Below are 57,671 nucleotides of genomic sequence, written 5' to 3'. Positions count from 1 at the left end.
CCCAGATGATGCTGCCATCCAGCATCAGGGCCGCCATACCGATATAGTGCATAGACACCACGCCAGCGCTCAGGAGCGTCGTGGCAAAGATCAGTCGAAAAGGGGAAAGTTTTTTACCAGTGACGGCAATATTAAGCGCCGTTGTCGACGCAACCACCGCGACGCCCAGTGACGCAAGGGTTAACCAGAGGTCGTAGCTCATCATCATGGGCATTTGCATCGACAGCATGCCGATAAAGTGCATCGACCAGATGCCAATACCCAGCGTGACCCCACCGGCAATCCGCCAGAAGAGTGCAGCCTTTCGGCTGGAGAGAGGGATTTTTCCGGCGCTGTCCAGCGCCACAAATGAGGCAATAAACGCCACCAGATAAGAGATAGCGATTAACACAGGGTCCCACGATATATTGAGCATTATGCAATCCCACGCCTGAGAGGGTTACCGATTTCGCCTGCCGGATACATCTTTATCGGGCAACGAACATGCGCATTCAAACCATATTAGTTATTTATCGTGAATAATGACCAGTCATATTAATACTCTAAAACTCATCAAGAATATAAAATATATTCTTTTTGTTAATGTATTAAGCATTGCTAAACAAGAACGAATAACAGTAGCAAAGCTCCTTAAATATGAGTGCGATCGTATCGTCTCACCGCGGGCGATACTATCGCTTAACATGGCTGGAAACCAGTATTGCAGCATGCTGAGTAGAACATTTTTACTAATACGCTCTTTTAATCTGACTTAAGGTAAATCTCAGGATGCTAACGGCGAAACAAAAAACAAGCGTTGTTTGCGATGAAAAACTTCTGGGCCAATGCTATAAGTCTAAGTGCCGACTTAAATATAAAACGTGGGTATTATCATGCTAAAAAATATTAGTGTCAGGACCTTTATTATCGGGTTCCTTTTATCTCTTTTTTTGGTAAGTGCAGGTGTCGTTGTTCTATTTTCCAGCAATCCCTCTCTCTTTATTTTGCTTAATGCCATCAATTTCGTTGCACTATTTTTGCTCTGGGTCTACATGACGAAGTATCTTGTGACGCCGATCAATACGGTGAAGAAAAGTATTGAAGAGGTGACAGCAGGCAACCTTGGTGTATCTATCCCTGAATTTGGCAATAACTGTGCGGGCCGACTCATCCCCGGGATCAATAGTCTTTCCGGTAATATTGCGACGCTTGTACGTGAGATCAGGGCGTCATCGCAAACCGCCATGACCTTATCGGATCAACTCTCGCAACGTAGCGCTCAGCTTTCGGTGAAAACCGAGCAGCAGTCTGCATCATTAGTGCAAACCGCAGCCAGCATGGAGCAAATGGCCGCGAGCACCAAAAACAATGCCGATAACACGCGTCTGGCGAGCGAGCAGGCAAATGTGGCGACGCTGCAGGCGCGCAAAGGCGGTGAGCTGATGGGACAGGTCGCCAGCAATATGCAGTCCATTACCGAATGTGCGCAGCAGATGACGGAGATTATTTCGCTCATTGACGGCATTGCGTTCCAGACGAATATTCTCGCGCTCAACGCGGCCGTTGAGGCGGCAAGGGCGGGCGATCATGGCAAGGGTTTTTCTGTGGTCGCGGAAGAGGTAAGAAACCTGGCACACCGCAGCGCAGAGGCCGCGAAGAATATCAAAACGCTGATTGAAGTCACCAGCAGTAACGTCACGCAGGGAGCCAGCGTTGTGTCACAGGCAGAGAAAAATATGCATGAAATCGTAACGGGTTCGGGGAATGTCAGCCGCTTAATGGACGAAATTTCCGCGTCGACGTCAGAGCAGGAGAAAGGTATTTCTCAGATCACGCTGGCGCTATCTGAGCTGGAGCGGGTCACGCAAAGTAACGTGTCAATGGCAGAGGAACTCAATGGCTCTTCTGATGTACTGCGTAATCAGGTGATTGAGCTGCAGGCCAGAACGCGCAATTTCAGACTTGACCAGAGCACTTCTTCCTCATTACCTGGCGGCTCGCCATCCTTCCTCCACCGGCCAGAACACTCTCTCTGATTAAACCTCAAAGCCTGGCGTGCCAGGCTTTTTTTTGCCTCTTGCCAGCATGTTCATTTCCTGAGCGATTTCAGCGCGATGGAAAACATAGTTGTTGATTAAGCCCTGATGGAGGCTAGACTGACACCGAAAGAGCTAAAAAGGCGGAGGCGCTGTGGAAAGCATTAAAGGATCTGAACTTAACGTTCCTGACGCAGTTTTTGCGTGGGTGCTGGATGGTCGTGGCGGTGCGCGACCGCTGGAAGATAATGATGCGATCGATAGCGCGCATCCCTGCTGGTTACATTTGAACTACACCCACACGGACAGCGCTGACTGGCTGGCCTCGACTCCGCTCTTGCCTAATAACGTGCGCGATGCGCTGGCGGGTGAAAGCCTGCGGCCCCGCGTGAGCCGAATGGGTGACGGGACGCTGATCACCCTACGCTGCATTAACGGCAGCACGGATGAACGCCCGGATCAGCTGGTTGCGATGCGTGTCTACATGGACGATGGGCTCATTGTGTCTACCCGGCAGCGAAAAGTTCTGGCGCTGGATGACATCGTCAACGATCTGAAAGAGGGCACCGGGCCAACCGACTGCGGCAGCTGGCTGGTGGACGTGTGCGACGCGCTTACCGATCACGCGAGTGAGTTCATCGAAGAGCTGCACGACAAAATCATCGACCTGGAAGATAACCTTCTCGATCAGCAGATCCCGCCGCGCGGTTTTCTGGCCTTGCTTCGTAAGCAGCTGATTGTGATGCGCCGCTATATGACGCCGCAGCGCGACGTTTATGCGCGTCTTGCCAGCGAAAGGCTCGCCTGGATGAATGACGATCAGCGACGCAGAATGCAGGATATTGCCGACAGGCTGGGCCGCGGGCTGGATGAAATAGATTCCTGTATTGCCAGAACGGCGGTGATGGCGGACGAAATCGCGCAGGTGATGCAGGAATCGCTGGCGAGAAGAACCTATACGATGTCCCTGATGGCGATGGTGTTTTTACCGAGCACGTTTCTGACCGGGTTGTTTGGCGTCAACCTGGGCGGTATTCCGGGGGGCGCTTATCGCTACGGCTTTACGGCCTTTTGCGTGATGTTAGTTGTTTTGATTGGGGGTGTTGCATGGTGGTTGCATCGTAGTAAATGGCTGTAAATTTACGCTTTTTTCCTCTTTTTCCGGGATTAAAACGCTCTTTTAATTGAGCGAAGTCAATAAACATCTAACCCGTAAGGTGCAATATTACTCCCGCAGGTGAATGCAACGTCAAGCGATGGGCGTTGCGCTCCATATTGTCTTACTTCCTTTTTTGAATTACTGCATAGCACAATTGATTCGTACGACGCCGACTTCATAGTCGGCTTTTTTTTGCCTCCTGATTCTCAGCGTCTACCCTAAAAGGGATGACAGCCAATTCTGGAGGGAATGATGAGCATCCTTTACGCTCTGCTACTGCAACATTCACGTCAATCCGATCCCATCCCCACCGATCCGGTCCCCATGCCCGATCCCATACCGCGTCCGCAGCCAATGCCCGACCCGCCGCCCGATGAAGAACCGATTAAATTGTCGCATCGGACCGCGAGATCTGCGAGGATACGCGCCATCTGACCGCTAAGATCACCACGAGAGACAATTGTGACCGCTTTTTCTACCCTGAATGTTCTGCCCGACGCCCAACTCGCTAACCTCAACGAGTTGGGATACCTCACGATGACGCCTGTTCAGGCGGCCGCGTTGCCCGCCATCCTCGAGGGCCGTGACGTGCGCGTACAGGCGAAAACGGGCAGCGGGAAAACGGCGGCATTTGGCCTTGGCCTGTTGCAGCATTTCGATGCGGCGCTTTTTCAGACCCAGTCTCTGGTGCTGTGCCCGACTCGCGAACTGGCAGACCAGGTCGCGGGTGAACTGCGTCGCCTGGCGCGTTTCCTGCCCAACACCAAGATTTTAACCCTCTGTGGCGGACAGCCGTTCGGCGCCCAGCGTGATTCACTCCAGCATGCGCCGCACATTATTGTCGCCACGCCCGGACGCCTGCTGGATCACCTGCAAAAAGGCACCGTCTCGCTGGATGCGTTACAAACGCTGGTCATGGATGAGGCCGATCGGATGCTGGATATGGGCTTCAGCGATGCGATTGACGAGGTGATCCGTTTCGCACCGTCCGATCGTCAGACGCTGCTGTTCTCTGCGACCTGGCCCGAGGCTATCGCCGCCATCAGTGGTCGCGTGCAGAAAAATCCACTCACCATTGAAATCGACAGCGTCGATGCGCTGCCCGCCATCGAGCAGCAGTTCTTTGAAACCTCTCAGCAGGGTAAAATCCCGCTCCTGCAGAAATTGCTGAGCCAGCATCAGCCTGCATCCTGCGTGGTGTTCTGTAATACCAAAAAAGACTGTCAGTCGGTCTGTGATGCTCTGAATGCCGCCGGTCAGAGCGCATTGTCGCTGCATGGCGATCTGGAACAGCGCGATCGCGATCAGACGCTGGTTCGTTTCGCTAACGGCAGTGCCCGCGTTCTTGTCGCAACCGACGTCGCTGCACGCGGTCTGGATATCAAATCGCTTGAGCTGGTGGTGAACTTTGAGCTGGCATGGGATCCTGAAGTACACGTGCACCGTATTGGCCGTACCGCGCGCGCGGGAAACAGCGGCCTGGCCATCAGCTTCTGCGCACCTGAAGAGGCACAGCGCGCCAATATTCTCTCTGAGATGCTGCAGATTAAGCTGAACTGGATGAATCCCCCAGCCGGCGTCAGCCTGGTGCCGCTCGAAGCCGAAATGGCGACCCTGTGCATTGATGGCGGTAAAAAAGCTAAGATGCGTCCAGGTGACGTATTAGGCGCGCTGACAGGGGATGTGGGGCTGGACGGGGCGGATATCGGTAAGATTGCGGTCCATCCGGCGCATGTCTACGTAGCGGTTCGCCAGAAGGTTGCCCATAAGGCATGGAAGCAGCTGCAAAACGGGAAAATTAAGGGTAAAACCTGTCGCGTACGTCTGCTGAAATAAAGAATGAAGCGTCTCAGACGGTTTTTCTGAGACGCTAATCGTTTACTTCACTTCAAGCACGTTCAGACGCAGCTCTTCAAACTGATTGTCATCTTCTTCCGGCTGCCAGCCCGCTGGCTGCATGGGAATATCTTCCCGATCAAACGCCAGGTCCCCGCCGTTCACAACTTCTGACTCGTGGTTGATGCCTTTAAAGTCGAACAGTTCCACATCAGCGAGATGGGAAGGGACGACGTTCTGCATCGCGCTGAACATGGTTTCGATACGACCCGGATAACGCTTATCCCAGTCGCGCAGCATGTCGCCAATTACCTGACGCTGCAGGTTCGGCTGAGAGCCGCACAGGTTACATGGAATGATCGGGAATCCCTTAGCCTGAGAAAAACGCTCAATGTCTTTTTCGCGGCAGTAGGCGAGAGGGCGGATCACAATGTGCTTGCCGTCATCGCTCATCAGTTTAGGCGGCATGCCTTTCATCTTGCCGCCGTAGAACATATTGAGGAACAGCGTTTGCAGGATATCGTCGCGGTGATGGCCCAGCGCAATTTTGGTCGCGCCCAGCTCCGTCGCGGTACGATACAGAATGCCGCGGCGCAGGCGAGAGCAGAGTGAGCAGGTGGTTTTCCCCTCCGGGATTTTCTCTTTCACAATGCCGTAGGTATTCTCTTCGACGATTTTGTACTCAACGCCCAGCTTTTCGAGGTATTCCGGCAGAATGTGCTCCGGGAAACCCGGCTGTTTCTGGTCAAGGTTGACCGCCACCAGGGAAAAATTCACTGGCGCACTTTGCTGAAGATTACGCAGGATCTCCAGCATGGTATAGCTGTCTTTACCCCCTGACAGGCAAACCATGATGCGGTCGCCTTCTTCAATCATGTTGAAGTCTGCAATGGCTTCGCCCACGTTACGGCGCAGTCGCTTTTGCAGTTTGTTGAGGTTGTATTGCTCTTTTTTGTTAATCTCTTGATTCTCTTGCATTGAGTACTACCTTCGGAGCCAGCAGGGGCAAACATTGTATGCCGCGTATGGTACGGATTCCGGCGACGAATACCAGCACGTTTTACAGCTCATTAAATCCGGAGCCGATACGCGAAAAGCGTAGCAGGCTTTCTGTGTGCCCCTGCGCATTCTGGGCATAAAAACAAATCGCAGATTTTGATGCTCCCATGAGGACCAGCGCTGGGAGAACTTACGTTGTGTTTAACCGGAACGAATTCAGCGAAGGTACCATCCTGGCCACTTAATCTCCGCTTACAGCACCTCAACCAATTCAAATTCTTCTGCGATCAGTTCCATATCTTCAGAAAAATGGCCTTCGCGGACGAAAAATCGCTGATGCTCTTTCTGCCAGTATTCAAGGCTTAAATCACCTTCACCCTCTTTGCGAGCGAATTCTTCAGTAACATCGCAAAAACGCACCAGCCGCAGTGAAACCAGCCTGATCACACAGACCGGGACGTTTTGTCCATCAAGGATTATGTTGTAGCTCCCCACCCGCGGTGCAGACACATCCTGCGAGTACGAGGCAAAAGATCCGCAGGTGGCCGTTTTGATTCCTTTTTTAATCAGGTCCGCAAGCTTGCTTGCCAGTTCCGGGCTGTCACCCAATTGCCAGGCCGCTGCGCCAGGGTACTTCGTTTTTAATTCCTCAACCTTAACCATTCAAATTCCTTCTTAACATTTGACCAAAAGAAACGAAGTAGCGTTTTTAGCATAAACCCCCTCGATATTAGAAGCGTAGTCGGCTTTCCTTCCACCTTTTTGCTCTGGTGGGTACGAAAACAAAGCGTTGCGTGTATTGCCCGAGTAAATATAACCTTATGGGGTTATCTGTGTGGTGAATCTGCTGTCTGCAGCCACCCGCGTGGCTTTGTATATGAGTAACGAGTCACCGGGATGCAACCAGCACCACGCTTTTCTAAAAACTTTATCCCATTGGAAGGGTTTAACGTGTTCAAGCTTAATTCATACCTACTGGCGGTTTTGCTGATGTCAGGCTGTAGCTCCGAACTGGTTCTCAATCCACCTAAGCAACCCGAATACAAGTCAATGCCAGAAATAACGCAGTCTGTGACGCCAACGCAACAGCGTGCAATCATGGCTGGCGAGCGACCTGACTGGTCAGAAAGAACCCCGATCAATACAATAAAGCGGTACTAATAAACACTTATCCACCAGGGCTGCCGTTCGGCGGCCTTTTGTTTCCCCTCCATCTGGCTTGCGAGAAAATTTCTGACGCCTGATATGGTATTTATTTCTTTATCAACCATGCTTAAGACGAAGATAATTCAATCACTCCAGGATCGCTGAAGCGGCAACTTTACTCAAATAGAGAACCCTGAATGCGCCATGCATCTATTCCCTTAGCTGCAGCCACGACAATGTTTTTGCTCGGCGTTTTTATCATCAATTTACAGGTTTGGTATTCTGCACGTGCTGACAGCCTGGCAGAGGCGCGCTACGTCGTACGGAACATGAACGTTATTCTTAAAGAAGCCCGTCATGCGACTCAGATGGCAATGCAACTTGCCGAGAATGAGTGTGATGCAGAAGGGCAATATCGGCTGGGTACCGAGGCAGCATTACAGCCTCACCTGAGAACGATCATTATTCTGAAAAATAACGCGGTCTGGTGCTCCTCATTACCGGGAAACCGCGTATTGTTGGTTAATAGCTCAGTGCTGCCTGAGTCATCATTGCTCCTGGTTCCTTCGGGGAGTACCGTCAACGGTCTTCCGGTTCTCTTATACCAGACAACCCACGCCGGAAGCCGAATCATCGTTAGTATCAGTGATAGCCATATCCGGGATGCGCTGGATATGCCATTAAACGGCGTTGAATATTCTCTAAGAGTAGGCAATACCCTTTTAGGCCTGACAGGCGATGTGACTACGGTAGACCATACGAAGAAAGAGGTATTAACGGTCAAGGCCTCTGCTTTTCCTTTCTCGGTACAATTTAATTCTCCACCTCTTTTTAGTCTTAAGAGATTATTCAATCGAGCCGGAGGCGTGGTGTTATTCCTGCTGATAATATCGTCTCTTTCTGCTTATATTCTTCAGCGCTATATTTCCAAGGATGTCTCACCCGAAGAGTCACTGCGCATCGCCATTTACAGAAATGAAATTATTCCGTATTACCAACCTGTTGTGAGCGGCAAAGAGGGAATCTTGCGGGGCGTCGAAGTGCTGGCCAGATGGAAGCATCCTCAATCAGGGTTTATTTCTCCCGCGTCCTTCATTCCTCTTGCCGAGAAATCTGGTTTAATTATTCCTTTGACTCAGAGCTTAATGAAGCAGGTTGCAATACAAATGAATTCTATTTCGTCATTGTTGCCAGAAGGGTTTCACATAGGGATTAACTTCAGCGCTTCTCATATCGTTGCGCCCACCTTTGTTGGCGAGTGTCTCCACTACAAACGCCGTTTTACTCAACAGGATCTTAACCTTGTCGTTGAGGTGACGGAGCGTGAACCACTCGACATTGATGAGCACCTCGTTAACACACTGAATGAGTTACACAATAACGGATTTGCCATTGCACTGGATGACTTTGGCACGGGATATTCCGGTCTATCCTATCTGCAGGACCTGCATATCGATTACATTAAAATCGATCAAAGCTTTGTTGCCAGGGTTAACGCGAATGAGGACTCAACGCTAATCCTTGATTCGGTACTGGAGTTGGCAAAAAAACTGTCAATAAGTATCGTGGCGGAAGGCGTTGAAACAGAAGAGCAACTTGATTACCTCACAAGCAATCATATCCGTTTTTTACAGGGGTTCTACTTCTACAAACCTCTTCCTTTCAAGGAGCTGATCAAAGTTCTCTTATCGAAGCCCAAAGTTAAAGTAAGAGTTGAATAATCTTTATTCGGTTGTTTCTGAGGGAATTAAAAAAGGGGGGACATCATCCCCCAAAAATGCAGACAATTATTGTTTTAACCGCAGTCGTATTTTGTTGTCTATTGACCTGGGGGTCAAATTAATTGTTTTCAACATTATTTTGAATGTTCTAAAAGGAATGATTGATCAGAAACATTAGTAGCCTAAGCTTTAATATGATTCTAATCAATGTTGTCGTATGCTCGTCAGGTTAATGGATGTGAAAATTATTTTTTTGTTAAAATAATACTCTGGCGCTGTGTTTTCGAAGTAAGGCGTTTCAGGTTAATTTTTTAAGAAAAAAATGCTAGCGTCCAAAGCATAATGAAATAATAGTTACGTATTACCGCAGTATGAATATCAACCAGTAATGGCCAGAGTCTCAGTATGTTTTTAGAATAAACGTCACACTCTGAGATTTCCGTGATTTAGCGTACAATGCTTCATCCAAAACCGCTAAATCCCCAGTGGCTCGTGCTATGTCCTTTAATCGCTTTTGTTACTTACTTCTGATGACCGCTGCGATCGGCAGCCTGCTTACTACCAATCCGCTGGTCACGTGGTTTCTGCTGATCAATCTGCTGACAATAGTCCTGTATGGCGCCGATAAAATGGCGGCGCGGGAGGGGATGCGCAGGGTGCCGGAAGCTACTTTGCTGGTATTTGGCGTAACAGGTGGCTGGCCTGGTGCCATTGTGGGGCAACAGCTCTTTCGCCATAAAACCCAAAAGCAGCCTTTCAAAAAGTACTTTTTCATCAGCGTCGTGGTCAGCATCGCCATGATGGCGGTGGTTTACCATTTATCTTCTTATTCTTCTTTGTATTAATCCCTCCGTTACTGCCAATAGTAGTAGGCCTTTTCTTAAGGGGTTGCTGTTTTTTGCACAATCTGAATAATACGTGCAACAACACGGACGACAACATCCCATGAAAATAGAATCTCTTATACTGGTTGTGCTGGTGGTCTTTTCTACGCCTTCCTGGTCTGCTTTTCAGGAGCGGGAATATAATACCTGGTATATAAAAAATGCCGTCCTTTATGATATGACACAGACATCGGAAGGTTTCCCGGTCATGGTGAGTGTTTCTCAGCCAGGGAAGAAATCCGCTAACTTGCTGGTGTCATTTATTACTGAAGGCCGTTGTGGTGAAAACAACCAGCCGCTAAATGTGAATGGTAAGGAGCTGCCCGCAAAATATTATTGTGTTGAGGTAGGGCAAAATAGAATTGAACATTTTTCTGTGGTTGATGCGGACAGCGTCAATGGTATGGTGACGCATTTAAAATCAGATTTCACTATTCTGTTGCAAAACAATATCAAGGTTTGGGCTGCAAATATCAAAACGCCAAAGTATGGGCTGACGCCGAGATTCTAAATAGAGAATGCCTGTTTTGTTACAGGCTTTTTTTGGGTGTAAGATAATCATTTACAAAGTAATAGTTTCTACGCATTACTAATCAAAATGAAGAGTAAGTGGCCCTGTTTTTTTACGTGTTTAAATGTACTGTATGCAAACCAATACGAAACAGCATAACTAAACCTTGCTGAGATTATGGATAAAGCTCACTGCCAGACTTAGGCTTGTTAGCAACTTTTTAGTTGTTCAACACATCTTTATTGGTAAGGAGCAGAAAATGTCACAACGTAATAGTCTGGATTTACTAAGCCGTAAAGAAGGAATGTGTTTGTTAGAGCAAAGTATGGGTTTTGTCTGGCAGGCAGCACTTCGGGCTGTCGCGGTATTAGGGGTCGCAGATCGTCTGGTTGATGGAAAAAAATCCGTGAATCAACTGGCGAAGGAGTTGAATGTCGACGTTGACTATCTTCATCGAATCATGCGCTTATTGTCCTCTCGTGGGGTTTTCAACGAATTATCTGACGCCGAATACAGCCTTAGCCAATCAGCACAATTCCTCTGTTCTGAGCATGAATTTTCCTTGCGTGCAGCAGTGCTCATGCTGACAGACCAGACATTCTGGCAGCCAGCGGCAAAAATGGATGAGATATTGCAAGGCAAACCTGTCTTTAATGAATTGTTTGGTAAGCCTTTTTACGAGTACTGGCAGCATGACGATAGTGGGGCTGACAGCAACATTTTTCATGCCGGTATGGCCTCTATGTCATCCGTAGAGAATGAAGTCATCGCAGATAGCTATTCATTCCCTCAAAACGCTGTCGTTGCCGATATCGCCGGTGGGCTGGGTAATTTATTGCTGGCCGTTTTACGTCGAAACCCGACTCTGACGGGGATCCTTTTCGATCAAACAGACGTGCTTGAGCGGAATCGACTGTATCTGTTGAATGATCATCGCCGATGGGAGACCGTTGAGGGCAGTTTTTTTGAAGCCTGTCCTGTAGCAGACATTTATCTACTCAAATACATTTTAATGGACTGGCCTGATGAAAAGGCCATTCAGATACTTCAATGCTGCAGAAATGCTATGAAAGAAAACTCCAGGATATTAATTTTTGAACCACTTATTAAAAAAGAAAATAATGAACAGGGACGATTTGAAATTGACCTTCTTTTGTTAACAAGCTTTGATGGAGGACGGGCAAGAACAGAGTCTGAGTATCAGACCTTGTTTGAAAAGACTCGTCTGAAGCTAAACAAAATAATAGACACCCGTTCGTATCTGTCGATTTTAGAAGTCGTACCTGTTTGAACTGTTTAAATATTATTCACGAATCATGTGTCTGGCATTCCGTTTTACCATATTCCTGCTACCCTTGTTTGTTGTACCAGGAGCATGAATATGAAAAACAAAGATGAACAAACCGGATTAGTGGGGCTGGCGATTGGGGCCGCCGTTATTGGGCTGGTTTCAGCGCAAAAACCGATCCATCGCAACAGTATAGTGGATGAACTGGTCAGACTCGGCAGGCAAAAAGGCGATGGTGTAGAAGACGAGGTTTTCGTTAAAGCGGCCGAGCTCGTGAGAAAAGGGGTATAGCCCATGGCTGAAAGACGAAATGCGAAGTGCCACTGCGGTGCGGTGGCATTCACCGTTGAACTTACTGATGGCCTCAACACCGCGCGGCGCTGCAGCTGTTCCTTTTGTCGAATGCGAGGCGCTGTCGTCGTTTCTGCGCCGCTGTCGGGGATTACGGTGACCAAAGGTGAGGATAAGCTCACCGAGTACCGCTTTAACACGGGAACGGCACGGCATTTCTTCTGCTCGGTGTGCGGGATCTACACGTTCGATCAGCGGCGTTCTAACCCAAACGAATATGGCGTGAATGTCGCCTGTTTTGAAAACGTTTCACCATTTGATTTTCCAGAGGTGAAGGTGATGGACGGGGTTAACCATCCCATGGATGGAGAAAGTGGCGTATTTGGCTATCTCACTTTTCGCGAGAAAGGTGAACAGCAGGCATGATTGCCGCCTGGCCACTCTTTAATCAGCCTGGCTATAGTGGAGAATGGTTATCTGATACAGGAGAAACTATGCTTTGTGTTGAAAAAGACGATCCGCGTGAGGCCCCTGAATCAGGCGATAAAAAGCCTCAACCTGTGAAAAAATAACGCGACCTATGCGTATATCCGCCACCGGCACTGCTGGTGGCTTTTTGTTTCCTGGTAAACGGTCAACTGCCATCCAGATGGTTTAACAGCGCGCCGAGATGCCCGACAATATCACCAAAATCAAAAATTAACGCCATCCACACCAATGCTAAAAGGGTAAGGACGGCAAGAGATACACGACCAAACAACGCTGTTATCCTTAATGACAAAAGGGCTATCTCCGTAGTCTAACCAGCTTTCTTTCAACTTTCCCTCAACCAATCCCTTTCTGAAACTATCTTTTGTGACTTACTTCAAAAACAAGCGAGCCCGCACCATGATGCGGGCTCTGACAATCAGAACTGGTAAACCAGACCTAACGCTACGACGTCATCCGTGCCGATGCCGTTGTTTTTGTAGAAGCTGTCATCTTCATCCAGCAGGTTAATTTTGTAATCAACGTAGGTGGACATGTTTTTATTGAAGTAGTAGGTCGCGCCTACGTCAGCGTATTTAACCAGATCCCGATCGCCCTGACCGTTGCCCAGGTCCTTACCTTTCGACTGCAGGTAGGAAAGGGACGGACGCAGGCCAAAGTCGAACTGGTACTGGGCGGTCACTTCAAAGTTCTGGGTTTTATTCGCTACGGAATTGGTTTTATCACCATACGGTGTCATATTACGGGTTTCAGAGTACATTGCCGCCAGATAGATGTTATTGGCGTCATATTTCAGACCCGCAGTCCACGCATCCGCTTTGTCACCGCCCGCAGTGGTATTCATGACCTGCTCGTTGGTGCGATCTGAAGAGGTGTACGCCGCACCTGCAGTAATGCCCATGCCGAAGTCATAGGTGGTAGAAATACCGAAGCCGTCGCCGTTCTCGTGACGCGTGTCGCGGCCGTTGTTGGTGCCTTCCTGGTTGTTGCTGGCATCTTCATTTTTGCCCTGATACTGCAGCGCAAAGTTCAGGCCCTGCACCAGACCGTAGAAGTCGGTGTTACGGTAGGTTGCCACACCGTTGGCGCGGCTGGTCATAAAGTTGTCGGCTTTAGAGTAGGAGTCTCCGCCGAACTCAGGCAGCATATCGGTCCAGCCTTCTACGTCGTACAGCACGCCGTAGTTACGACCATAATCGAAGGAGCCGTAGTCACCCACCTTTACACCAGCGAAGGCCAGACGCGTCCAGGACTGATTATCAGACCCTTCCGTATTATTAGCCTGAATGTTGTATTCCCACTGCGCGTAGCCGGTCATCATGTCGTTGATCTGGGTTTCGCCTTTGAAGCCCAGACGCAGGTAGGTTTGATCGCCGTCAGCACCTTTATCGTCGGAGAAATAGTGCAGACCATCTACTTTTCCATACAGATCTAATTTGTTACCGTCTTTATTATAAATCTCTGCTGCATGAGTTGCGCCAGCCATTAACAGAGCCGGAATCATCAGGGCCAGTACTTTTCTTTGCATTGTGATATTCCTTTGCAGTTGTTTTTATTTAATTACCTGTTGAACTTTCAGAATGAGAAAGTTGTCTCATGCTAAATCACCCCTGTAGGAGAGTAATAAAATATAATTGTTACGAAATAAGTTAAATCTAAACCGAATAAATCAGCGGAAATGATCATTGGTCGGGTGAATGATTTAAAAGTGAGTACATTAAATAGCAATTATTAATTGGTTGTTAATTACTGTTTTCTTGATGGTGTTATATGCATTTATATGCTTTTAAGATGATTGAATCATAATTAACACGAATGCTATTAAGCAAACAAAATAGATATTCATTGATTATCTGGATTCGCCCGGTGTGAATGCGCCGGGCTTTTTTATGGCAAAAATATGCCCGGACAAGCCGGGCAGAGGTACTAGTCGCTGGTCGGTTTTTCGGCTTTACCCGCCATTTGCGCCAGGAAGTCATAACGTTTTTGCAGATCGGCCGCGGCATCTTTCCAGAGCTGTTCGGCCACTTCCGGCTGCTGCGCGTTAAGGCGACGGAAGCGCTGTTCCTGCATTAAGGTCTCGGCCAGGGCATCTGACGGCGGACGCGAATCCAGTGCCAGCGGTAATTTACCCTCATCAGCACGACGCGGGTCGAACCGGTACAGCGGCCAGAAGCCCGTCGCGGTCAGCTGACGCATCTGGTCGTGGCTGAGCGCCAGATCGTAGCCATGCTCTTCGCAAGGGCTGTATGCAACGATCAGCGATGGGCCAGGATACGCTTCCGCTTCCTGAATCGCTTTTACCGTCTGGTTAAGCTGGGCACCCAGCGAAATTTGCGCGACGTAAACGTGACCGTACATCATCATGCTTACACCGAGATCTTTGCGCGCCTTGCGTTTGCCGTGTTCGCCGAATTTCGTCACAGCGCCTAACGGTGTCGCTTTCGACGCCTGACCACCGGTGTTGGAATAACACTGCGTATCCAGAACCAGGATATTGACGTTTTCGGTCAGGCTCAGCACGTGATCCAGCCCGCCAAAGCCGATGTCGTAAGCCCAGCCGTCACCGCCAATCAGCCAGATCGATTTTTCGACCAGCGCGTCCGCGTCGGTCAGCAGCTGCTCAGCTCCCGCCACGCCCTGAAGCGCCTGACGCAGCTCGGCAACTTGCTCACGACGTTCTTCTGGCGTTGCATCCGCATGAAGCGCGTCATTGAGCCCGGCAGGAAGCTGCCCGGCAAACTGCTCCAGCAGGCGCATCACGCGTGCGCGGTGCTGATCAACGGTCAGGCGGAAGCCCAGACCAAATTCGGCGTTGTCCTCGAACAGCGAGTTTGCCCATGCCGGACCGCGACCGTTGGCATCGGTGGTGTAGGGCGTGGAGGGCAGGTTACCGCCATAAATAGACGAACAGCCGGTTGCGTTGGCAATCAGCATCCTGTCACCGTACAGCTGGGTAAGCAGCTTGATATACGGCGTTTCACCGCAGCCTGAACAGGCGCCGGAGTATTCAAACAGCGGCGTGATCAGCTGCGAAGTGCGAATATCAATACGTTCCAGTTTGCTGCGATCGATTTCCGGCAGATTCAGGAAGAAGTCGTAATTAATTTTCTCCTCTTCAACGTGCTCCAGACGCGACATCATATTGATGGCTTTGATCTCCGGGTCCTGCCTGTCTTTCGCCGGACAGACCTCGACGCAAAGGTTACAGCCGGTGCAATCTTCCGGCGCGACCTGCAGAACGTATTTCTGACCGCGCATATCGCGGGATTTCACATCCAGTGAATGCAGGCTGGCTGGGGCGGATTCCATTTCTTCCGGTGAAACCACTTTGGCACGAATGGCCGAGTGCGGGCATGCCGCTACGCAGTGGTTGCACTGGGTACACAGTTCTTCTTTCCAGATAGGGATCGCTTCGGCGATGTTACGTTTTTCCCAGCGCGTGGTGCCCATCGGCCAGGTGCCATCCGGCGGCAGCGCAGAGACGGGCAAGGCATCACCCAGACCGGCCAGCATCGCCGCCGTCACGGTCTTAACGAAATCAGGCGCCGCATCGGACACCACCGGAGGGCGGTTCGGGCTTTCGGCATTGACCGGCTGCAGCGGTACCTCATACAGCGACTCGCGCGCCAGCGCCAGCGCCTGCCAGTTACGCTCGACTAATTCCTGTCCTTTGCTGCTGTAGCTTTTGGCAATCGCGCCCTGCAGTTCCGCCAGCGCGCTGTCGCCCGGCAGAATATTGGTCAGATGGAAGAAGGCCATCTGCATAACGGTATTGATGCGCGCGGCCAGGCCACATTCGCGGGCAATTTTTGCCGCATTCACCACAAATAAACGGGCTTTTTTCTGGTTCAGCACCGCCTGCACTTCCTGCGGCAGGCGAGACCAGACCTCATCCGCGCTGTACGGCGTATTCAGGAGGAAAATACCGCCGGGCTTCAGGCGCTCGGCCATCTGGTATTTATCGATAAACTGCAGCTGGTGACAGCCAACAAAATCAGCCTGAGAAATAAGATACGCGGAGCGAATGGGCTGTTCGCTCACGCGCAGGTGGGAAACGGTCAGGCCGCCTGCTTTTTTGGAGTCGTAGACGAAGTATCCCTGGGCGTAGCATGGCGTTGAGTTGCCGATGATTTTGATGTTGTTTTTTGTCGCGGAGACGCTGCCGTCGCTGCCCAGACCATAGAACAGCGCCTCAAGTTTGGCGGTCGAGGGCAGAGTATTTTCCGGCAACGACAGGGACAGATTCGTCACATCATCATAAATACCGACGGTAAAGCGCGGCTTGGGCTTCGCTTCGCTGAGTTCGTTGAATACCGCCAGCACGCAGTCCGGCCCAAATTCCTTGGACGATAACCCATAGCGACCTCCGATCACGCGCGGCAGCGTTTCACGTTCGCCCTGATTAAAGGCTTCTGCCAGGGCCGTCATCACATCCAGATACAGCGGTTCTGCCTGCGCGCCCGGCTCCTTGGTACGGTCGAGCACCGCCACAGCGCGCGCGCTTTCAGGCAGAGCCGAAAGCAGATGTTTGGCCGAGAACGGGCGATAGAGCCGCACCTTAAGCACGCCAACTTTTTCGCCGCGCGTCAGCAGTTCATCAACAACTTCCTCGCAGGTGCCAATGGCCGACCCCATCAGCACAATGACCCGTTCCGCCTGCGGATGGCCGTAGTACTCAAAAGGTTTATATTCCCGACCGGTCGCGGCGGCAAAGTCATTCATAGCCTGTTCAACATGGTCGTAAACCGCGTTGTACCACGGGTTCGTGGCCTCGCGGGACTGGAAATAGGTATCCGGGTTTGCCGATGTGCCACGAATAACCGGGTGTTCCGGATTAAGGGCCCGGGCACGATGCGCGTCAATGTCCGCCTGCGGGAGCAGATTCAGGATTGTCTCGTCAGCCAGCGGGACGATTTTGTTAATTTCGTGAGAGGTTCGGAAACCATCAAAGAAGTGAATAAACGGCACGCGGCTTTTAAGCGTGGCGATATGTGAAATTAAGGCAAAGTCCTGGGCTTCCTGAACGCTGCTGGCGCACAGCATCGCGCAGCCGGTCTGGCGTACCGCCATCACGTCAGAGTGATCGCCAAAGATAGAGAGCGCGTGAGTGGCAACGGTACGCGCCGCAACGTGAAGAACGAAGGGGGTCAGTTGACCAGCGAGTTTGTACAGAGTAGGGATCATTAACAGCAATCCCTGAGATGAGGTAAACGACGTGGAAAGCGCGCCGGTTTGCAGCGCGCCGTGCACAGTGGCAATCGCACCGGCTTCTGACTGCATTTCAACCACTCTCGGGACATCGCCCCAGACGTTTTTTAACCCGTTACCAGCCCATGCATCCGCCTGCTCGGCCATGGTAGAACTTGGCGTAATCGGGTAGATGGCGATAACTTCACTGGTGCGAAACGCGACTGAGGCAACTGCACCATTACCGTCAATAGTTTGCATAGGACAACACCCTTACATTGCGCAAAAAATAGGGGTCTGTATTACGGCAACAAACCCTGAATATTATCTGTGTATTCTAGCAAACGGGGGATTTTACGATTTTCGCTTTTGTGTCCTTGGTATTCTCGCCATCAATGAGTAGATCAAACTTTTGGCGAAAAAATTGCGAGAAATTGTTTCCGGAGCGCATAAATACGCACTTTCGCTCTCGACGACATGGGCTGTGATGCCTATTATGCATAGGTTTCGCATCATTTATGGGGGAGAAAGCATGCGCTCAGCGTTTTTGGTAGGGTGTGCCGCATTATTGTTGTCGGCATGTAGCAGTGAACCCGTTCAGCAGGCAACGGCAGCCCACGTGGCGCCGGGAATGAAAGCGGCGATGTCCAGCTCTGGTCAGGCTAACTGCGCAATGATTGGCGGTTCGCTGTCTGTCGCTCGCCAGCTTGATGGTTCTGCTATTGGGATGTGCGCCTTGCCAAACGGCAAACGCTGTAGCGAACAGTCGCTTGCCGTTGGAAGCTGCGGTAACTACTGATTATTCTACACGCTTAAACATCAGCGTTTTATCGGCTGTCGCCAGCGTTAACTGGTCTTCAGTCAGGTCGACCTGCGCCCCTTTGCGCAGCATGTCGCCGATGGCCTGATCCAGCTCATTCAGCTGCTGTTCAGTACAGAGCTTGCGCGTCATGGCCAGCGTTTTAACCTTAAGCTCGCCTTCGGACAATTTCCCCTGTCCGTTGAAGCGGTTACACATCTGGCCGGAAACGCTGATGTTATTCACCAGGCTGATGTCTGGCAGCGCGCTAAAACTGAGCTCAGGTTGCGTTGTCGAGGTCTTCACGGCCTTACCGTTCACGTTTTCCAGCACGAAGCGGTGATTCTGAAGTTGCTCCGGCTGAACGGAGGCTTTACCCGGGTTAACGCAGCCGGTAAGAACAAGACTGATAACACTTAACGCGATGAGCTTTTTCATTTTTCTTCTCAAACTATAAACACTGTGAATCTTTTTCCAGTGTAACGATACGCTGTCGCGCGTTAATGGGGTTTATCTGAAAGTGCGGGGGAACAGGGCAACGCAGCGGTTGCCCGGAATGATGTTAATGCGATTTAAACCCGGCAGCCGTCATCAGCATACGGAAGAGCATGCTGACAGCAGCCAACGCCAGTACGCTGCCGCCCCAGATAATGGCCAGCCACAGTAATCTTTTCCAGACCGGTTGTTGCATCAGTGATAACCCTCCCCATGCTGAACTTTGCCGCGAAATACGTAATAACTCCAGAAGGTGTAGACCAGAATAACGGGAATGATCAACAGCGCGCCGACCAGCATAAAGCCCTGGCTTTGCGCCGGTGCGGCGGCCTGCCACAGGGTGATCGACGGTGGAATAATATGCGGCCAGATGCTGATCCCAAGCCCGCTAAAGCCGAGGAATACCAGCCCCAATGTCAGAATAAACGGACGGCTATGGCTGGCGGGATTATTCAGGCAGCGCCACTGGTACAGGCTAAAAATCACCACCAGAGCAGGAACCGGCAGCAGATAAAACAGATTCGGCAGCGTAAACCAGCGCGCGGCGATGGCCGATTGTGCCAGCGGCGTCCAGAGGCTAATGGCGGCAATAAACGCCAGCAGCACGATTAACAGCGTTTTCGATACCTCGCGCATCCGCTGCTGCAGCGCGTTTTCGCTTTTCATCACCAGCCAGGTCGAGCCTAACAGCGCATAGGCCACCACCAGCCCGGCGCCGCAAAACAGGTTAAACGCGGTAAACCAGTCAAAGGGGCCGCCGGTATAGGCCCGGCCGGTGACGGTAAAGCCGTTAATGACGGCGCCCACCGTCACGCCCTGAGTAAACGTCGCCAGAATGGAACCGCCTATAAACGCCTTATCCCAGAAAGGACGGTGCGCCGGGGTGGCCTTAAAACGAAATTCAAATGCCACCCCGCGGAAAATAAGTCCGATCAGCATTAACGTCAGCGGAATGGTGAGGGCATCCACGATCACCGCGTAGGCAAGTGGGAATGCGCCGAACAGCGCAGCGCCGCCAAGCACCAGCCAGGTTTCATTTCCGTCCCAGACCGGCGCGACGCTGTTGACCATTACGTCGCGATCGTCGGCGTTCTACGTTGCCGGGAACAGAATGCCAATCCCCAGATCAAAACCGTCCATGACGATATACATCAGCGTGGCGAAAACGATGATCACAAACCAGATAATGGAAAGATCAATACCCATTATGGCTGCTCCTTATGTTCAGTTGTGACGGCAGAAAGCGGGCGCGCCGGACGTCCGTCGGACTCGGTGGCGAAAGATTCATGCGGCTGCGGGCCTTTTCGGATGAGGCGCACCATATAGCTGTAACCCACGCCGAATACCGAGGTATAGACGACGAAGAAGGCCAGCAGGCTCACGCTCATGTGCAGGTCTCCGTGGGCAGAAACCGCATCCTTCGTTCGCTGGAGCCCATAGACCACCCACGGCTGGCGGCCCACTTCAGTGGTGATCCATCCGGCCAGAATGGCAATCAGCCCCGATGGCCCCATCAACAGCGCAAACCACAGGAAGGGGCGCGACGAATAAACGCGATTTTTATAGCGAAGCCAGAGTGCCGTTACCCCGAGAAGCAGCATCAGCATGCCCAGACCCGCCATAATGCGGAACGACCAGAAGACGATGGTGGAATTCGGGCGTTCTTCCTTTGGAAACTCTTTCAGCGCCGGAACCTGTTTATCCAGACTGTGCGTCAGGATGAGACTCCCCAGCGCCGGGATCTCCAGCCCAAAGCGGGTGCGCTCCTGCTCCATATCCGGCCAGCCAAACAGCAGCAGCGGGGTAGGCTCACCCGGCGGATTTTCCCAGTGTCCTTCAATCGCGGCTATCTTGGCGGGCTGGTGCTTTAAGGTGTTCAACCCGTGCATATCGCCAACCATGGCCTGGATGGGGGCGACGATCAGCGTCATCCACAGCGCCATCGAAAACATCGCCCGGATGGCGGGGGTATTATTCCCGCGCAGCAGATGCCATGCCGCGGAGGCGCCCACAAACAGGGCGCTGCTCAGGAACGCGGCTATCGACATATGCAGCAGGCGGTAAGGGAAGGAGGGATTAAACACCACCGCGAACCAGTCCACCGGCACCACCTGACCGTTGACGATCTCATAGCCCTGCGGGGTCTGCATCCAGCTGTTTGAAGAGAGGATCCAGAAGGTAGAGATAATGGTCCCCAGCGCCACCATGCAGGTGGAGAAAAAATGCAAACCCGGTCCGACCTTGTTCCAGCCGAACAGCATTACGCCGAGGAACCCGGCTTCGAGGAAGAAGGCGGTAAGCACTTCATAGGTCAGAAGCGGGCCGGTAATACTGCCCGCAAATTGCGAAAAGCCGCTCCAGTTGGTGCCAAACTGGTAGGCCATCACCAGCCCGGACACCACGCCCATGCCAAAGTTGACGGCAAAAATCTTCGACCAGAAATGGTACAGCGAGCGCCAGACCGGATTTTTTGTTTTCAGCCACAACCCTTCGAGCACGGCAAGATAGCTTGCAAGACCGATGGTAATGGCCGGGAAAATAATGTGAAAGGATACGGTAAAGGCAAACTGTATCCGTGCAAGGTGAAACGCATCTAAACCAAACATGCACAGCCTCAATGTCAAACGGTGTGCTGTTATGGTATAGGGGCGAAGATCTGACTATCAGACTCAGAAAAGTGATTTTTAACCATAACAGTTGGCATAATACTCATGCTTTAGCCATCTGATATACTTCTCGGATGAGGAATAAAAATACTGTTTTTATGAATTTTACGCATAAAACTGCTTGCTTTGTCGTCAGCGCCGTGCGTTAATGGTCTTCTGGTTTTGAGTCCAAATAAATATCTGACGTAGTTTTATAAAGCAGTTCTCATCACGTTGTGCCTCTCCGCAGCCTCTCTTGGGTCTTTATCTACATTCCGATTCGTTTTGTTTAAAACCATTATGCCCAATCGGCCCATTAGTAATTTACGTTTTTACGTTTACAGGAGAATCCTATGACTTCTTATATCCATTTCCGCTGCCCATGCTGTCATGGCTCGCAGTACCGTACCTCAGTCTTTGATGTGTCTGAGAAAAACCCACTCGGCGCGAAATGCATCTTTTGCAAATCGTCGATGATAACGCTCGATCACCTGGCCGCTGCGCGTCAGGCGCAAAGCCACGTTACCGAGTACCGTAAGTAATTCATTTCCCGAACTATAACAGTTAGCTAAATCTTCTCTTTTTCTCCTGCTGATATACACTGTCAGTCACAAGGAGAATCTGATGAAAAAATACCAGCGTCTGGCGCAACAAATTATCTCGCAGATAGAGCTTGGCGTATGGCTGCCGGGCGATAAGCTGCCTTCTCTGCGAGAGCAGGTGGCGAGCAGCGGCATGAGTTTTATGACCGTTGGCCACGCGTATCAGATGCTGGAAAGTCAGGGGCGCATTGTCGCCAGACCGCAGTCGGGCTATTACGTTGCCTCGCGCCCGACCGCACATCAGCCTGCTCCACCTGCCCAGGTGATGCGTGACGAAGTGGTGGATATTAATACCTACATCTTCGACGTCTTACAGGCCAGCCGCGACCCGTCCGTTGTCCCTTTTGCCTCCGCTTTTCCCGACCCACGGCTTTTCCCGCTGCAGCAGCTCAACCGCTCGCTGGCGAACGTCAGCAAAACCGCGACGGCGATGAGCGTGATTGAGAACCTGCCGCCGGGTAACGTCGATCTCCGCCACGCCATTGCCCGCCGCTACGCGCAGCAGGGGATGAACATCTCCCCGGAAGAGATTGTGATCACCGCAGGCGCCCTTGAAGCGCTCAATCTCAGCCTGCAGGCGGTGACCGAGCCGGGCGACTGGGTGATAGTCGAAAACCCCTGTTTTTACGGCGCGCTGCAGGCCCTGGAACGCCTGAAGCTTAAAGCGTTGTCGATTGCGACGGACGTCCGCGAAGGGATTGACCTGAATGCCCTTGAACAGGCGCTGAAGGAGTATCCGGTTAAAGCCTGCTGGATAATGACCAACAGTCAGAACCCGCTTGGCTTCACGCTGAGCGCGGAGAAAAAAGCGCAGCTTGTCGCCCTGTTAACGCAGCACAACGTTCCTCTGATTGAAGACGACGTCTACAGCGAGCTCTATTTTGGTCGCGAAAAACCGCTTCCGGCGAAAGCATGGGATCGTCAGGATATGACGCTGCACTGCTCGTCCTTTTCAAAATGTCTGGTGGCCGGTTTTCGCATCGGCTGGGTTGCGGCAGGAAAACACGCGCGACGTATTCAGCAGCTGCAGCTGATGAGCACGCTCTCCACAAGCTCACCTGTGCAGCTGGCGCTGGTTGATTACCTGGCGACGAAACGCTACGACGCCCATCTGCGCCGCCTGCGGCGTACGCTCGCCGAGCGAAAGCAGCAGGCCTGGCAGTCCCTTTTGCGCCATATGCCTGCCGGCGTCAAAATCCATCATAACGACAGCGGTTACTTTTTATGGCTGGAGCTTCCGGCGGATCTGGACGCGGGGCTGCTGAGCGAAAAAGCCCTAACGCATCACATCAGCATTGCCCCCGGAAAGATGTTTTCCACTTCTGACGCATGGACGCCGTTCTTCCGTTTTAATACGTCGTGGGCCTGGGGAGAGCGAGAAGAGCAGGCGGTCATTCAGTTAGGCAAATTAATTAGCACGATGCTTGAATAATCCTTTTTTCGTTTTTTAAATATTCATTTCTTATCCTGATGACGGCACTGTTAATATTTCGCGGTGCCCTGTCATAGGAAATCTGCATACCGTCTCTCGCGGCTAACTCCTTGTCTATAATCCAGTTAACGGGGAATGCGCCCTCGGTCACACCTTGATGAAATTTCCTTAAGCCGAACGGTGCGGCGCATTCGCGCGGTCTACGTTTAATAAGGGAGATATTTTTACGGCACGGCTGCCGCTAAATTTCATTGCGACAGGAGTAACCCTTATGAGCAAAAAATTTGCCCGCAGCAGCCTGTGCGCGCTCGGCATGACTATCATGACAGCGCAAGCCGCAGAACCACCAAAGGCCATCGGCGACGGGGAAGGTCGACTGGATATTATCGCCTGGCCGGGATACATCGAACGCGGACAGACGGATAAAAACTACGACTGGGTCACCCAGTTTGAAAAAGAGACCGGGTGTGCGGTGAACGTCAAAACGGCGGCCACGTCGGATGAAATGGTCAGCCTGATGGCGAAAGGGGGATATGACCTGGTCACCGCATCAGGTGACGCTTCCCTGCGCCTGATCATGGGCAAACGCGTCCAGCCGATTAACCCCGATCTTATCCCCAACTGGAAAACCCTCGACGAACGGATTGTGAAAGGGGAATGGTTTAACGTCGGCGGGAAAGTCTACGGCACGCCGTACCAGTGGGGGCCAAACCTGCTGATGTACAACACCAAAACCTTCCCGACGCCGCCGGACAGCTGGAGCGTGGTCTTTACCAAACAGGATCTGCCGGACGGGAAAACCAATCAGGGACGCGTGCAGGCGTATGACGGCCCGATTTACATCGCGGATGCCGCGCTGTTCGTCAAAGCCACGCAGCCGCAGCTGGGTATTAAAGACCCGTACCAGCTCACCGAAGCACAGTATGCCGCCGTGCTTAAGGTGCTTCGCGACCAGCATGCTCTGATTCACCGCTACTGGCACGACACCACCGTCCAGATGAGCGACTTCAAAAACGAAGGCGTCGTGGCCTCCAGCGCCTGGCCGTATCAGGCGAATGCCCTGAAGGCTGAGAACCAGCCTATTGCAACCGTCTTTCCGAAAGAGGGGGTGACCGGCTGGGCGGATACCACCATGCTGCACGCTCAGGCAAAACACCCGATGTGCGCCTACAAGTGGATGAACTGGTCGCTGACGCCGAAAGTTCAGGGCGATCTGGCAGCGTGGTTTGGCTCCCTGCCCGTGGTGCCGGAAGGGTGTAAAGCCAGCACGCTGCTGGGCGATAAAGGCTGTGAAACAAACGGATATAACGAGTTCGACAAAATCATGTTCTGGAAAACCCCCATCGCAGAAGGCGGCAAATTTGTCCCTTACAGCCGCTGGACGCAGGATTACATCGCCATCATGGGCGGTCGTTAATTGCCCGGGAGCAGAACATGACGTACGCAGTCGAGTTTAACAATGTTTCCCGTCTGTACGGCGACGTCCGGGCGGTGGATGGGGTCACCATTGCGATCCGCGACGGAGAGTTTTTCTCCATGCTGGGGCCTTCGGGCTCCGGCAAAACCACCTGCCTGCGTCTGGTAGCGGGTTTTGAACAGCTGTCAGGCGGGACGATTTCTATCTTCGGTAAAGAAGCGAGCGAACTGCCCCCCTGGGAGCGGGACTTGAACACCGTGTTTCAGGATTATGCGCTGTTCCCGCATATGTCGATCCTCGACAATGTCGCCTACGGGCTGATGGTCAAAGGCATCGACAAGAAAAAACGCCATGCGCAGGCCCGTGATGCCCTGGAAAAAGTGGGCCTGAGTTTTGCCGTTGCCCGTAAACCTTCGCAACTTTCCGGCGGCCAGCGGCAGCGTGTCGCCATCGCCCGCGCGCTGGTCAATGAGCCGCGCGTCCTGCTGCTGGACGAGCCCTTAGGTGCGCTCGATCTCAAACTGCGTGAACAGATGCAGTTCGAGCTGAAGAAACTTCAGCAGGAACTCGGTATTACCTTCATTTTTGTCACCCACGATCAGGGTGAAGCCCTTTCAATGTCAGACCGGGTGGCGGTGTTTAATAACGGGCGGATCGAGCAGGTGGACACCCCGCGCGATCTCTACATGCGTCCGCGCACGCCGTTTGTCGCGAGTTTTGTGGGCACTTCCAACGTCTTTGATGCAGGACTAGCGCACAAAATTTGCGGCATGGAAGGCAGCTATTCCCTGCGTCCGGAACATATCCGTCTTAACGAGGGCGGAGACGTTCAGGTTCAGGGCATCGTGCAGGCCGTTCAGTACCAGGGGGCGGCCACGCGGCTGGAGCTGAAGCTTGCCGATGGCGCCAAACTGCTGGTGAGCCAGGCCAATCTCAGTGAAACCTCGCCGCTGAGCGGCATTGCGCCGGGGCAGGCGGTGATGGCGTCGTGGTCACGCGAGGCGATGATTCGCCTGCATGAGGAGAGGTGAAATGTCTATGAGTGTCGCGCATCCTCCCGCCTCGCACGGCCGCTTCAGCCGAATGACGGCGCTGTTCTGGCGGAAACCGTCGCTCGGCCTGTTCCTGCTTCTGCTCGCGCCGCTCATGTGGTTTGGCATCGTCTATTTAGGATCGCTTCTGACCCTGCTGTGGCAAGGTTTCTACACCTTTGACGATTTCACCATGGCGGTCACGCCGGACCTGACCCTGGCGAACATTCAGGCGCTCTTCAACCCGGCAAACTATGACATCATCCTGCGAACCTTAACGATGGCGATTGCGGTGACCATAGCCAGCGCCATTCTCGCATTCCCGATGGCCTGGTACATGGCGCGATACACCCGCGGCAAGTGGAAAGCGTTTTTCTATATCGCTGTCATGCTGCCGATGTGGGCGAGCTACATCGTCAAAGCCTACGCCTGGACGCTGCTGCTGGCGAAGGACGGCGTGGCGCAATGGTTTCTCAGCCATCTCGGGCTGGAGCCGATTCTGACCTCACTCCTTACGCTCCCGGCGATTGGCGGCAACACCTTATCCACCTCCGGGCTGGGACGGTTTCTGGTCTTCGTTTACATCTGGCTGCCGTTTATGATCCTGCCTGTCCAGGCGGCGCTGGAACGCCTGCCGGCCTCGCTGCTGCAGGCCTCGGCCGACCTCGGCGCCCGCCCGCGCCAGACCTTTCGCTACGTCATTCTGCCGCTGGCCATTCCGGGCATTGCGGCGGGGTCCATTTTCACCTTCTCCCTGACGCTGGGGGATTTCATCGTTCCACAGCTGGTGGGGCCGCCGGGCTACTTCATCAGTAACATGGTCTACTCGCAGCAGGGTGCAATTGGCAATATGCCGATGGCCGCCGCGTTCACGCTGGTTCCCATCGTGCTGATTTCTCTTTATCTGGCGTTCGTGAAACGTCTGGGAGCATTCGATGCACTCTGAACGCGCACCGCTGTTCCTCAAAGTGGCAGCGTGGGGAGGCGTCATCTTCCTGCACTTCCCGCTGCTGATTATCGCGACCTACGCCTTCAACACCGAAGACGCCGCTTTCAGCTTTCCGCCTCAGGGGCTAACGCTGAAGTGGTTTAGCGTGGCGGCGGGGCGCGGCGATATTATCGAATCCGTGACGTTGTCACTTCAAATTGCCGCGCTTTCCACCGCCATTGCCCTTGTGCTTGGCACGCTTGCTGCAGCGGCGCTGTGGCGAAGCGAGTTTTTTGGCAAGAATGCGATCTCTCTGCTGCTGCTGTTACCGATTGCGTTACCGGGGATCATCACCGGCCTGGCACTGCTGACGGCCTTCAAAACGATCGACCTTGAGCCGGGCTTTTTCACCATCGTGGTGGGACACGCCACCTTTTGCGTGGTGGTGGTGTTTAACAACGTAATTGCACGGTTCAGGCGCACCTCCTGGAGTCTGGTCGAAGCGTCGATGGATCTCGGGGCCGACGGATGGCAAACCTTCCGCTATGTGGTGCTGCCCAATCTGGGTTCAGCGCTGCTGGCCGGGGGTATGCTGGCGTTTGCCCTGTCGTTTGACGAGATAATCGTCACAACATTTACGGCGGGACACGAGCGCACGTTACCGCTGTGGTTGCTCAACCAGCTCGGGCGTCCGCGCGACGTGCCGGTCACCAACGTCGTGGCTCTGCTGGTGATGCTGGTGACAACTATCCCCATTCTGGGAGCCTGGTGGCTAACCCGCGACGGCGAAAACATTGCCGGCAGCGGGAAATAACAGTGAATTCAACAGGAAAATGCTATGCAAAAACATCTGCTGATAAACGGTGAACTGGTTGCCGGAGAGGGTGAGAAACAGCCGGTTTATAACCCGGCCACCGGAGAGGTGCTGCTGGAGATTGCTGAGGCGTCAGCGGCCCAGGTCGACGCGGCGGTTCAGGCGGCCGACCGTGCTTTTGTGGCGTGGGGACAAACGACGCCGAAAACCCGCGCCGAGAGCCTGCTGAAGCTGGCGGATGCGATTGAAGCCCACGGCGAGGAGTTTGCCCGGCTCGAATCCCTCAACTGCGGCAAGCCGCTGCACTGCGCTCTGGGTGATGAAATTCCGGCGGTGGTTGACGTTTTCCGTTTCTTTGCCGGGGCCGCCCGCTGCCTTAACGGGCTGGCCGCCGGAGAGTACCTTGACGGCCATACGTCGATGATCCGCCGCGACCCGGTGGGCGTGGTTGCCTCTATTGCACCGTGGAACTACCCGCTGATGATGGCAGCCTGGAAACTGGCACCCGCGCTGGCGGCAGGGAACTGCGTGGTGATTAAGCCCTCTGAGATTACGCCCCTGACCGCGCTTAAGCTGGCAGAGCTGGCAAAAGATATCTTCCCGGCGGGCGTTCTTAACGTGCTGTTTGGTCGGGGCAAAACGGTCGGCGATCCGCTTACCGGTCATGAAAAAGTCCGTATGGTCTCGCTGACCGGTTCAATTGCTACCGGGGAACATATCATCGGCCATACGGCGTCCTCCATTAAACGCACCCATATGGAGCTGGGCGGTAAAGCACCGGTGATCGTGTTTGATGATGCCGACCTGGATGCGGTCGTCGAAGGAGTGAGGACGTTTGGCTTCTACAACGCCGGGCAGGACTGTACCGCCGCCTGTCGTATCTACGCGCAAAAGGGCATTTACGCCGCGCTGGTGGAAAAACTGGGTGCCGCGGTTGCGAGCCTGAAAATGGGCGCACCCGAGGACGAATCAACCGAGCTGGGGCCGCTGAGTTCGGCGGCACATTTATCCCGCGTGTGCAAAGCGGTGGATGAGGCCAAAGCCCTGAGCCACGTCAGCGTTGTGACCGGGGGCAGCAAAAAAGAGGGGGCGGGCTACTACTTCCAGCCAACCCTGCTGGCGGGGGCCAAACAGGAAGATGCCATTGTGCAGCGCGAGGTGTTTGGCCCGGTGGTGAGCGTCACCGAATTTGATGATGAGGCGCAGGTGTTGGCCTGGGCGAACGATTCGCAATATGGCCTGGCGTCTTCGGTCTGGACCAAAGACGTCGGCCGCGCCCATCGCCTGAGCGCGCGCCTGCAATATGGCTGCACCTGGGTGAATACCCATTTTATGCTGGTGAGCGAAATGCCGCACGGCGGCATGAAACTATCGGGCTACGGGAAGGATATGTCGGTCTACGGGCTTGAGGATTATACGGTCGTGCGGCATGTCATGATCAAACACTAATCCTCCCAGCCTGGCCGCATGCGCGGCCAGGCGTTCTCCTTGCCCGCCACACGTGTTACGAAAGATACTCAATTGTTATTAGCCGTAATTTTTAAGTGGTTATTCTGTAACGAAAAAACTTGATCTGTGTCAACATATGACGCATATTGCGTGCGGTTATTTTTTCGGCTCTGGTATACAGAATGACGTTGTATCAAAAGATGTTGGTTTTTTACGCAATCATGGCTTCCATCTGCGCATTAATCACCTGGTTCCTCTCTAAAGACCGCAAACGTATCCGCCTGCTCAGCGCTTTTCTGGTGGGGTCAACCTGGCCAATGAGCTTTCCCGTTGCGCTGCTGGTCTCGCTTTTCTGAAGCACGCTTCCAGTTTTAAAAGATGAACATAGCATTCCTGATGAGGTGACTGTATAAATACACAGTGCATCATAAAAAGGAGTGCTTATGAACAGTTTTTACTCGCAGCAGGCCGGTTGTACCGTGCGCTGGCATGACCTGCCCGGCACCGGCGATCCCGTGGTGTTTATTCACGGGCTGGGCTGCGCCTCTTCCTACGAATATCCCCGCGTCGTTCGTGACCCGCTGTTTGGCGCGCGCAGAGCGATTCTCATCGACTTGCCCGGCAGCGGCTATAGCGATAAGCCTCTGCACTACAGCTATAAAACCACTGACCAGGCCCACGTTGTCGCGGAACTGATTGACCATCTTGAGCTGGATTCCTTCTGGTTATACGGCCACAGCATGGGCGGCAGTATCGCTATCGAAACGGCGGGGCTGCTGGGGTCGCGCGTGAAGGGACTGATGGTGTCAGAGCCCAATTTCCACGCGGGTGGGGGCATGTTCAGCCGGACTATTGCAGCGCAAACCGAGCAACAGTTTCTGGAACAGGGTTATGACGCCATGCTCAGCGTAGAAAAAACAGCGTGGGCCGGGTGCCTGCAGAATAATGCGCCGTATGCGGTCTGGCGGGGGGCATCGAGCCTGGTGGCGGGCGTTGAGCCCGAGTGGGAAGCGCAGTTCCTGTCACTCCCTTGCCCGGTAACGTTGATTTTCGGCGAGCTGTCTCTGCCGGATGACGATGTGGATAATCTGAAGCAAAAGGGCGTTGAGGTGAAAATTATCCCAGCGGCGGGGCACTCGATGTCGTGGGAAAATCCGTCTGCGCTGGCGCAGGCCTTAGCCGGATGTATGACGGAGTGATGAGCGCAAAAACTTCGCCCAGCGGCGCTACGCTTGCACGGGTCTACAACAATGAAGAATGTAGGCCGGGTAAGCGCAGCGCCGCCCGGCAAGAGAGGCGGCTACATTGTTAATCAGCCTTCAGCGTAATAACGCCTGCAAAGCCTGACGCGCACCCGGCTGAACATCATGCGGGTGCTGGTAATCAATGTTCTCTATCGCGCGGCTATAGAGTGCGACCAGCCAGTCGTAAACGTACGCGGTGGCCGCATGTACAGGCTGTTCTCCCAAACGCGTCAAACGAGGCTCGGCGCTGCTGACCACCGGCGTGACGAAGATGGCCTGGCCCTTGCGGATGCGGCTTGCCGGACGTGTTGCCACGGGCGTTTGGTCGTAACCCAGCCAGCCAACGAAATTGCCCATCACGGCATGCAGCTGTGCCGCGCTACTTTTGTCCGCTTCGACAATGCGCTGAAGCTGTTGAGGCAAATTCAGCCGGTAGCTGGTGACGACCAGCACGTCCGCGATTTGCTGTAACACCTCAGGATCCAGCCCAAGACGGACGGCGGTCGCCTCGTTGCGGCTCCACTGGCGCAAATGATTTATCCAGACTCGGTGCGCGAGACGCGCTTTGTCTTTTGTCTGGAACAGGCCAGTGCTTTCCTGCGCGTTCTCGGCAAACAGATCAATAGTGTCCGTAAACAGCCCGTTCACCTGCTCCTCGCGAGGCTGCTGAACGGCGAGCAGCGTTTCAAAGGCTTTCAGAGGCGGCAGCAGGCCTTCAAGCAGTTCGCCGTGGCGGGCGGCGCTGCTTTGCAGCATGCGCACCATGTTTTCCGCCTGAGCGCGTCTTGTCCCCGGTTCCTCAACCAGCGGGGCCAGATAGCTTTGCATCAGCGCCGACAGCTCCTGACGCAGCGCGTTTTTCAGCGTGCCGAGACGTTTCTGTCGCTGCGCGGGTAACGTGGCCTGGGACAGCCATTCGATGACGCGCTGCATGCTGTGGCTGTCCAGCGCCTGCAGCGTGCCCCAGCGTAAACCCGGCTTTCCGAGCAGATGCTGTACGGCTTCATCGAGATTCTGCCGGGTAGTAAAGCGGGCGTCATGCGGGGTGATCGCCCACACCAGCCCCGGCAGGGCAGATTCTACAGCAGGCTGCGTCTCCTTCACCCAGTTCATTAAAACTTTTGCTTTTTTGGCCGTCTGTTCGTGCTGTGCCGTCGCGTTGCAAATCACCAGCACATCCGGCTGAAGCTGTTGACGGTAATGTTCAAGAAGCCACTGGGATTTTGCCTGGCGTAGCGGATCGGCACGGTTATCTTCAAAAACCGGAATATCAATAATATCGACGTTATCCAGAGCCCCGTTCTCAACCGGCAGCACCAGCTCGCGGGTCAGGAATGCCAGCACGTCGACCGGGATGCTGATGGCGTTAAGCATTTCACCGCTATTCAGCGGATGAAGCAGCGTCTCCTGCGCGTCCTGAAGGTCTAACGCGCCGTCGTGCGTCAGGAACCCTTCACCCGGCAGCCCAAAGCTGTCCACCAGCAGGCTAAGCGGGGCAGCAAGATCGCCGGCATGGCTGGTCTGGTGCAGCACATGGGCCAGTTTTAACCACTGCAGGGTCAACTCCTGCTGCTCGCCCCAGAGCAGCGACCAGACGCTGGCTCGCGTGCTGAGATCGAGAGAAGGTACCAGTTGGGCAAACTCATGCCACAGGGCATCATCAATTTGCTGCTTAGCGGCGGGAACCGTGCTTTGCCAGAAGCGGGCAATCGTCCCCACTTCCTGAGCCGTGATGCCGGGCACGCTCTGCGGCTGGCGCAGCCCGCGCCACTTCTCCAGACGTGTCTCAATGACCGCTTTATCCACCGCGCGCATCTGCGGATGGAGGGTCGTACGGGCAATAAACAGCTGTACCAGCTCGGCCTCGGTGACAAGACTCAGACGCAGCGGGAACGCCTCATCCGCCACCTCCGTGTTTTCACGGGTAAAGCGGACGGCCATGTTGGTCAGGGCATGTCCCGGATTGATATGCGAAAAATAGTCAAAGGTGCGCTGGCCCGGCGTCACGTTCAAGCGTCCATTACCGCTGCCGCAAAGAGACAACAGCAGGTGCGCTTTCGCGCTCTGCGAATGGCCGTAAAGCCCAACGCTGCTCTGGCGGGTCATGGCGCGTTCAATGGCCTGCTCCCGCGCCTGCGCCGCGTTGATGCGGGCAAGCAGGGCGTCGGCATCGTTATCCAGCACAGGGGCGTTCAGGCGCGTCTCATTAATCCACCCAATTAAGGCCTGAGTGGTGGTCGTCGTCGCTGTCATTTCAGGTATACGCTCCCGCTGTCGATCCAGTAGTGGCTACCGCTGTGTCGGCGATCGGCCAAAGTATTCAGTTTGAAGGTTAATGCGTCAGGGGCAACAGGCGTGCCGTCCTGCAGCCAGGCATCGCTCAGCTCGAAGGCCTCCGGCCCCTCCTGCTTGCTGCCGCCGCAGAGCCTGAGCCGCACGTTAAGCACGCCGTCACCGGCAATGGCTTTCGCCAGTTCAGCCGAGTTGATGCTGAGCGTGTAGAGCGGCGTGGCAGGCCAGCGCGCGTTCGCCAACTGGCGGAAGCCGAGAGTCACGTTACCGCGCAGCGGGAAGTGCAGACGCGCGTCAAGCTTCGCGCCGGGTTTATCCAGGTCGATATCCTGGTACCAGACGTTTTCCTCGCGCAGGGTATTGACGGTGTTATCCAGCACGCCCAGATAGCGCACGGTGGAATACGCGCCAATGTCCGCAGCTTTAAAGTTGAAGCGCGGCAGGCGCAGGTCAAGCGCCAGGCTGCAGAGCATGGCCCCGACGGCAGCTGTCGATTTCGGATTGCCAATGCGCCCCTGCTGGCTGAACGGATACCACTCGTGCACCTGGTATTTATCCAGCCAGACGATGCGGTTGACCGGCACCGGCTGCAGATGTCGAATGAGCGCCTGCACGCCGGGCAGGCAGCCGGGGCGTCCGGTGATCAGCAGAATATCGCAGCTGTAATGTGAAATCGCCTCACACACCGCGTGCAGCGGGGAGGCCAGCGTAAACTGCCCGGCCAGCATCGCATCCTGCATTTCGCGGAAGCTGACGTGCAGCGGCACGGCGAACAGGTCGAAAGCGTCAGAGCCCGCAGGCAGGGCATGATCGATCGCCTGCTGCAGGTAGTTCATCACGTTGCGCGTCGGCTTCTGCGGCAGGAGATCGCCAAAGGTGGCATGCAGACCGGCCAGCGGATCGTCAACGTCGCTCGATTCCCACGCGGCAAGAATGGCATGGCCAATCGGCATAAAGAGCTGCAGCGCCGTCTGCTGGCGGAGTACGGCCTGGGTATCAATACGCCCGGAGTCGCCGAACAGCGAGGCCATCAGCAGCGAGGCATCAGCAATACCGGATTTCTGCAGCTGCGTTTGCAGCGCGGGCAACACGTAGCGCTGAATCACGTCCAGAAGCGTATCGTCGCCCGCGACCTTAAATCCTTCACGGAACAGCAGCTGAGGGGTGATTTTGACGTTATTGCCGGAACCGTCGTCCAGCTGATAATGGGTGATCGCCATATCCGTTGTGCCACCGCCGATGTCGATGGACGCGACGCGCAGCGCGCGGCCCGGCTGGCTACCCGGCTCAGGCTCGCGGTCCGGACGGGCCAGAGAGGCGAAGAAGGCTTCGGTCTGGCCGCCAAAGCGGGAGATGGCTTCGTTATACAGCCAGACCAGCTGACCGCAGCTGGCTTCATCCCACTCCATCTGGATTTCAGGTACCGGCACCACGCTTTTTTCCTGCTGTTTGCGGGTGACAAAATCCTCATCCTGCGGGTGCCATCCCATCGCTTTCCAGACGATGGCGATGGCTTCAAACATGCGGCGACGGAAGATCTCGCGCTCCTGCTTTGGCATGGCGGAGGGCAGCGTCAGGATCAGCGTGCGCAGCTGGCGCGGCGACGCCGGGAATCCCAGACGCAGGCGCGTGGCGACGCTGTTGATCTGCCCCAGCGCCTGCGCCAGCAGCTCGCACAGCATGTGGGTCATCAGGGTGCTGCGGCTGTATTGCGGAGAGAAGACCGGCAGCCGTTCGTCCTGCGGCAGCGTGAAGAGCGGCTCGCCGTCATCGTTCATCAGGTTCATCAGCGGAAACGCGGTGGCAAGCGGTTCACGCTGGGTCTTGCTGTTCATCTGGCTAAAGCGCCAGTCCTGCACGACCGGCGTTTCATCCCACAGGTAGCGACGCGGGCTCGAGATGCCGCTGTTGCCTTCGGTCCCCAGACGCTGCATCGCCAGCTTGCGGGCTTCATCACCCACGCGAACAATGGACGGCCAGACAAAGGCATCTTCGCGACCGCTTTCGACCGAGAAGTGCTGCTTGCCAAAACGCGCTTCCGAAAACTCGAGACGGCTGGTGAACAGCGGCGCATTCAGGAACTGCGGCTCGCTTAGCGAGCGAACCTGCAGCTCGGCGGTCTGGCGTAGGCCATCGTTGGCATCGCCGTGGTCTTCAATAATGACGCCACAGGTGTGGGTATTGCCCACGTCGAGGATCAGATCGACCGGAATGGCAGGCGTGCTGAGCGTATGGGTAACAAATTTCACTTCCGGCACGGTGAGTTGTTCACCGAGCATGGTCATCAGGTTGAGCCAGTGGGCCTGATATTCAAAACCGCGCATCGCCTGCTGGAGATCGCGTTCTGAGCGGTTTTCGACGCCGTCGGCATACTGGGTAAACGCCTCGCGCAGCCAGCCGTCAATCCACGTCTGGTCGAGGAAGCTTTCAACCTCATTGTCTCGCCAGGCCAACGCGAAACGGGTCCCGTTCAGAATATCGTTTTCTACCGGGGACAGGGCGGACGTGGCGTGTTCAGCAATCTGGCTGTCAAGGGCGAGCGTGACGCGGTGCGTATTGCCCGCCGTGTCGGGTGTATCCAGCCTGCGCACCTGAACGCGGGCCCAGTTATCCGACCCCTCAACGAAGGTTCGCGGCGGGTTGAAGCGCAGGAACGGAACCGGAAGCCAGACGCCGTCCAGCACCGCCAGGGACTGATGCAGCGGGATGGTGGTTTCCGGCTTAACCACTTCAGGCTGCCCGCCGTTCGTTCCCGGCAGGGTATAGCGCCCGTTAACCAGGTCGAAATCGAGTCGCAAAAGCGGGCCGTTCGCGGTTTTACGTACGAAGCGCCCGTTGCTGGCGGTGTCCTGCGGCGTCAGACCGAAATCAAGGAACTGCACGCCGCTGTTGGCAATAAGTGTGACGCTTTGTTTATAGTCGCAAAGATTTACCAGCATAGGATCAGGCACCTGCTTTCTTGAACGTCAGTGGAACGACGGTATTGGCATCATAACGGGCGCGACATTCAGCGATATCGCTGGCGCCTGCTTTACAGGCAACTTCCGGCATCGGGTAGCGGGAACCGTCGGTGCAGCGGGCAGTACCGCGACTTTTAATCATCAGCTCGCCGTTGCTGTGCAGGCCGGAGAAGACCTCCGCGCGGCAGACGACGTTGTCGCCATGGACAACCCGGGCGAAGCCCTTATTGTTCTGGATCTGATAGCGCATTGACGGCGGCTTGCCGGTGACCGGATCTTTCACGTCGAGAACCGCACGCCAGGTACCGTTCAGGAAACGCGTCGATCCCGCTTTCACCTGATTCGCTTCCATCACCATGGCATCTTTCGGGATGGCGACAATCACCACCGGGGCAGGCTGTGGCGCAGGCGCTGGAGCAGGCTCTTTTTCTTTGTTTGTCAGGACCTCTGCCTGATGCAGCGGCAGTTTCATCGCCAGCGGCTCAACCGCTTTGATCGGCTTTGGCGCAATCTCGACGGGTTCTGGTGCGGGCACCGGTGCGGGCTCAGCGGAAGGCGACTGTTTTGGCCACAGCAGCGGTGCGGCAATGGCGGCAACGATCACAGCAGCAACCGGCAGCGTCCACAGGGGAACACGACGTTTTTTCGCGACGATCGGCAGAGCAGGTTCCTGAGCGGGTTGCGCAACCGCCGGGGCTGGCTTTGGCTCATACAGCTCTTCCGGCGTGATGCGCACCACCGTGGAAGGGGCGATCAGCGGCTCGTCGGCGTGTTCAAAGGCTACAACCGGTTCTGGCTCAGGCTCGGGCTCAGGATCTTCAATCACAACGGGGGCAGGCTCAGGGACCAGCGATTCTCGCAGGCAGTCGAGAACATCGTCGCGCGCATTTTCGTTCAGGTTTACAAAGCCCCAGAAGCTGATGACAGGCTTTCCGTCCACCAGGAAGAGGAAGTTTTCACCCGGGAACTGAAACGCCTTTGACAGCAGAGAGCCAAAAAGCTGCTGCGCGGTTTTGGGGGACTGGAGGCATTTCTTGCTTAACGACTCAACGCTGGCGAGCGTGTTTTCCAGATAGCGCAGGGCGCGATAGCGGTCATCTTCATCTGCCGCTTTCCAGCTGGTTACGCTCCCTTCAACGGGGGAATACCAGTCCACGCGGTCACCGCTGTCGTTGACCTGAGGAATCGCCAGACAGTCGACGATGGCCTGTTGTTTGCGCAACCGGAGCGCTTCCCGGATTTGTAACGCTGATTCAAAAACGGCTTGTCCGCCGCCGCCAACGGCCTGAAAGTCATCCAGGTTACCGCTGCGTAAAAGAGTTTTTGCCACGATTTGATCCCATATACTTCTTCACACCGTTACTTTAACGAAACGAGGAAGCAACCAAACGGGGGAAGAGACGCTAAAAGGGCCGATTTCTTGCGGCATAGAAAGTGACGGTTGTGCTTGACGAATAATGGCACTTAAGGCAAATCATCTTTTTGGGCGCTGGCGGTTAAAACAGCAAAAAACGCGGCTTTAGAATAACCTGATAGTGTTTCGTTATTTGCCAGGTCAAAACGCCTGTGCTGTTATTACTGTCCTATATAATAAAACTGTCAGGGTTATAACCATGTCTACAGGGAAAACACTGCTCGCCCTTGCGCTGAGCGCGCTGTTACCAGCCGGTGCCGCATGGGCGGCAAACAACGACACCCTTATTTACTGTTCTGAAGCGTCCCCCGAGTCCTTCAACCCGCAAATCGCCAGCTCTGGCCCGTCTTTTGTGGCCAGTTCTCAGGTACTGTACAACCGCCTGATCAATTTCGACCCGGTGAAAAACACCCCGGTGCCGTCGCTGGCAGAGTCCTGGACAATCTCGCCGGACGGCAAGACTTATACCTTTACCTTGCGCAAAGGGGTGAAGTTCAACAGCAATAAATATTTCAAACCGACGCGCGACTTTAACGCCGATGACGTTATTTTCTCGGTCATGCGTCAGAAAGACCCTAAACACCCATATCACAACGTGTCGCAGGGCAACTACGAATACTTTAACGATGTGGGTCTCGATAAGCTGATCCAGGACGTTAAAAAGGTCGACGATTATCTCGTTCAGTTCACCCTCAGCGAACCCAACGCCGCGTTTCTGGCCGACTGGGGGATGGATTTCGCCTCCATTCTCTCCGCCGAATACGCCGACGCGATGCTGAAAAAAGGCACGCCTGAAAACGTAGACACCTGGCCGATTGGTACCGGGCCTTACGTTCTCCAGCAGTACAAAGTGGATTCGCTGATCCGCTACGTCGCAAACCCGAACTACTGGGAAGGCGAAGTGCCGACGAAGCATCTCATTTTCTCCATTACGCCAAACGTGGAAACCCGCCTGGCGAAGCTGCAGACCAACGAGTGCCAGATTATTCCTGCACCATCCCCGGTTCAGTTTGATGCCATTAAGAACAACAAAGACCTGACTCTGCACTCGGTCGATGCGCTGAACGTCGGTTATCTGGCGTTCAACACAGAGAAAAAACCGTTCGATAACGTGCTGGTGCGTCAGGCGCTTAACTACGCGACCGACAAGAAGGCCATCGTTAATGCGGTCTTTATGGGATCGGGCACGGTGGCAAAATCGCCGATCCCGCCAAATATGCTGGGCTTCAATAAAGACCTGAAGGACTACAGCTACGATCCTGAAAAAGCGAAAGCCCTGCTGAAGCAGGCGGGTCTTGAGAAGGGCGCGGAAGTCACGCTGTGGTCAATGCCGGTTCAGCGTCCTTATAATCCGAACTCGCGTCGTATCGCAGAGATGATCCAGAGCGACTGGGCTAAAGTCGGCGTTAAAGCCAAAATTGTCTCCTACGAGTGGGGCGAATATCTCTCCGGAATGCGTAAAGGCGAACATGACTCCGCGCTGTTTGGCTGGATGTCCGATAACGGCGACCCGGACAACTTCGCCGATGTGTTGCTCGGCTGCAACAGCATTAAAACCGGCTCAAACGCCGCGCGCTGGTGCGATAAGGGGTATGATGCGCTGGTGCAAAAAGCGAAGCTGACCAGTAACCCGGCCGAGCGCGCGAAACTTTACGGCCAGGCGCAGGAGATTTTCTACCAGCAGGCGCCGTGGATCGCGCTGGCCAACGGGAAAACGTTCTACGCGACCCGCAGCAACGTGACCGGATACAGCGTGAGCCTGATGGGCAGCGATTTCTCTAAGGCGAAGCTGAACTGATCGTTTGCCCGGTGGCGCTGCGCCACCGGGCACATAACAAGGAGTGACAATGTCACATTTAAATGAAGTTATCGCCCGCGTCGATGCCGCCATCGAAGAGAGCGTGATTACCCACATGAATGAACTGCTGATCGAATTAAGCGATGATGCTGAACTCAGTCGTGAAGATCGCTATACCCAGCAGCAGCGTCTGCGCACCGCGATTTCGCACCACGGTAAGCAGCATAAAGAGGAGATGGACGCGCGTGAGGAACAGCTGACGAAAGGCGGCACCATACTGTAACCATCAAAACTGGCGTCGCGCCACCAGCCAAGCCCCGACCACCAGCATCACCGCGCCGCACACCGGGCCAATCAGGGCGCGCAGCGGAATGCCATTGCTCCTCAGCACGTCCATCACCAGCCCGCCAATCAGCTGGCTTGCTACCAGCACGGCGATAGTCGTTGCCGCGCCAACGTTCTGATATCCGCTGATGCTGGCAAACACGAAAAACGACCCCAGCAGCCCCGGGATAAGCGTCCACCAGCGAACCGTTGCGGCCAGCTCGCTGAACCCGGCGACGCCCTGTTTCAGCAGCAGAATGCTGACAAACAGCACAATGCCGACCAGGGAGTTCAGCAGCATCGCGATGAGAATGGTGGAGGAGGACTGGGTGATACGCACCATCAAGGTGTTTTGCACCACCAGACCAATTCCCGCCGCCACCAGAAACGCCAGCGTCAGCGACTGATTCATGGGATAGCGTCCGGTTCGCTGCGCTCGTCCAGCTGCAGCTGCATAAAGGTTAAGTCCAGCCAGCGGCCAAACTTGGTTCCCACCTGCGGCATCTGCCCCGTGGTGACAAAGCCGAGCGTTTCGTGGAGGTGAATCGAGGCATGGTTTTGCGCTTCAATCCCGGCCACCATCACGTGTTTACCGATGGCGCGGGCCTCGTTAATCAGCGCGATCATCAGCGTGCGGCCAATGCCTTTTCCCTGGTGTTCCGGGTGGATGTAGACCGAGTGCTCAACCGTATGACGAAAACCGTCGAAGGCGCGCCAGTCGCCGAAAGAGGCGTAGCCGGTAATCACGCCGTCTTTTTCGCTTACCAGAACCGGGTAACCCGCGAGAGTGCGTGCCTCAAACCAGGCGATTCGGTTATCGGTATCGACGGTTTTATCGTTCCAGATCGCGGCAGTATGCAGCACCGCGTGGTTGTAAATCTCTCCTATCGCAGCGCAGTCTTCTTTGCAGGCATGACGAACGATCATGATTAAACCTCTGTGTGTTGTTCACTATAGTGTTACGTTGTGGCTACGATATTACACAACCGTATAGCTCGAACGCTACGGCATAAGCCATATTTTTTTGTTATCAAAAGCCCATTGAAATGCTCTTCATTCACTATAGTATGACGTCATGAACACCATAACAGACACGATGAATCAACGGATTAGCGCAAGAATTCGCCTGGAGCGTGAGTCTCGCGGGTGGTCCCTGAGCGAGCTGGCCGACCGGGCAGGCGTCTCCCGCGCCATGATCCACAAGATTGAACGCGGAGACAGTAGCCCGACGGCCACCTTGCTTGCCCGCCTGTCCGGCGCGTTTGGCATCAGCATGTCAACGCTGATTGCCCGGGCCGAAATGCAGGAGGGCAAGCTGCTGCGCCTTGCAAACCAGCCCGTCTGGCGAGATCCGCAGACGCACTACCTGCGCCGCCATGTTTCTCCCCGCACCGATCTGCCCATCGACCTTGTTCAGGTTGAACTGCCTGCGGGCAGCGATGTTCCGATGCCTGCCTCTTCTTACGCGCTGGCGCGTCAGCTTATCTGGCTCCAGTCCGGTGAGCTGGTGTTTCAGGAGGGCGACACTCGCCATGAAATGCACGCCGGAGATTGTCTCGAGCTGGGGCCGCCAAATGACTGCCGGTTCATCAACGAAACGAATGAAACCTGCATCTATCTGGTTGTACGGCTTAACCAGTCCGGCTCGTAATGCTAATGCGATAACGCCGATCGTGAGCCAGGCTGTAATAACATTTGTACCAGAAGGAGATCCTGATGAATCAACCTGTTTCGCAAAATCGCCGCTGGGTGCTGGCCTCTCGTCCTCAGGGCGCGCCGGTGGCGGAAAATTTTCGTCTGGAAACGCAGCCTGTTCCAGCCCCTGTTGAGGGGCAGCTTTTGCTTCGTACCGTCTGGCTGTCGCTGGACCCGTACATGCGGGGGCGCATGAGCGATGCGCCATCCTATTCACCGCCGGTTGAGCTGGGTGCGGTGATGGTGGGGGGAACGGTCAGCCGGGTTGAGCAGTCAAATCATCCCGATTTCAAACCGGGTGAATGGGTGCTGGGCTACAGCGGCTGGCAGGAGTATGAACTCTCGGACGGCAGCGGCCTTGTGAAGCTGGGCGAAAATCCGTCTCATCCTTCCTGGTCGCTGGGGATACTGGGTATGCCGGGCTTTACCGCCTATATGGGGCTACTGGATATCGGGCAACCGAAAGCGGGTGAAACGCTGGTGGTGGCTGCGGCGACCGGTCCGGTTGGCGCGACCGTCGGGCAGATCGGCAAAATCAAGGGTTGTCGGGTGGTTGGTGTGGCCGGTGGCGCGGAGAAATGCCGCCATGCCGTTGAGGTTCTGGGGTTTGACCTGTGTCTGGATCATCACGCGGCCGATTTTGCCGACCAGCTGAAGCACGCCTGCCCGAAAGGAATTGATGTCTATTATGAAAACGTCGGCGGAAAAGTATTTGACGCCGTGCTGCCGTTACTCAATACCTCCGCGCGCGTGCCGGTATGCGGTCTGGTAAGCGGCTACAATGCGACGGGCTTGCCCGAGGGGCCGGATCGCCTGCCGCTTCTGATGGCGACCATCCTGAAGAAACGCATTCGTATGCAGGGCTTTATCATCGGACAGGATTACGGGCACCGCATTAAGGAGTTCCAGGAAGAGATGGGGCGCTGGGTGCAGGAGGGGAAAATCCACTATCGCGAACAGGTAACGGACGGGCTGGAGAACGCCCCCGAGGCGCTGATTGGCCTGCTGGAAGGACGAAACTTCGGCAAAGTCGTGATTCGCGTCGCGAGTGACAATAAATAAACAGCAATATGGCGGGGTTTCCCGCCATATTTATTTGTGAAGATACGATATATTGTCTTTAATTACTGGACATAGCTTTTCGCGCCATCATCCCGGATGAGCCCGAAAACGATAAAAAAACAAAATTTGCTTTTTTGCTGTTTTTACGTACTTCCCACCACCAGGCATGACGATACAGGATATATCGGACCAGCGCCGTTTTATTAAAACTGGCGTTTAAAAATAGCATTAAGTTTTAGCTACAGGAATTCCACATGCTTGATTTGGATCACTTAGAAAAAGCCCAAAGGGTCAGTCTTACTATGCAAGTTGAACTCAGTTTGAAAGGAGCGTTAATTACAGGCTCACTCAAACCTGGGGCACGACTGATTACGAAAGAAATTGCCGATAAATTAGGAACCAGTATTACCCCTGTTCGCGAGGCGCTTTTGCGCCTGGTGTCATCAGGGGCATTACACGCTACGCCCGCGCAGGCATTTCTGGTTCCGGAGGTTACGCTGGAGCGCTATAACGAGATTAACGCCATAAGAAAACAGCTTGAGCCAATGGCGGTCGCCGCAGCCTGTCGGAATATGTCTGATAGCAAACTGGAGGCGTTGCGCAAATTGTCGGAGGCCTTCCATGAGGCCATGCGCAACGGGAACGTCCAGCAGGCACTGCATGCGAATCGCGTCTTCCGGTTTACGCTGTATCAGTATGCGGAAATGCCTACGCTTAATGCATTAATTGAGCAGCTCTGGGTGCGTATCGGGCCCTGTATGAACTATCTGCATCAGGAGCTTAACGATATCAAAGCCTCGACATATCACTATGACGAACTCCTTTCCGCCCTTGAGAGAAGAGATGTTGTTGCCTGCCAAAAGGCGATTGATAAGGTGATTGATGAAGCGAATTTGCTTTTACAGCGACAATATTTTAACTAAGAGATTATTTAGCAGGGCGACTATATTTCGCACCTAATTATTTATCCGGTGAATAACTCCTGATGGTTTATTGCCATCAGGAGCGTTATTTCATTAATCAAATAAACTTTTCTTTTAGCTTACTCGAAGCGATAAGAGACCGACAGCCCGACCCCGTAGTTACGGCCTGGTGCAGGCTCGTAATAACGACCGTTAGACTCGTTGACAATAACCGAGCCCGCGTACTCTTTATCGAACAGGTTATCGACGCGGCCAAAGACGTCCATGCCCCAGCTGCCGTAGTTGAATTTGTACCCTGTGTTCAGCCCGACCACCGTATACGACGGCGCTTTCGCCGTATTCTCGTCGTCGGCCATGATATCGCTCATGTAACGCACGTCCGTGCCCGCGTACCAGCCTTCCTCCGGCTGCCAGCCAAACGAGGCGAAACCCATATTGCGGGCAATACCCGGCATCCGGTTACCGTTACAGTCTGCGTCGCTGCAGACGTTAGTCCGGTAGGTGGCATCCAGATACGTCCACGCCATCTTCAGCTTCCAGTTCTCAGCAAACTGCTGATCGAGGGAAACTTCCACACCCTGACGACGAGTTTTCCCGGCATTTTTATAGGTTGTGCGGCCGCCTGAACTGGAGTCCACCACGATCTCGTCATCCGTATCGGTGCGGAACAGCGCCGCCGTCAGCAGGCCGTTGCCGATTCGGGTTTTGCTGCCCACTTCATACGTATTGTTGGTGGACGGCTGCAGCCCAATGTTGAGGCCTCCCTGGTTATCGGCGCGATAGGAGAGCTCGTTGATGGTTGGCGTTTCGAACCCACGCCCTGCGGCAGCGTAGAGGTTCCATGCGTCCGTCACCGCATACTTCACGGAACCGGCCGGAAGCCATTTATGAGCTGTCATCACCGTTGCCCGGCGTAACGTAATGGTCGTTGGAATCAAACCAGACCGAACCGTAGCGCACCCCCGCATCAACAGAGAGTTTCTGCGTCAGCTGCCAGCTCGTTTGCAGGTAAGGGTCAACGTTCCACATCAGGTTACGTTCGTTTCGACGCTTATCACCCTTCACGCCATAGTCCGGCACGCCATTGCTCATCACGAAGTTCTCGTAACCGCGACGATCTTCACTCAGGTTTTCATAGTTCAGACCGGTGGTAAAAGTCACCGGTACCAGCAGCTCGCCGCGGTGCGTCCAGCGGGTATCCACGCCCTGATAGTGGCGCTGCATATCAATCACGCCGCCGGAATGGGAGGCTTGTAGCTGCGGCTGATACGGAATCGACTGGTACTGCGTCATTTCACGCTCACCGGCGTACATCATCACGCTCAGGTCGTCCTGAGCGCTGAGCTGACGATCGTAGCGCAGACCGGCCTGGGTCTGCTTGATGGTCTTGCGGGTGTTGTACTGGTCGCCGCGCGGTGACTGACGCGGATTGTTCTGCCACTCCTGATAGCTCAGCCCGCCCGGATCGTTGGCCTTCATGTCCACGCTGTTGAAAATCAGCGTCAGCTTGCTGACGTCGTCAATGCGCACGCCCAGTTTGGCGTTAGCGAGGTTTTTCCGTGCGCCGCTGTGGTCGCGGTAGCCTTTGGTGGTGAAACGGGTGGTGGAAACGGTGTAATCCACATCGCCCGCGTGGGTGCCATCACCCATCGCGCCGGTGGCTTTCATGCCGTAGCGCCAGGTACCGTAGCTGCCGTAATAGCTGCTGGCTTCAATGGTCGGCGGCTGCTTACCGGTCTGGGTGTTGATGTTAATCACGCCGCCGGAGGCGTTGCCGTACAGGGCAGAGAAGGGGCCGCGCAGCACTTCAACGCTCTCCACGCTGGAAAGATCGATGTTGGAGGTCTGGCCCTGTCCGTCCGGCATGGTGGCAGGGATACCGTCGACATACATACGGATACCGCGCACGCCAAACGTTGAGCGGGCACCAAATCCGCGCATCGAAAGCTGGAGGTCCTGGGCATAGTTCTGACGGTTCTGGATTTGCAGTCCCGGGACGCTGCCAAGGGATTCAGACAGGTTGATGCGCGGCGCGGCCTGGCGCATGTCGTCGCCATTAACGACGCTGACCGCTGCCGGTGTATCGAGTTCCGATACGGTTTGCGGCGTGGCGCTGACGATCATGGTTTGTTCTTCCGCGCTCATTGCGGTGAGCGGCGCAGAAATAACAGGAACCAGCAGCAGCGGGAGAGAAGCCTTACGGGCAGAAATGATTTTCATGAATAAAACCGGTTGTGGTATGTAAACGAACCAAATGGAACATGTCCATATATGTTAAAGGTTTTGTAAAAGTTTTGAAAACTATAACCGCACATTGCGTTAATGGAAGGCGAAGCGGGAAAGAAAAACTCCACATTTAACACATTAATGATTACTATTCTCATTATCAAAAGGCAATGCCATGACGTTGTCTGCCGGAAGTGATGTCAGCCCAAACCCCACTTTTCAGAAAAGGAATTGTTATGTCTTTACGTCATCTGTGCTCACCGCGTCTGAGCCTGTCACTGCTGTCTGCCACTTTACTGCTTGCCGGGACGTTCCAGGTGCATGCCGCCGAAGAGGTGCTGCGTAAAGCGGTGGGCAAAGGGGCGTATGAAATGGCGGTCAGCCAGCAGGAGAATGCGCTGTGGGTGGCGACCTCGCAAAGCCGTAAAACCGATAAGGGCGGAGTGGTCTACCGTCTTGATCCGGTCACGCTGGACGTGACGCAGGCGATCCATAGCGATCTCAAGCCCTTTGGTGCCACCATTGACAATGCGACCCAAACGCTGTGGTTCGGCAATACGATCAACGGCGCGGTAACCGCGATTGATGCTAAAACGGGTGACGTAAAAGGGCGGCTGGTGCTGGACGGGCGTCAACGCAGCGAAACCGTCAAACCGCTGCAGCCGCGCCAGCTGGTGGCGGACGACGCGAGCAACACCATTTACATCACCGGTGTCGGTAAAGAGAGCGTGATTTGGGTGGTGGATGGCGCCACGCTGAAGCTAAAAGAGACCATTGCCAATACCGGTACTTACAGCACCGGCCTGGCGCTGGATGGGCAGGCGAAACGTCTGTACACCACGAATGCGGACGGCGAGTTGTTAACCATTGATACGGCCACGAACAAAATCCTGAGCCGTAAAAAAGTGCAGGATGACGGGAAAGAGCACTTCTACCTGAACCTGAGCCTCGACACTGCCGGGCAGCGCGCGTTCCTGACCGATTCAAAGCAGCCGGAAGTGCTGGTGGTGAGCCTGAAAGACGGTAGCGTGATCGAGAAAATATCCGCGCCTGAGTCACTGGCGGTCCTGTTTAACCCAGCCCGCAATGAAGCCTATGTGACGCACCGTGAAGCCGGCAAGGTGAGCGTGATAGATGCGAAAACGTATAAGGTGACTAAAACGTTCGACACGCCGGTCTACCCGAACAGCCTGGCGCTCTCTGCGGATGGCAAAACCCTGTACGTGACGGTGAAGCAAAAATCGACTCGCCAGCAGGAAGCTACCCAGCCTGACGATGTCATTCGTATCGCGCTGTAAGATAAAAAAAGGGAAGGCATTTGCCTTCCCTTTTTAATGCTTACCGGATGCTTAACGCGAGGTTTCTTCCACCAGCGGCGCGTCGTGTTTTTCATCATCAGGATGAACCGGCGCGGTGCTGTGAATTTCATGAACGCGTTTACGCACGCCGAACCAGCCCGCAATAAGCAGCACGGCCAGCAGCGGAATGGTCGCGATGGTGTAGGTGCCGTTCGGGTAGTCGAACGCCATCAGCACCAGCACGCTGAACAGGAAGAGCAGGGTGAGCCAGGAGGTCACCGGCGCGCCAGGCAGCTTAAAGCTGACGTCAGCGGCTTTGCCTTCTTTAATCGCTTTGCGCAGACGCATCTGGCAGACCACGATAAAGCCCCAGGACGCGATAATCCCGAGTGCCGCCACGTTCAGAACGATTTCGAATACCTGAGACGGTACCAGATAGTTCAGGAATACGCCGAATACGTACACTACCAGCGTCGCCAGAATACCGGCGTACGGCACGTGCTGCTTGCTCATCTTCGACATGAATTTCGGCGCAGAACCGCCCATCGACATGGAGCGCAGGATACGGCCGGTAGAGTAAAGGCCGGAGTTCAGGCTGGAGAGCGCCGCGGTCAGGACCACGATGTTCATTATGCTGCCAACGTAAGGCACGCCCAGCTTAGAGAAGAAGGTCACGAACGGACTCTGACCCGCCTGATAGGCAGTCCACGGGAGCAGCAGAACCAGCAGCACCACTGAACCGACGTAGAACAGACCGATACGCCAGATCACGCTATTAATGGCTTTTGGCACCATGGTCTGCGGGTCTTTACATTCCCCAGCTGCGGTACCCACCAGTTCGATAGAGGCGAAGGCGAACACGACGCCCTGAACCAGCACCAGCGCAGGCAGCAGACCGTGCGGGAAGAATCCACCGTTATCGGTTATCAGGTGGAAGCCGGTGGCATTGCCGTCCAGCGGCTTGCCGCTGCCCAGGAAGACGGTACCCACGACCAGGAACACCACGATGGCCAGTACTTTTACCAGCGCAAACCAGAACTCCATCTCCGCGAACCACTTCACGCCGATCATGTTCATGGTGCCGACAATCGCCAGCGCGCCAAGCGCAAAGACCCACTGTGGCACATCGCCAAACGCGCCCCAGTAGTGCATATACAGCGCAACGGCGGTGATATCGACGATACCGGTCATTGCCCAGTTGACGAAGTACATCCAGCCCGCAACGTAAGCGGCTTTTTCACCGAGGAATTCACGGGCATAAGAGACGAAGCTGCCGCTGGAAGGGCGATGCAGTACCAGTTCGCCCAGCGCGCGTAGAATGAAGAAAGAGAAGATCCCGCACACCAGATAGACCAGGGCGAGAGCCGGGCCAGCCATCTGCAGGCGTGCACCAGCACCTAAAAACAGACCCGTTCCGATAGCGCCGCCGATGGCGATCATTTGAACCTGACGGTTGCCCATCGCTTTGTGGTAGCCCTCTTCGTGGGAGTTCAACCAGCGACGTTTAGCAGCGTGATGATCGGCTGCGCTTTTATTGCTTGTTTTCATTGAGTTACCTGTTTGCCTGTCTGAACCATTATCGTGATAGTCCTGCCTGGCAGAGCGCAATACAAACGATTGCTTCTGCGCAAACACATGTCGCCTTCCCAGTCATTCTGCGTATGGATAAGGCGAAACATGGCGAGGCATCCTACCTGCAATTCATAAGCGACGCAAAATATAACCGTGCCGAAAGTGATGCACGTCGAAGGAAATCGTGTGGTCAGAGCAGACGGGGATCACAACACGCTGAATCGTGATGAGTTTTTAGTCAAAACAATCGCGAGGTTGATTATTTAATCATCAGAATATCTTAATTATTACCAGATGGTATAAATTGGGGTTACCTCAGAGCACACCCGCCGTTAACATGAAACGGTAACAGGCGGGTGACGGATCTGCGATAACGCACAAAAAATCATCTCAGGCTTCACAGACCCCGAACGGCTAACCGCCAAAAACGGCAATCGCCTGCTTAAGGCGCGTCGTGCGCTCCGTCAGGTGATTCGCGGCGTGAGTGACGTTATCCACCATCCCCGTATTGTTGTGGGTCATTGCGCCGATGCGGGAGATGGATGCGTTGATGAGCGTCAGCGCCTGGGTTTGCTCCTGCGTGGCGTGGCCGATCTCCTTAATCAGGGAGGAGACCCGCAGCACGTTGTCGATCATAACCGTCAGCTGCGTTTCGGTCTGTTCCACTTTCTCCACGCCAGCGTTGACGCTGGCGACGTTTTTTTCGATCAGCGCTTTGATCTCTTTTGCCGCCGTCGCGGAGTGCTGCGCAAGATTACGCACTTCAGCCGCCACCACGGCAAAACCGCGCCCGGCTTCACCCGCACGCGCCGCTTCAACGGCAGCGTTCAGCGCAAGAATGTTAGTCTGGAAGGCTATGCGATCGATAACGCTGATAATATCAACGATCTGGCTGTTATCCTGCGACACGGACTGCATCATACCGATGGTCTCTTTCATCATCGCTTCACCGCGGTGTGCGCTGTCGCTGGTGCGATCGGCCATCTGGATCGCCTCGTTCGCGGTTTCGGCCGTCTGCTTCACCGCGCTGGCAATCTCTTCTACTGCCGACGCGGTTTGCTGCAGAAAGGCTGCTGTTTCTTCAGAGCGCGTCTGTAGCGCCGCACCTTCTTTGGCAACCTGCTGGCTGATGGTGCTAATTCCGCTGATTTGCGCCCCGACATCATCAACCAGCGAATTCAGGTTCAAACCTGATTGATTCACCAGGCGCATCATCAGCCCGATATCATCGATCCTGTCAAAATGGTAATAGTCCGTTTTACGTCCTGAAACCACGCGCTGCATCTGTTGCACAATGGATTTTAACGGACTGGCGATCTGCGCATGAAGATAATAACCGAGGGAAGTAAAGAGCAGCACCAGACTTGCCGATTGCACAAATTTATCAGGAAATAAATACACGGCCAGACAGGAGAGTAACGCCGTCGTCGCAATACCAAGATGGATTCGTTTACGGGTGCTGAGACATTTAAAGAGCGAGATAAATGAAAATAAACCGCGTCGAACCAGCAATCCTTTATAAAAACGGTAATGTTTTAATTCGTTATTACGCACTTTTGTATAGAGTTTTTCACTGGCCGCAATCTCCTCGCGTGTGGGTTTATTTCGCACGGAAATATAGCCCGTCAGGGATCCGCCCTGCCAGACCGGCGTCACGTTTGCTCGCACCCAGTAGTGATCGCCATTATTACGACGATTCTTCACCAGCCCGGTCCAGGTCTCACCTTGCTGCAGGGTAAACCACATGTCGCCAAACGCTTCGGCAGGCATGTCGGGATGGCGGATGAGGTTATGCGGCTCGCCCAAAAGATGCTCTTCTTTATATCCGCTGGCTTCAATAAAAGCGGAATTAGCGTAGGTAATATGACTTTTTGTATCGGTGGTCGACATTAACGTCGAACCATCGTTAAGTAAATACTCGTTTTGTGTAACGGGAGTGTTACGCCTCATGAGTAACTCCATGATGATGTGCAAGAATAAAAAACATCCGGAAAACGCTCCGGCAAGATGAGTGTGATTATTTTTTATAACTGTCTTCTGCTTATTCTCTCTGAAATTTTGACTGCCTGAAATACCCACTGTTCATTATTTTTAATCTGTTAATTTTGTCGGATGTAATAAAAATGAAAATATTTTCAGGGGCATTTTGGGATGGCGATGCAAATAAATGACATAACCCAAACTGCAAGAGGGAGATCGTCACTGTGGAAAAATTGTCATGCTGAAATAGCGTTTCGTTAACAGGATGAAAACGCTATCATTTGGTCAGTTTTCGTTAACACAGTGAGGCTGAGGTGAAAATTAACGTCATCGGAACCAGCGGGAGCGGAAAAAGCACGCTGGCGAAGCAGATTGCGACCGCGCTGTCTATTCCCTGTATCGAGATGGACAGACTCTACTGGCAGGCTGACTGGCAGGGCACGCCGGACGATGAGTTTCAAGAAAAGCTGGAGCAGGCGCTACAGGCTTCGCCAGACTGGGTGCTCGACGGAAACTACAACCGTACGCGACCGGTGAAATGGCGCAATGTAGATGTGGTGGTGTGGGTGGATTATGGGTTTGCCCGCACCCTCAGGCAGGCGGTCACCCGAGCAATAAAACGGGCCTGGCATAAACACGAGCTTTGGCCCGGAACGGGAAATAAAGAGAGTTTCCGGCGCGCGTTCTTCAGCAGAGAATCCATTATCATCTGGACGATCAAAACCTGGCGTAATAACCGCACGCGCTATGAAGCCGATCTGCAAAACCCGCAATACAGCCATATTCGCTTCGTCCGCATTACCCGTCGGGAGCAGGTGGAAACGCTGATCGCCTCCTTAAAGTCTTATTCTTAGCATGGTTTTATATATCTGATTTCCGGCAAACTAAATGTAAATTAATTGTTTCTCAGTGGTGAAATGCGCCTTTAATAATGTCGACATGTTAAGTCAAACGAGAACGCAACATGTCATGGCGAATCAGCATTCTGGATAAAAGCCCCATCGCTGAAAACGAAACGGCTGCCGATGCGCTGGCGCGTAGCCTGGCGCTGGCGCAGCAGGCAGAAAATCTGAGCTATCACCGCTTCTGGATTGCCGAACACCACAACACCCCACAGCTTGCCAGCCCTTCGCCGGAGCTGCTGATTGCCTGGATCCTCGGGCAGACCACGCGCATTCGCGTTGGCTCTGGCGGCGTGATGCTACAGCACTACAGCCCTTATAAAGTCGCCGAGAATTTCAACGTGCTGGCCGCGCTGGCGCCCGGCCGTGTGGATCTCGGAGTCGGGAAAGCCCCCGGCGGATTACCGCTCTCAACCCGCGCGCTGCAGCAGGGCCTGAATCAACAGGAAAAGGGCAGCTTTGCAGAACAGCTGGCCCAGCTCGATCGCTGGATCCGTCCTGAGCATCAGTCAAATGAAGAGGCCGTCCGCGCCACGCCGCTGCCGCCGTCGCCTGCTGAGGGTTTCCTGCTGGGCGCGAGTATCGATAGCGCGCTGCTGGCCGCCGGGCTCGACTGGAACTTTGTGTTTGCCGCGCACCTGAACGGCGATCCGGACCTGCTGCGCGAGGTGGTATCGACCTGGCGTAAGCACAGCGCGCGGGACGTGATTGTGGCGGTACAGGCGATCGTCGCGCCAACGCAGGCCGAGGCAGACGCGCTGGCGCAGAAGGTCGAAGTGTGGGGCGTTGAGCTGGCAAACGGACAGCGCGTCACCGTGGCCAGCGAAGAGCAGGCCTACGCGTTTGCGCGGCAGGCGGGCAGCGAGCCGGTGCGCATCGCACGTCGCGCGCAGTCGCTGCTGGCGGGCACCGCTGAGTCGGTAGTGGAACAGCTCAACGCGCTGCATCAGCAGTGGGGTATTGACGAATTTATCATCGACACGCCGGTGGCGGAGGGAGCAACGCGCGTCGCGTCGCTGCGTCTGCTGGCCGAGGCGCGTCTTAACAAGGAGGTCACCGTATGAGCTTTGGCGAACAGCTGATTGCCTGGCGTCGCGAACTGCACCAGAACCCGGAGCTGTCCGGCCAGGAAGTGGAGACCACAACGCGCCTGCGCCAGTGGCTGACGAATGCCGGGATTACCCCGCAGCCTTACGATCTGTCTACCGGACTGGTGGCGGAAATCGGGACGGGCAGCAGGCTGGTTGCGCTGCGGGCAGATATCGACGCGCTGCCGATCGAGGAGCGCAGCGGCGTGCCGTTTAGCTCGCAGCGTGCAGGGGTGATGCACGCCTGCGGACACGATATCCACACCAGCGTCATCCTCGGCGCCGCGTTAAAGCTGAAAGAGCGGGAAGCCTCGCTAAACGGCCGGGTGCGGATCCTGTTTCAGCCTGCCGAAGAGAACTTTGGCGGTGCGAAGAGCATGGTGCGCGCCGGTGCCCTGCGCGATGTCAGCGCAATCTTCGGCATGCACAACGAGCCCGGCCTGCCGGTCGGTGAGTTCGCCACGCGCGGCGGGCCGTTCTATGCCAACGTCGACCGCTTTGTGATCCGCATTACCGGTAAAGGCGCGCACGCCGCGCGTCCTCACGAAGGCAACGACGCCATTGTGCTGGCAAGCCAGCTGGTGACTGCGCTGCAAAGCGTCGCCAGCCGCAACGTCAACACGCTGGATTCGGTGGTGCTGAGCGTGACCCGCATCGCGGGCGGTAACACCTGGAACGTGCTGCCGGAAAGCGTCGAGCTGGAAGGCACGCTGCGCACCCATCGCACGGAAGTGCAGCAGAATGTGAAAGCCCGCGTGGGTGAAATCGCCGCCGGGTTTGCCAGCGCCTTTAGCGCGCAGATTGATATCACCTGGTATGCCGGGCCCACCGCGCTGGTGAACGATGAGCGCTGGGCTGATTTTGCCACCTCGGTCGCGCGTGAGGCCGGATATGAAACCCGGCACGCGGAACTGCATATGGGCGGGGAAGATTTTGCGGTCTATTTGCAGTCAGTTCCCGGCGCGTTTGTCAGCATTGGCAGCAACAGCCCGTTTGGTTTACATCACCCGGCCTTCAACCCGGATGAAGCGCTGATTGAGCCCGCTGCCCGCTATTTTGCACAGCTTGCGGAAAAAGCCCTGCAACACATTTAATTCAGGAGAGGTAAATATGTCTGCAACCCGACAACTGCGGCTGGGCACCATTCTGCATGGTGCATCCGGAAATATGTCCGCGTGGCGCCATCCTGCGGCGATCGCCGACGCCAGTATTAATTTCGACTTCGTGAAAGCGACGGCGTTAAAGGCCGAGGAAGGTAAGCTCGATTTTCTCTTTGTGGCCGATGGTCTCTATATTAACGAGAAATCGATCCCTCATTTTCTGAATCGTTTTGAACCGTTAACCGTGCTTTCCGCACTGGCCAGCATCACCTCGCGCCTGGGACTGGTGGGAACCTTATCCACCTCCTACAGCGAGCCCTTTACCACGGCGCGCCAGTTTGCCAGCCTCGATCACCTCAGCAACGGCCGCGCGGGCTGGAACGTGGTGACCTCGCCGCTGGAAGGGTCGGCGAAGAACTTTTCCCGCGAAAAACACCCCGAACACGCGCTGCGCTATCGCATTGCCGATGAGTATCTTGACGTGGTGAAAGGGCTGTGGGATTCCTGGGAAGGCGACGCGTTTATCCGCAACAAAGAGAGCGGTCAATTTTTTGACCCGGCCAAACTGCATACGCTCGATCACCACGGTGACTTCTTCCAGGTCGCCGGTCCGCTGAATATTGGCCGCACGCCGCAGGGTCGCCCGATTGTCTTTCAGGCCGGGGCGTCGGACGATGGGAAAAAACTGGCGGCGAAACATGCCGACGCCATTTTCACCCACCACGAGACCTTCGACGAGGCAAAAGCCTTTTATCAGGACGTAAAACAGCAGCTGGAAACAAACGGTCGCCGCGCCTCGGATCTCCATATTTTCCAGGGCGTCAGCGTGATTGTGGGTAAAGACGCCGATGACGTGGAAAATCAGTACCAGACCACGGCGGCGCTGGTGTCGATTAACGACGCCCTCAATTACCTCGGACGCTATTTTGAACATCACGATTTCAGCCAGTATCCGCTCGACGAGCCGTTCCCGGATATCGGCGACTTAGGCAAAAACAGCTTCCGCAGCACCACCGATGAAATTAAGCGTAACGCCCGAGAGCGCAACTTAACCCTGCGTCAGGTGGCCCTTGAGGCCGCTTCGCCGCGTCCGCGCTTTTCCGGTACGCCGGAAGAGGTAGCCGATGGTCTGCAGGCCTGGTTCGAAGGCTATGCCGCTGACGGCTTCATCATTCAGGGCGGCACGCCGGACACCTTCCCGCGCTTTGTTGACCAGGTAGTACCTGTTCTGCAGGCCCGCGGCCTGTTCCGTACCGACTACCCGGGCACCACGCTGCGCGAAAGCCTTGGCTTAGACCAACCGAAAAACCAGTACACACAACAATAAAGAGAACCCCGCTATGCAGAAATCATCGCTTATTCTGGCGCTCGCGCTGGCCTTTACCCCTGCCGTCTGGGCAGAGAACGTCAATATTAACGGCACCGGCGTGAGCATTGAGGCCAATAAAACGCCGATTAATACCGCCAAAAACAATGATGCGGTGGCACAGTTGCCGAAAGACTATCGCTTTGCCGTGCCGGGGAAATTTACCGTGGCGGTGGCGGGCCTCAATCAACCGCCGCTGACGGTTTTCTCCGACGACAACAAAACGCTGCTGGGAAGCGAGGTTGACGTCGCCCGTCTGGTCGCCGACAGCCTGGGGCTGGAGCTGAACGTGGTGCCAACCTCCTGGGAAGACTGGCCCCTGGGCGTGGCGTCCGGGAAATACGATGCGGCCATCAGCAACATCACCGTTACCAAAGAGCGTAAAGAGAAGTTTGATTTCGCCACCTACCGGAAGGACTCCCTCGGCTTTTATGTGAAATCCACCAGCCCGATTACGTCGCTGCAGAAGGCGGAAGACATTGCCGGGCTGCGGATTATCGTCGGCTCCGGCACCAATCAGGAGGCCATCCTGCTGGCATGGAATGCTGAAAATCTGAAGAAAGGACTGAAGCCCTTTACCCCGATCTATACCAAAGACGATGCCGCCCAAACCCTGGCGCTGCAGTCCGGGCGCGCGGATGCCTACTTTGGTCCGAACGTGATTGGCGCATGGAAAGCGGCGCTGAACGGGAAAACCAAACTGGTGGGTAGCGTCGACGGCGGCTGGCCGAAGGCGGCGCACATCGCGGTGACGCTGAAGAAAGGCAGCGGGCTGGTTGAGCCGGTGCAAACCGCGCTGAATGGCGTCATCAAAAACGGCGATTACGACAAAGTGCTGAACCGCTGGGGTGAAGGGGTTGAGCGCATTCCTCAGTCAGAAGTGAACCCGGCAGGCCTGGGTGATTAAGGAGGCGTGATGAGCGAACGATTTCGTGATGTTTCACCGGAAGATGCCGAGCTTCAGCCCATTATCGAGGGGCTGTTCGGGGAATATGCGGCCCGATACGGGGACTACTTCTCCAAAGATGCGGAAATTGAGCTCACCGAGTGGTATTTAGCGCCGCAGGGGCTGTTTATCGTGCTGGAGCGCGACGGGAAGATTATTGCCACCGGCGCGTACAAACCGTTCGACGAACGCACCGCAGAAATCAAACGCATCTGGACGGACAAAACCCTGCGTCAGCAGGGGCTTGCCGGGCGCGTGGTGCAGGAGCTTGAGCGCAGGGCGGTGCTGGCAGGGTACAGTCAGATCTACCTGACAACCGGCTTTCGCCAGCCGGAAGCGGTCAGGCTCTATCTCAGCCAGGGCTATCAGGCGCAGTTCGATCTGAACCGCGATCCGGAAGAGTACAGCCAGCCGCCGTTTGACGGTCGGCTGCGATTCACGAAAACGCTGGTACGCGAAGCGTTCAGTAAAACCGCATGAGGAACGACGATGAGCAACGTTGAAACCATTAAGGTGGTCCCGGCGCGTTATCCGCTGCGGGCCGTCGGCGCCGCGGTGGCGCTGTTTGTCCTGGCGGTCGTGATTCAGTCAGTCGCCTTTAACCCGCGCTGGGAGTGGGCGGTGTTCGCCCGCTGGTTCTTCGACCCGGTGATCCTCGAAGGCGTCGGGCAGACCCTGCTGCTGACGCTGATCGGTACCGCGCTGAGCGTGGTGTTTGGCGGCATGCTGGCCCTGGCGAGACTCTCTTCTTCCTGGCTGCTGAGCAGCCTGGCGTGGGCCTACATCTGGCTGTTTCGCTCGCTGCCGCTGATCGTCGTACTGATTATCCTGTACAACTTTTCCTATCTCTACGACACGCTCTCGCTCGGCGTGCCGTTCACCGGCATCACCTGGGGCAGCTTTGAAACCATCAACGTGCTGGGGCAGTTCTCTACCGCCGTGGTGGGGTTAACCCTGGTGCAGAGCGCCTATACCGCCGAGATCATTCGCGGCGGATTCCTCGGGGTCGATCACGGGCAGTATGAGGCCGCCGCCGCGCTCGGCCTGCCGGCCTGGCGCCGTACGGTCCGCATTATTTTGCCTCAGGCGCTGCGCACTATTCTGCCGTCGGGCTTCAATGAAATCATCAGCCTCGCCAAGGGCACGGCGATGGTGTACGTCCTGGCGATGCCGGAACTGTTCTATACCATCCAGATGATCTACAACCGCACGCAGGAGGTGATCCCGCTGCTGATGGTCGGTGCCGCGTGGTACCTGGCGATCACCACCGTCCTGTCCGCTATCCAGTACGGTGTTGAACGCGCGCTTGCCCGCAGCGAACGCCGCTCTGCGGTTAATCAGAATCGTGCCGCTCGTCGTACCCGTTCCGTCACCACCACGACAGCACAGGAGCCTATCCATGCAAGCCTCTCCTGAAGGACATATCTCCATTACCGGCGTCAGCAAGTATTTTGGACGCCATAAGGCGCTCGACAACGTTTCGCTTGAGATCCCGCCCGGTTCCGTGACGGTTATTCTCGGGCCGTCCGGGTCGGGCAAATCGACGCTGCTGCGCACCATTAACCATCTGGAGCGCGTCGACGAAGGCTTTATTCAGATTGACGGGGACTACATTGGCTACCGTCGTCAGGGCGACAAGCTCTACGAGCTGAAGGAGAAAGAGATCCTCAAACAGCGCGTCAACGTGGGCTACGTTTTTCAGAACTTCAACCTCTTTCCGCACCTCACGGTGCTGGAAAACCTGATTGAGGCGCCCGTCGCGCATAAAAAGCTCAGCAAAAAAGAGGCGGTGGAAAGAGCGTACAGCCTGCTGGATGTGGTCGGACTGCGGGATAAAGCCGATGCCTGGTCCCGGCATCTTTCCGGCGGGCAACAGCAGCGTATTGCCATTGCCCGCGCGCTGGCGTTACGTCCACGCGTGATGCTGTTTGATGAACCCACCTCGGCGCTGGATCCGGAGCTGGTGGGGGAAGTGCTTGACGTTATCAAAAAACTGGCCCGCTCCGGCACTACGCTGGTGGTGGTCACTCACGAGATCGGCTTTGCCCGGGAAGTGGCGGATCAGGTGGTGTTTATGGTCGACGGAAAAATTGTCGAGCAGGGCAGCAGTGACGAGGTGTTAAACCGTCCGTCACACGCGCGAACGCGCCAGTTCTTGTCAAAAGTGCTGTAAGGAGCGCAGATGAAATACGGACTTCTGGCGGGGCTACTTTTTACGACGGCGAGCCACGCCAGCATCGATCTGAAAGCCAACGAGCAGCCGCTGCCGGTGACGGTGGATCGGCAGGCCGTGGCGAAGATCCCCGCCGGTTATAAATTCGTTGAGCCGGGTACGCTGAC

At 54.9% G+C, this 57,671-nt stretch carries 50 protein-coding genes and 3 pseudogenes (2 of these 53 running past the window's edge); 35 read left to right on the top strand and 18 right to left on the bottom strand.

The window, feature by feature from the left end; all coding sequences use genetic code 11:
- Positions 1-415, bottom strand: partial view of a bifunctional diguanylate cyclase/phosphodiesterase gene (locus KGP22_RS11690; RefSeq protein ID WP_223578987.1) — the beginning only. 1,715 nt of this gene lie to the left of the window's left edge; 415 of the gene's 2,130 nt are visible here — the first part of the coding sequence; the start codon lies at positions 413-415; its stop codon lies off the left edge, out of view.
- Positions 416-872: 457 nt separating this feature from the next.
- Between KGP22_RS11690 and KGP22_RS11685 the strand changes: the two genes are divergently transcribed.
- From KGP22_RS11685 to dbpA, 4 genes are all read left to right on the top strand, one after another.
- The gene (locus KGP22_RS11685) at positions 873-2,015 is read left to right on the top strand and encodes a methyl-accepting chemotaxis protein (protein ID WP_111965071.1); all 1,143 of its coding nucleotides are present in this window, start codon (positions 873-875) and stop codon (positions 2,013-2,015) included.
- Positions 2,016-2,169: 154 nt separating this feature from the next.
- Complete coding sequence (zntB, locus tag KGP22_RS11680) at positions 2,170-3,153, top strand: zinc transporter ZntB (protein ID WP_111965070.1); 984 nt, start codon at positions 2,170-2,172, stop codon at positions 3,151-3,153.
- A 291-nt stretch (positions 3,154-3,444) separates the two neighbouring features.
- Positions 3,445-3,609 (top strand): hypothetical protein, encoded by a 165-nt coding sequence (locus KGP22_RS11675; RefSeq protein ID WP_320718313.1) that lies wholly within the window; start codon positions 3,445-3,447, stop codon positions 3,607-3,609.
- A 27-nt stretch (positions 3,610-3,636) separates the two neighbouring features.
- On the top strand, positions 3,637-5,010 hold the full coding sequence (dbpA, locus tag KGP22_RS11670; protein ID WP_223578984.1) for an ATP-dependent RNA helicase DbpA: 1,374 nt from the start codon (positions 3,637-3,639) through the stop codon (positions 5,008-5,010).
- A gap of 42 nt (positions 5,011-5,052) precedes the next feature.
- Here the strand turns inward: dbpA and ttcA are convergent, their stop codons facing one another.
- Both ttcA and KGP22_RS11660 read right to left on the bottom strand, forming a co-directional pair.
- Positions 5,053-5,988 (bottom strand): tRNA 2-thiocytidine(32) synthetase TtcA, encoded by a 936-nt coding sequence (ttcA, locus tag KGP22_RS11665; protein ID WP_223578982.1) that lies wholly within the window; start codon positions 5,986-5,988, stop codon positions 5,053-5,055.
- 273 nt (positions 5,989-6,261) lie between these two features.
- Entirely contained in the window at positions 6,262-6,672 is a 411-nt protein-coding gene (locus KGP22_RS11660; RefSeq protein WP_149367002.1) for an ASCH domain-containing protein, read from the bottom strand.
- 680 nt (positions 6,673-7,352) lie between these two features.
- Here KGP22_RS11660 and KGP22_RS11655 point away from each other — a divergent pair.
- The 7 genes from KGP22_RS11655 to KGP22_RS11625 all read left to right on the top strand — a co-directional run bounded on the left by KGP22_RS11655 (position 7,353) and on the right by KGP22_RS11625 (position 12,422).
- Entirely contained in the window at positions 7,353-8,876 is a 1,524-nt protein-coding gene (locus KGP22_RS11655; RefSeq protein ID WP_223578980.1) for a cyclic diguanylate phosphodiesterase, read from the top strand.
- A 497-nt stretch (positions 8,877-9,373) separates the two neighbouring features.
- Positions 9,374-9,721, top strand: coding sequence for a DUF1294 domain-containing protein (locus tag KGP22_RS11650; RefSeq protein WP_223578978.1), 348 nt, complete (start codon positions 9,374-9,376; stop codon positions 9,719-9,721).
- 100 nt (positions 9,722-9,821) lie between these two features.
- A complete protein-coding gene (locus tag KGP22_RS11645) occupies positions 9,822-10,271 on the top strand; it encodes a hypothetical protein (RefSeq protein ID WP_223578974.1) in 450 nt (149 codons plus the stop codon).
- 259 nt (positions 10,272-10,530) lie between these two features.
- Positions 10,531-11,562 (top strand): methyltransferase, encoded by a 1,032-nt coding sequence (locus tag KGP22_RS11640; protein ID WP_223578971.1) that lies wholly within the window; start codon positions 10,531-10,533, stop codon positions 11,560-11,562.
- Positions 11,563-11,652: 90 nt separating this feature from the next.
- Complete coding sequence (locus KGP22_RS11635) at positions 11,653-11,850, top strand: hypothetical protein (protein ID WP_023312007.1); 198 nt, start codon at positions 11,653-11,655, stop codon at positions 11,848-11,850.
- A gap of 3 nt (positions 11,851-11,853) precedes the next feature.
- The gene (locus tag KGP22_RS11630; RefSeq protein ID WP_223578968.1) at positions 11,854-12,276 is read left to right on the top strand and encodes a GFA family protein; all 423 of its coding nucleotides are present in this window, start codon (positions 11,854-11,856) and stop codon (positions 12,274-12,276) included.
- Positions 12,277-12,344: 68 nt separating this feature from the next.
- Positions 12,345-12,422, top strand: a complete 78-nt coding sequence (locus KGP22_RS11625) for a hypothetical protein (RefSeq protein WP_223239581.1) — start codon at positions 12,345-12,347, stop codon at positions 12,420-12,422.
- A gap of 62 nt (positions 12,423-12,484) precedes the next feature.
- Here KGP22_RS11625 and KGP22_RS24235 read toward each other — a convergent pair whose 3' ends face one another.
- The 3 genes from KGP22_RS24235 to nifJ all read right to left on the bottom strand — a co-directional run bounded on the left by KGP22_RS24235 (position 12,485) and on the right by nifJ (position 17,790).
- Positions 12,485-12,610, bottom strand: a complete 126-nt coding sequence (locus tag KGP22_RS24235) for a hypothetical protein (protein WP_258525023.1) — start codon at positions 12,608-12,610, stop codon at positions 12,485-12,487.
- A 147-nt stretch (positions 12,611-12,757) separates the two neighbouring features.
- A complete protein-coding gene (gene ompC / locus KGP22_RS11620; RefSeq protein WP_149366998.1) occupies positions 12,758-13,867 on the bottom strand; it encodes a porin OmpC in 1,110 nt (369 codons plus the stop codon).
- 398 nt (positions 13,868-14,265) lie between these two features.
- Positions 14,266-17,790: a pyruvate:ferredoxin (flavodoxin) oxidoreductase gene (nifJ, locus tag KGP22_RS11615; RefSeq protein ID WP_223578965.1), complete on the bottom strand. Its 3,525-nt coding sequence runs from the start codon at positions 17,788-17,790 to the stop codon at positions 14,266-14,268.
- A gap of 271 nt (positions 17,791-18,061) precedes the next feature.
- On the opposite strand from nifJ, the gene KGP22_RS11610 reads away from it, so the two are divergent.
- Positions 18,062-18,328 carry a DUF333 domain-containing protein gene (locus tag KGP22_RS11610; RefSeq protein ID WP_032658293.1) on the top strand — a complete coding sequence of 89 codons (267 nt, stop codon included), beginning with the start codon at positions 18,062-18,064 and terminating at the stop codon, positions 18,326-18,328.
- On the opposite strand, the gene hslJ is transcribed toward KGP22_RS11610, so the two are convergent.
- The 4 genes and pseudogenes from hslJ to KGP22_RS11590 form a co-directional block, all read right to left on the bottom strand.
- Complete coding sequence (hslJ, locus tag KGP22_RS11605; protein ID WP_111963681.1) at positions 18,329-18,766, bottom strand: heat shock protein HslJ; 438 nt, start codon at positions 18,764-18,766, stop codon at positions 18,329-18,331.
- A gap of 124 nt (positions 18,767-18,890) precedes the next feature.
- Positions 18,891-19,019: a DUF2474 domain-containing protein gene (locus tag KGP22_RS11600; protein ID WP_008501283.1), complete on the bottom strand. Its 129-nt coding sequence runs from the start codon at positions 19,017-19,019 to the stop codon at positions 18,891-18,893.
- Positions 19,019-20,029: pseudogene (gene cydB, locus KGP22_RS11595) on the bottom strand (cytochrome d ubiquinol oxidase subunit II). Before cydB ends, KGP22_RS11600 begins: the two are co-directional and overlap by 1 nt.
- Positions 20,029-21,429 carry a cytochrome ubiquinol oxidase subunit I gene (locus tag KGP22_RS11590; RefSeq protein WP_111963679.1) on the bottom strand — a complete coding sequence of 467 codons (1,401 nt, stop codon included), beginning with the start codon at positions 21,427-21,429 and terminating at the stop codon, positions 20,029-20,031. Before KGP22_RS11590 ends, cydB begins: the two are co-directional and overlap by 1 nt.
- Before the next feature lie 392 nt (positions 21,430-21,821).
- On the opposite strand from KGP22_RS11590, the gene KGP22_RS11585 reads away from it, so the two are divergent.
- The 9 genes from KGP22_RS11585 to KGP22_RS11545 all read left to right on the top strand — a co-directional run bounded on the left by KGP22_RS11585 (position 21,822) and on the right by KGP22_RS11545 (position 30,340).
- The gene (locus KGP22_RS11585; protein WP_028013309.1) at positions 21,822-22,010 is read left to right on the top strand and encodes a hypothetical protein; all 189 of its coding nucleotides are present in this window, start codon (positions 21,822-21,824) and stop codon (positions 22,008-22,010) included.
- Between the two features lie 82 nt (positions 22,011-22,092).
- Positions 22,093-23,502, top strand: coding sequence for a PLP-dependent aminotransferase family protein (locus tag KGP22_RS11580; protein WP_223578962.1), 1,410 nt, complete (start codon positions 22,093-22,095; stop codon positions 23,500-23,502).
- 271 nt (positions 23,503-23,773) lie between these two features.
- Entirely contained in the window at positions 23,774-24,919 is a 1,146-nt protein-coding gene (gene ydcS, locus KGP22_RS11575) for a putative ABC transporter substrate-binding protein YdcS (RefSeq protein WP_023344246.1), read from the top strand.
- Between the two features lie 17 nt (positions 24,920-24,936).
- Positions 24,937-25,950, top strand: a complete 1,014-nt coding sequence (locus tag KGP22_RS11570; protein WP_223578959.1) for an ABC transporter ATP-binding protein — start codon at positions 24,937-24,939, stop codon at positions 25,948-25,950.
- Position 25,951: 1 nt separating this feature from the next.
- Positions 25,952-26,896 (top strand): ABC transporter permease, encoded by a 945-nt coding sequence (locus KGP22_RS11565; RefSeq protein WP_223578955.1) that lies wholly within the window; start codon positions 25,952-25,954, stop codon positions 26,894-26,896.
- Positions 26,886-27,692: an ABC transporter permease gene (locus KGP22_RS11560; RefSeq protein ID WP_029741505.1), complete on the top strand. Its 807-nt coding sequence runs from the start codon at positions 26,886-26,888 to the stop codon at positions 27,690-27,692. The genes KGP22_RS11565 and KGP22_RS11560 overlap by 11 nt, the downstream gene beginning before the upstream one ends.
- Before the next feature lie 24 nt (positions 27,693-27,716).
- The gene (gene patD, locus KGP22_RS11555) at positions 27,717-29,141 is read left to right on the top strand and encodes an aminobutyraldehyde dehydrogenase (protein ID WP_223578950.1); all 1,425 of its coding nucleotides are present in this window, start codon (positions 27,717-27,719) and stop codon (positions 29,139-29,141) included.
- A gap of 182 nt (positions 29,142-29,323) precedes the next feature.
- Complete coding sequence (locus tag KGP22_RS11550) at positions 29,324-29,497, top strand: GhoT/OrtT family toxin (protein ID WP_013096478.1); 174 nt, start codon at positions 29,324-29,326, stop codon at positions 29,495-29,497.
- Positions 29,498-29,584: 87 nt separating this feature from the next.
- A complete protein-coding gene (locus KGP22_RS11545) occupies positions 29,585-30,340 on the top strand; it encodes an alpha/beta hydrolase (protein WP_223578947.1) in 756 nt (251 codons plus the stop codon).
- A 120-nt stretch (positions 30,341-30,460) separates the two neighbouring features.
- Here KGP22_RS11545 and KGP22_RS11540 read toward each other — a convergent pair whose 3' ends face one another.
- The 3 genes from KGP22_RS11540 to KGP22_RS11530 are packed head-to-tail and all read right to left on the bottom strand — an operon-like array spanning position 30,461 to position 36,967.
- A complete protein-coding gene (locus KGP22_RS11540; RefSeq protein ID WP_223578944.1) occupies positions 30,461-32,638 on the bottom strand; it encodes a virulence factor SrfC family protein in 2,178 nt (725 codons plus the stop codon).
- Positions 32,635-35,616 carry a virulence factor SrfB gene (locus KGP22_RS11535; protein WP_223578942.1) on the bottom strand — a complete coding sequence of 994 codons (2,982 nt, stop codon included), beginning with the start codon at positions 35,614-35,616 and terminating at the stop codon, positions 32,635-32,637. The genes KGP22_RS11540 and KGP22_RS11535 overlap by 4 nt, the downstream gene beginning before the upstream one ends.
- Before the next feature lie 4 nt (positions 35,617-35,620).
- Positions 35,621-36,967, bottom strand: coding sequence for an SrfA family protein (locus KGP22_RS11530; protein ID WP_223578940.1), 1,347 nt, complete (start codon positions 36,965-36,967; stop codon positions 35,621-35,623).
- Positions 36,968-37,250: 283 nt separating this feature from the next.
- On the opposite strand from KGP22_RS11530, the gene KGP22_RS11525 reads away from it, so the two are divergent.
- Positions 37,251-38,849: an ABC transporter substrate-binding protein gene (locus KGP22_RS11525; RefSeq protein WP_223578938.1), complete on the top strand. Its 1,599-nt coding sequence runs from the start codon at positions 37,251-37,253 to the stop codon at positions 38,847-38,849.
- Positions 38,850-38,898: 49 nt separating this feature from the next.
- A complete protein-coding gene (locus tag KGP22_RS11520; protein WP_008501298.1) occupies positions 38,899-39,132 on the top strand; it encodes a YdcY family protein in 234 nt (77 codons plus the stop codon).
- A 3-nt stretch (positions 39,133-39,135) separates the two neighbouring features.
- Here the strand turns inward: KGP22_RS11520 and KGP22_RS11515 are convergent, their stop codons facing one another.
- Positions 39,136-39,585 (bottom strand): DMT family transporter, encoded by a 450-nt coding sequence (locus KGP22_RS11515; RefSeq protein ID WP_032656841.1) that lies wholly within the window; start codon positions 39,583-39,585, stop codon positions 39,136-39,138.
- On the bottom strand, positions 39,582-40,100 hold the full coding sequence (locus KGP22_RS11510) for a GNAT family N-acetyltransferase (protein ID WP_149366987.1): 519 nt from the start codon (positions 40,098-40,100) through the stop codon (positions 39,582-39,584). Before KGP22_RS11510 ends, KGP22_RS11515 begins: the two co-directional genes overlap by 4 nt.
- 148 nt (positions 40,101-40,248) lie before the next feature.
- Between KGP22_RS11510 and KGP22_RS11505 the strand changes: the two genes are divergently transcribed.
- The 3 genes from KGP22_RS11505 (at position 40,249) to KGP22_RS11495 (ending at position 42,853) form a co-directional block, all read left to right on the top strand.
- Complete coding sequence (locus tag KGP22_RS11505; RefSeq protein ID WP_008501301.1) at positions 40,249-40,824, top strand: helix-turn-helix domain-containing protein; 576 nt, start codon at positions 40,249-40,251, stop codon at positions 40,822-40,824.
- A 62-nt stretch (positions 40,825-40,886) separates the two neighbouring features.
- Positions 40,887-41,930 (top strand): NADP-dependent oxidoreductase, encoded by a 1,044-nt coding sequence (locus KGP22_RS11500; RefSeq protein WP_220353782.1) that lies wholly within the window; start codon positions 40,887-40,889, stop codon positions 41,928-41,930.
- A 254-nt stretch (positions 41,931-42,184) separates the two neighbouring features.
- Positions 42,185-42,853 carry a GntR family transcriptional regulator gene (locus KGP22_RS11495; protein WP_111963665.1) on the top strand — a complete coding sequence of 223 codons (669 nt, stop codon included), beginning with the start codon at positions 42,185-42,187 and terminating at the stop codon, positions 42,851-42,853.
- A 119-nt stretch (positions 42,854-42,972) separates the two neighbouring features.
- On the opposite strand, the pseudogene pqqU reads toward KGP22_RS11495, so the two are convergent.
- Positions 42,973-45,073, bottom strand: a pseudogene (gene pqqU, locus KGP22_RS11490) (TonB-dependent receptor PqqU).
- 242 nt (positions 45,074-45,315) lie between these two features.
- On the opposite strand from pqqU, the gene KGP22_RS11485 reads away from it, so the two are divergent.
- Complete coding sequence (locus tag KGP22_RS11485; protein ID WP_111963663.1) at positions 45,316-46,377, top strand: YncE family protein; 1,062 nt, start codon at positions 45,316-45,318, stop codon at positions 46,375-46,377.
- Positions 46,378-46,428: 51 nt separating this feature from the next.
- Here KGP22_RS11485 and ansP read toward each other — a convergent pair whose 3' ends face one another.
- Positions 46,429-47,925, bottom strand: coding sequence for an L-asparagine permease (gene ansP, locus KGP22_RS11480; RefSeq protein ID WP_111963662.1), 1,497 nt, complete (start codon positions 47,923-47,925; stop codon positions 46,429-46,431).
- A 438-nt stretch (positions 47,926-48,363) separates the two neighbouring features.
- On the bottom strand, positions 48,364-49,899 hold the full coding sequence (locus KGP22_RS11475) for a methyl-accepting chemotaxis protein (RefSeq protein WP_223578933.1): 1,536 nt from the start codon (positions 49,897-49,899) through the stop codon (positions 48,364-48,366).
- Between the two features lie 344 nt (positions 49,900-50,243).
- Here KGP22_RS11475 and KGP22_RS11470 point away from each other — a divergent pair, with 344 nt between their 5' ends.
- The 8 genes and pseudogenes from KGP22_RS11470 to KGP22_RS11435 all read left to right on the top strand — a co-directional run.
- Positions 50,244-50,783 carry an AAA family ATPase gene (locus KGP22_RS11470; RefSeq protein WP_115875251.1) on the top strand — a complete coding sequence of 180 codons (540 nt, stop codon included), beginning with the start codon at positions 50,244-50,246 and terminating at the stop codon, positions 50,781-50,783.
- Between the two features lie 110 nt (positions 50,784-50,893).
- The gene (locus KGP22_RS11465) at positions 50,894-51,895 is read left to right on the top strand and encodes an LLM class flavin-dependent oxidoreductase (RefSeq protein ID WP_223578930.1); all 1,002 of its coding nucleotides are present in this window, start codon (positions 50,894-50,896) and stop codon (positions 51,893-51,895) included.
- Entirely contained in the window at positions 51,892-53,013 is a 1,122-nt protein-coding gene (locus KGP22_RS11460) for an amidohydrolase (protein ID WP_223578927.1), read from the top strand. Before KGP22_RS11465 ends, KGP22_RS11460 begins: the two co-directional genes overlap by 4 nt.
- A 16-nt stretch (positions 53,014-53,029) precedes the next feature.
- Positions 53,030-55,292, top strand: a pseudogene (locus KGP22_RS11455) (NtaA/DmoA family FMN-dependent monooxygenase).
- Between the two features lie 9 nt (positions 55,293-55,301).
- On the top strand, positions 55,302-55,811 hold the full coding sequence (locus KGP22_RS11450) for a GNAT family N-acetyltransferase (RefSeq protein ID WP_111963655.1): 510 nt from the start codon (positions 55,302-55,304) through the stop codon (positions 55,809-55,811).
- 9 nt (positions 55,812-55,820) lie between these two features.
- Positions 55,821-56,747: an amino acid ABC transporter permease gene (locus KGP22_RS11445; protein WP_111963654.1), complete on the top strand. Its 927-nt coding sequence runs from the start codon at positions 55,821-55,823 to the stop codon at positions 56,745-56,747.
- Positions 56,731-57,504, top strand: coding sequence for an amino acid ABC transporter ATP-binding protein (locus tag KGP22_RS11440; protein WP_223578924.1), 774 nt, complete (start codon positions 56,731-56,733; stop codon positions 57,502-57,504). The genes KGP22_RS11445 and KGP22_RS11440 overlap by 17 nt, the downstream gene beginning before the upstream one ends.
- Before the next feature lie 9 nt (positions 57,505-57,513).
- Positions 57,514-57,671, top strand: the start of a protein-coding gene (locus tag KGP22_RS11435) for a transporter substrate-binding domain-containing protein (protein WP_111963653.1). 730 nt of this gene lie beyond the right edge of the window; only the first 158 of its 888 coding nucleotides appear in the window; it begins with the start codon at positions 57,514-57,516; its stop codon lies beyond the right edge, outside the window.

It is taken from the genome of Enterobacter sp. JBIWA005 (assembly GCF_019968805.1).
Taxonomy (GTDB): Bacteria; Pseudomonadota; Gammaproteobacteria; order Enterobacterales; family Enterobacteriaceae; genus Enterobacter; species Enterobacter vonholyi.
Note: the sequence above shows the minus strand (reverse complement) of the source record. Positions and strands in the feature narration are given on the sequence as shown.

Bases quoted from the DNA above. Each gene is read 5' to 3' on its own strand.
- KGP22_RS11685 (WP_111965071.1), top strand. From the start codon at position 873: ATGCTAAAAAATATTAGTGTCAGGACCTTTATTATCGGGTTCCTTTTA.
- ttcA (WP_223578982.1), bottom strand. From the start codon at position 5,988: ATGCAAGAGAATCAAGAGATTAACAAAAAAGAGCAATACAACCTCAAC.
- KGP22_RS11660 (WP_149367002.1), bottom strand. From the start codon at position 6,672: ATGGTTAAGGTTGAGGAATTAAAAACGAAGTACCCTGGCGCAGCGGCC.
- KGP22_RS11655 (WP_223578980.1), top strand. From the start codon at position 7,353: ATGCGCCATGCATCTATTCCCTTAGCTGCAGCCACGACAATGTTTTTG.
- KGP22_RS11650 (WP_223578978.1), top strand. From the start codon at position 9,374: ATGTCCTTTAATCGCTTTTGTTACTTACTTCTGATGACCGCTGCGATC.
- KGP22_RS11645 (WP_223578974.1), top strand. From the start codon at position 9,822: ATGAAAATAGAATCTCTTATACTGGTTGTGCTGGTGGTCTTTTCTACG.
- KGP22_RS11640 (WP_223578971.1), top strand. From the start codon at position 10,531: ATGTCACAACGTAATAGTCTGGATTTACTAAGCCGTAAAGAAGGAATG.
- KGP22_RS11635 (WP_023312007.1), top strand. From the start codon at position 11,653: ATGAAAAACAAAGATGAACAAACCGGATTAGTGGGGCTGGCGATTGGG.
- KGP22_RS11630 (WP_223578968.1), top strand. From the start codon at position 11,854: ATGGCTGAAAGACGAAATGCGAAGTGCCACTGCGGTGCGGTGGCATTC.
- KGP22_RS11625 (WP_223239581.1), top strand. From the start codon at position 12,345: ATGCTTTGTGTTGAAAAAGACGATCCGCGTGAGGCCCCTGAATCAGGC.
- ompC (WP_149366998.1), bottom strand. From the start codon at position 13,867: ATGCAAAGAAAAGTACTGGCCCTGATGATTCCGGCTCTGTTAATGGCT.
- nifJ (WP_223578965.1), bottom strand. From the start codon at position 17,790: ATGCAAACTATTGACGGTAATGGTGCAGTTGCCTCAGTCGCGTTTCGC.
- KGP22_RS11610 (WP_032658293.1), top strand. From the start codon at position 18,062: ATGCGCTCAGCGTTTTTGGTAGGGTGTGCCGCATTATTGTTGTCGGCA.
- hslJ (WP_111963681.1), bottom strand. From the start codon at position 18,766: ATGAAAAAGCTCATCGCGTTAAGTGTTATCAGTCTTGTTCTTACCGGC.
- KGP22_RS11600 (WP_008501283.1), bottom strand. From the start codon at position 19,019: ATGCAACAACCGGTCTGGAAAAGATTACTGTGGCTGGCCATTATCTGG.
- KGP22_RS11590 (WP_111963679.1), bottom strand. From the start codon at position 21,429: ATGTTTGGTTTAGATGCGTTTCACCTTGCACGGATACAGTTTGCCTTT.
- KGP22_RS11585 (WP_028013309.1), top strand. From the start codon at position 21,822: ATGACTTCTTATATCCATTTCCGCTGCCCATGCTGTCATGGCTCGCAG.
- KGP22_RS11580 (WP_223578962.1), top strand. From the start codon at position 22,093: ATGAAAAAATACCAGCGTCTGGCGCAACAAATTATCTCGCAGATAGAG.
- ydcS (WP_023344246.1), top strand. From the start codon at position 23,774: ATGAGCAAAAAATTTGCCCGCAGCAGCCTGTGCGCGCTCGGCATGACT.
- KGP22_RS11570 (WP_223578959.1), top strand. From the start codon at position 24,937: ATGACGTACGCAGTCGAGTTTAACAATGTTTCCCGTCTGTACGGCGAC.
- KGP22_RS11565 (WP_223578955.1), top strand. From the start codon at position 25,952: ATGTCTATGAGTGTCGCGCATCCTCCCGCCTCGCACGGCCGCTTCAGC.
- KGP22_RS11560 (WP_029741505.1), top strand. From the start codon at position 26,886: ATGCACTCTGAACGCGCACCGCTGTTCCTCAAAGTGGCAGCGTGGGGA.
- patD (WP_223578950.1), top strand. From the start codon at position 27,717: ATGCAAAAACATCTGCTGATAAACGGTGAACTGGTTGCCGGAGAGGGT.
- KGP22_RS11550 (WP_013096478.1), top strand. From the start codon at position 29,324: ATGACGTTGTATCAAAAGATGTTGGTTTTTTACGCAATCATGGCTTCC.
- KGP22_RS11545 (WP_223578947.1), top strand. From the start codon at position 29,585: ATGAACAGTTTTTACTCGCAGCAGGCCGGTTGTACCGTGCGCTGGCAT.
- KGP22_RS11540 (WP_223578944.1), bottom strand. From the start codon at position 32,638: ATGACAGCGACGACGACCACCACTCAGGCCTTAATTGGGTGGATTAAT.
- KGP22_RS11535 (WP_223578942.1), bottom strand. From the start codon at position 35,616: ATGCTGGTAAATCTTTGCGACTATAAACAAAGCGTCACACTTATTGCC.
- KGP22_RS11525 (WP_223578938.1), top strand. From the start codon at position 37,251: ATGTCTACAGGGAAAACACTGCTCGCCCTTGCGCTGAGCGCGCTGTTA.
- KGP22_RS11520 (WP_008501298.1), top strand. From the start codon at position 38,899: ATGTCACATTTAAATGAAGTTATCGCCCGCGTCGATGCCGCCATCGAA.
- KGP22_RS11515 (WP_032656841.1), bottom strand. From the start codon at position 39,585: ATGAATCAGTCGCTGACGCTGGCGTTTCTGGTGGCGGCGGGAATTGGT.
- KGP22_RS11510 (WP_149366987.1), bottom strand. From the start codon at position 40,100: ATGATCGTTCGTCATGCCTGCAAAGAAGACTGCGCTGCGATAGGAGAG.
- KGP22_RS11505 (WP_008501301.1), top strand. From the start codon at position 40,249: ATGAACACCATAACAGACACGATGAATCAACGGATTAGCGCAAGAATT.
- KGP22_RS11495 (WP_111963665.1), top strand. From the start codon at position 42,185: ATGCTTGATTTGGATCACTTAGAAAAAGCCCAAAGGGTCAGTCTTACT.
- KGP22_RS11485 (WP_111963663.1), top strand. From the start codon at position 45,316: ATGTCTTTACGTCATCTGTGCTCACCGCGTCTGAGCCTGTCACTGCTG.
- ansP (WP_111963662.1), bottom strand. From the start codon at position 47,925: ATGAAAACAAGCAATAAAAGCGCAGCCGATCATCACGCTGCTAAACGT.
- KGP22_RS11475 (WP_223578933.1), bottom strand. From the start codon at position 49,899: ATGAGGCGTAACACTCCCGTTACACAAAACGAGTATTTACTTAACGAT.
- KGP22_RS11465 (WP_223578930.1), top strand. From the start codon at position 50,894: ATGTCATGGCGAATCAGCATTCTGGATAAAAGCCCCATCGCTGAAAAC.
- KGP22_RS11460 (WP_223578927.1), top strand. From the start codon at position 51,892: ATGAGCTTTGGCGAACAGCTGATTGCCTGGCGTCGCGAACTGCACCAG.
- KGP22_RS11450 (WP_111963655.1), top strand. From the start codon at position 55,302: ATGAGCGAACGATTTCGTGATGTTTCACCGGAAGATGCCGAGCTTCAG.
- KGP22_RS11445 (WP_111963654.1), top strand. From the start codon at position 55,821: ATGAGCAACGTTGAAACCATTAAGGTGGTCCCGGCGCGTTATCCGCTG.
- KGP22_RS11440 (WP_223578924.1), top strand. From the start codon at position 56,731: ATGCAAGCCTCTCCTGAAGGACATATCTCCATTACCGGCGTCAGCAAG.